The organism is Rhizobium sp. CFBP 13726, assembly GCF_014841925.1.
Taxonomy (GTDB): Bacteria; Pseudomonadota; Alphaproteobacteria; order Rhizobiales; family Rhizobiaceae; genus Neorhizobium; species Neorhizobium soli.
In genome coordinates this window covers 1-47,562 of the sequence record NZ_JACYUU010000009.1, presented here as the reverse complement: position 1 = coordinate 47,562, position 47,562 = coordinate 1, and the positions used below count along the sequence as shown (strand labels likewise).

32 protein-coding genes and 5 pseudogenes are annotated in these 47,562 nt (G+C 56.9%); 21 read left to right on the top strand and 16 right to left on the bottom strand.

Going from position 1 to position 47,562, the window contains the following annotated elements; genetic code table 11:
• Positions 1–349: 349 nt before the first annotated feature.
• Positions 350–607, bottom strand: a complete 258-nt coding sequence (locus tag IFT66_RS22990; RefSeq protein ID WP_199864931.1) for a hypothetical protein — start codon at positions 605–607, stop codon at positions 350–352.
• Between the two features lie 96 nt (positions 608–703).
• On the opposite strand from IFT66_RS22990, the pseudogene IFT66_RS22985 reads away from it, so the two are divergent.
• Positions 704–1,466: pseudogene (locus IFT66_RS22985) on the top strand (IS5 family transposase).
• Between the two features lie 1,685 nt (positions 1,467–3,151).
• Here IFT66_RS22985 and IFT66_RS22980 read toward each other — a convergent pair.
• Positions 3,152–4,048, bottom strand: a complete 897-nt coding sequence (locus IFT66_RS22980) for a LysR family transcriptional regulator (protein WP_192079101.1) — start codon at positions 4,046–4,048, stop codon at positions 3,152–3,154.
• A 149-nt stretch (positions 4,049–4,197) separates the two neighbouring features.
• Between IFT66_RS22980 and IFT66_RS22975 the strand changes: the two genes are divergently transcribed.
• Positions 4,198–5,283, top strand: a complete 1,086-nt coding sequence (locus tag IFT66_RS22975; protein WP_192079100.1) for a hypothetical protein — start codon at positions 4,198–4,200, stop codon at positions 5,281–5,283.
• A gap of 170 nt (positions 5,284–5,453) precedes the next feature.
• Here the strand turns inward: IFT66_RS22975 and IFT66_RS22970 are convergent, their stop codons facing one another.
• Positions 5,454–5,981: a peroxiredoxin-like family protein gene (locus tag IFT66_RS22970; protein WP_342344817.1), complete on the bottom strand. Its 528-nt coding sequence runs from the start codon at positions 5,979–5,981 to the stop codon at positions 5,454–5,456.
• A 245-nt stretch (positions 5,982–6,226) separates the two neighbouring features.
• Here IFT66_RS22970 and IFT66_RS22965 point away from each other — a divergent pair, with 245 nt between their 5' ends.
• Complete coding sequence (locus IFT66_RS22965; RefSeq protein ID WP_192079099.1) at positions 6,227–7,120, top strand: LysR family transcriptional regulator; 894 nt, start codon at positions 6,227–6,229, stop codon at positions 7,118–7,120.
• Between the two features lie 817 nt (positions 7,121–7,937).
• Here the strand turns inward: IFT66_RS22965 and IFT66_RS22960 are convergent.
• A complete protein-coding gene (locus IFT66_RS22960; RefSeq protein WP_192079098.1) occupies positions 7,938–10,865 on the bottom strand; it encodes a phospholipase D-like domain-containing protein in 2,928 nt (975 codons plus the stop codon).
• Positions 10,866–11,094: 229 nt separating this feature from the next.
• On the opposite strand from IFT66_RS22960, the gene IFT66_RS22955 reads away from it, so the two are divergent.
• The 7 genes and pseudogenes from IFT66_RS22955 to IFT66_RS22925 form a co-directional block, all read left to right on the top strand.
• On the top strand, positions 11,095–12,087 hold the full coding sequence (locus IFT66_RS22955) for a hypothetical protein (protein ID WP_192079097.1): 993 nt from the start codon (positions 11,095–11,097) through the stop codon (positions 12,085–12,087).
• Entirely contained in the window at positions 12,084–13,205 is a 1,122-nt protein-coding gene (locus tag IFT66_RS22950; RefSeq protein ID WP_192079096.1) for a hypothetical protein, read from the top strand. Before IFT66_RS22955 ends, IFT66_RS22950 begins: the two co-directional genes overlap by 4 nt.
• Before the next feature lie 755 nt (positions 13,206–13,960).
• Positions 13,961–17,875: a hypothetical protein gene (locus IFT66_RS22945; protein ID WP_192079095.1), complete on the top strand. Its 3,915-nt coding sequence runs from the start codon at positions 13,961–13,963 to the stop codon at positions 17,873–17,875.
• A 159-nt stretch (positions 17,876–18,034) separates the two neighbouring features.
• Positions 18,035–18,943, top strand: coding sequence for a tyrosine-type recombinase/integrase (locus IFT66_RS22940; protein WP_192079094.1), 909 nt, complete (start codon positions 18,035–18,037; stop codon positions 18,941–18,943).
• A gap of 3 nt (positions 18,944–18,946) precedes the next feature.
• Positions 18,947–19,512 (top strand): annotated as a pseudogene (locus IFT66_RS22935) (IS91 family transposase); the annotation flags it as partial.
• A 339-nt stretch (positions 19,513–19,851) separates the two neighbouring features.
• Positions 19,852–20,223 (top strand): annotated as a pseudogene (locus IFT66_RS22930) (IS66 family transposase); the annotation flags it as partial.
• Positions 20,223–20,521 (top strand): annotated as a pseudogene (locus tag IFT66_RS22925) (hypothetical protein); the annotation flags it as partial. The pseudogenes IFT66_RS22930 and IFT66_RS22925, both read left to right, overlap by 1 nt.
• Before the next feature lie 179 nt (positions 20,522–20,700).
• Here the strand turns inward: IFT66_RS22925 and IFT66_RS22920 are convergent.
• From IFT66_RS22920 to IFT66_RS22900, 5 genes are read right to left on the bottom strand one after another with little or no spacing between them, the layout of a single operon-like run.
• Entirely contained in the window at positions 20,701–20,934 is a 234-nt protein-coding gene (locus tag IFT66_RS22920; protein WP_192079092.1) for a hypothetical protein, read from the bottom strand.
• A 47-nt stretch (positions 20,935–20,981) separates the two neighbouring features.
• The gene (locus IFT66_RS22915) at positions 20,982–22,088 is read right to left on the bottom strand and encodes a DNA cytosine methyltransferase (RefSeq protein WP_192079091.1); all 1,107 of its coding nucleotides are present in this window, start codon (positions 22,086–22,088) and stop codon (positions 20,982–20,984) included.
• Positions 22,088–22,792 carry a hypothetical protein gene (locus tag IFT66_RS22910; protein WP_192079090.1) on the bottom strand — a complete coding sequence of 235 codons (705 nt, stop codon included), beginning with the start codon at positions 22,790–22,792 and terminating at the stop codon, positions 22,088–22,090. The genes IFT66_RS22915 and IFT66_RS22910 overlap by 1 nt, the downstream gene beginning before the upstream one ends.
• Positions 22,789–23,904 carry a hypothetical protein gene (locus tag IFT66_RS22905; RefSeq protein ID WP_192079089.1) on the bottom strand — a complete coding sequence of 372 codons (1,116 nt, stop codon included), beginning with the start codon at positions 23,902–23,904 and terminating at the stop codon, positions 22,789–22,791. The genes IFT66_RS22910 and IFT66_RS22905 overlap by 4 nt, the downstream gene beginning before the upstream one ends.
• 6 nt (positions 23,905–23,910) lie before the next feature.
• Complete coding sequence (locus IFT66_RS22900) at positions 23,911–26,196, bottom strand: sensor histidine kinase (RefSeq protein WP_192079088.1); 2,286 nt, start codon at positions 26,194–26,196, stop codon at positions 23,911–23,913.
• A gap of 146 nt (positions 26,197–26,342) precedes the next feature.
• On the opposite strand from IFT66_RS22900, the gene IFT66_RS22895 reads away from it, so the two are divergent.
• The gene (locus tag IFT66_RS22895) at positions 26,343–27,842 is read left to right on the top strand and encodes an Eco57I restriction-modification methylase domain-containing protein (RefSeq protein WP_192079087.1); all 1,500 of its coding nucleotides are present in this window, start codon (positions 26,343–26,345) and stop codon (positions 27,840–27,842) included.
• A complete protein-coding gene (locus tag IFT66_RS22890) occupies positions 27,839–28,261 on the top strand; it encodes a very short patch repair endonuclease (protein WP_192079086.1) in 423 nt (140 codons plus the stop codon). Before IFT66_RS22895 ends, IFT66_RS22890 begins: the two co-directional genes overlap by 4 nt.
• Before the next feature lie 47 nt (positions 28,262–28,308).
• Here the strand turns inward: IFT66_RS22890 and IFT66_RS22885 are convergent, their stop codons facing one another.
• Positions 28,309–29,244 carry an HNH endonuclease gene (locus tag IFT66_RS22885; RefSeq protein WP_192079085.1) on the bottom strand — a complete coding sequence of 312 codons (936 nt, stop codon included), beginning with the start codon at positions 29,242–29,244 and terminating at the stop codon, positions 28,309–28,311.
• 340 nt (positions 29,245–29,584) lie between these two features.
• Here IFT66_RS22885 and IFT66_RS22880 point away from each other — a divergent pair, with 340 nt between their 5' ends.
• From IFT66_RS22880 to IFT66_RS22855, 6 genes are all read left to right on the top strand, one after another.
• Positions 29,585–30,766, top strand: a complete 1,182-nt coding sequence (locus tag IFT66_RS22880; protein ID WP_192079084.1) for a hypothetical protein — start codon at positions 29,585–29,587, stop codon at positions 30,764–30,766.
• 320 nt (positions 30,767–31,086) lie between these two features.
• Positions 31,087–32,211, top strand: a complete 1,125-nt coding sequence (locus IFT66_RS22875; protein ID WP_192079083.1) for a hypothetical protein — start codon at positions 31,087–31,089, stop codon at positions 32,209–32,211.
• Between the two features lie 150 nt (positions 32,212–32,361).
• On the top strand, positions 32,362–32,865 hold the full coding sequence (locus tag IFT66_RS22870) for a hypothetical protein (RefSeq protein ID WP_192079082.1): 504 nt from the start codon (positions 32,362–32,364) through the stop codon (positions 32,863–32,865).
• On the top strand, positions 32,858–34,825 hold the full coding sequence (locus IFT66_RS22865) for an AAA family ATPase (protein WP_192079081.1): 1,968 nt from the start codon (positions 32,858–32,860) through the stop codon (positions 34,823–34,825). The genes IFT66_RS22870 and IFT66_RS22865 overlap by 8 nt, the downstream gene beginning before the upstream one ends.
• Positions 34,822–35,595 carry an ATP-dependent Zn protease gene (locus tag IFT66_RS22860; RefSeq protein ID WP_192079080.1) on the top strand — a complete coding sequence of 258 codons (774 nt, stop codon included), beginning with the start codon at positions 34,822–34,824 and terminating at the stop codon, positions 35,593–35,595. The genes IFT66_RS22865 and IFT66_RS22860 overlap by 4 nt, the downstream gene beginning before the upstream one ends.
• A gap of 35 nt (positions 35,596–35,630) precedes the next feature.
• Complete coding sequence (locus IFT66_RS22855; protein WP_192079079.1) at positions 35,631–36,569, top strand: DUF429 domain-containing protein; 939 nt, start codon at positions 35,631–35,633, stop codon at positions 36,567–36,569.
• A 142-nt stretch (positions 36,570–36,711) separates the two neighbouring features.
• Here IFT66_RS22855 and IFT66_RS22850 read toward each other — a convergent pair whose 3' ends face one another.
• Entirely contained in the window at positions 36,712–37,215 is a 504-nt protein-coding gene (locus IFT66_RS22850) for a hypothetical protein (RefSeq protein ID WP_192079078.1), read from the bottom strand.
• A gap of 226 nt (positions 37,216–37,441) precedes the next feature.
• Between IFT66_RS22850 and IFT66_RS22845 the strand changes: the two genes are divergently transcribed.
• Positions 37,442–39,772 (top strand): hypothetical protein, encoded by a 2,331-nt coding sequence (locus IFT66_RS22845; RefSeq protein ID WP_192079077.1) that lies wholly within the window; start codon positions 37,442–37,444, stop codon positions 39,770–39,772.
• A gap of 43 nt (positions 39,773–39,815) precedes the next feature.
• On the opposite strand, the gene IFT66_RS22840 is transcribed toward IFT66_RS22845, so the two are convergent.
• From IFT66_RS22840 to IFT66_RS22835, 3 genes are all read right to left on the bottom strand, one after another.
• Positions 39,816–41,576 carry an integrase gene (locus IFT66_RS22840; RefSeq protein ID WP_249406575.1) on the bottom strand — a complete coding sequence of 587 codons (1,761 nt, stop codon included), beginning with the start codon at positions 41,574–41,576 and terminating at the stop codon, positions 39,816–39,818.
• Positions 41,507–41,899, bottom strand: a complete 393-nt coding sequence (locus IFT66_RS23660) for a DUF6538 domain-containing protein (protein ID WP_249406574.1) — start codon at positions 41,897–41,899, stop codon at positions 41,507–41,509. Before IFT66_RS23660 ends, IFT66_RS22840 begins: the two co-directional genes overlap by 70 nt.
• Before the next feature lie 1,414 nt (positions 41,900–43,313).
• The gene (locus IFT66_RS22835; RefSeq protein ID WP_192079076.1) at positions 43,314–44,663 is read right to left on the bottom strand and encodes a calcium-binding protein; all 1,350 of its coding nucleotides are present in this window, start codon (positions 44,661–44,663) and stop codon (positions 43,314–43,316) included.
• 685 nt (positions 44,664–45,348) lie between these two features.
• Here IFT66_RS22835 and IFT66_RS22830 point away from each other — a divergent pair.
• Together IFT66_RS22830 and IFT66_RS22825 are read left to right on the top strand one after the other, a co-directional pair.
• Entirely contained in the window at positions 45,349–45,657 is a 309-nt protein-coding gene (locus IFT66_RS22830; protein WP_062579184.1) for a hypothetical protein, read from the top strand.
• Between the two features lie 712 nt (positions 45,658–46,369).
• On the top strand, positions 46,370–46,669 hold the full coding sequence (locus IFT66_RS22825) for a hypothetical protein (RefSeq protein WP_192079075.1): 300 nt from the start codon (positions 46,370–46,372) through the stop codon (positions 46,667–46,669).
• 24 nt (positions 46,670–46,693) lie between these two features.
• Here IFT66_RS22825 and IFT66_RS23995 read toward each other — a convergent pair.
• A pseudogene (locus tag IFT66_RS23995) lies at positions 46,694–46,854 on the bottom strand (IS5/IS1182 family transposase); the annotation flags it as partial.
• Positions 46,855–46,951: 97 nt separating this feature from the next.
• Entirely contained in the window at positions 46,952–47,296 is a 345-nt protein-coding gene (locus IFT66_RS22820) for a hypothetical protein (RefSeq protein WP_062579190.1), read from the bottom strand.
• Positions 47,297–47,562: the final 266 nt, after the last annotated feature.

Sequence of the window (47,562 nt, the reverse complement as noted above, 5' to 3'; positions counted from 1 at the left end):
CGGACCCCGACTCGACGAACGACTACCTGCTCCCCCAGAACCCCAATCTCCACTTGGATGTTGCCGTGATAGTCTAGGAGACAGTCGAAGGTCACTGAGTCCCCGCTAAAGTCCCACCAACTCGGCGGTCCAAGGGCACGTCCTACGATGAAAAACGGAACGCCGGGGCGAACTACTTGAGAGGGCGATCTCTTGAGCAGAGCGAGAATCGAAAATGGCTGCAGCGATCGCTTCGTGATCATCTTGCTTGGATAGCAAACTCCGCTGTCGGCGACAATGTCCGCTCCTGGTGGGAGGCTGCCGAGGTTGGCGTTCGGCCGAAGCGGACATGAATGCCTAGGCCGTGAACTCATTCACCCGCTTTGCTATCGGTTTCTAGGAGCCGTTTTCCCGTTGAATCGAAATGTTGTGCGGTTGTGCCGTCGGTCACGTCGTAGATGTAGAGGGTTACCGGGCACTGGGCTTCGTTCGCCCAGTGGATGGCCTCTTGAACAGACACATTGTCTCGCCGGTCATGATCGATCACGGCAAGCGGGGATATCTCCTCCGCCTGATCGGCATCGATACAGCTATTATCGTGCTCTGTGGCTTCAATGATGGCGTTCACCCGCTTCCACCTATACGGGCGCGTCCGGTAATCGATAACATTCCAGATCATGAAATCTGCGCTTTGTGTCGCGCCAGTAGGATGATTCAACGAGGCATGAGCCGATCTGGCCTTACCGATTTTGAATGGCGAGCGATAGAGCCGATCGTGCCCAAGAAGCCGAGCGGCGTGCCCCGCGTTGATGACAGGTGTGTGTTGAACGGGGTTTTCTGGGTGTTGCGATCCGGTGCCCCTTGGCGCCATGTGCCAGAACGATATGGCCCTATACAACCTGCTATAATCGCTTTCGACGCTGGATGAAGGCTGGAATCTGGGACAAGTTGATGGATGCGGTACGAGCCCGCGAATTGATAGTATCAGGATGATCGACTGAACTTCGATCCGGGTTCATCATTTGGCGGCAACGCTGAAAGAGGATCATCAAGATCGCTGCCTTGGAGGAAGTCGGGGTGGCCTTACGACGAAAATCCGTGCCGTTACGGGGCAAAGGACTGCGAATCAAGATTGCCATTGCACCTGGTCAGGCCCACTACCTAACGGTAGCTCGGGAGCTACTCAATGCAATCCAACCTGGCGGGATGCTGCTTGCTGACAAAGCCTACGATGCAGATTAGCTACGCGAAGAGTTGAGAAGCAGGCACTCTTGGGGAAACATTCCGCCAAAATCTAACCGAAAGAGACCAGTCGTCTTCAGCCCGTGGCTTTAAACAAAACGAAACCTTATCGAGCGCTTCTTCAATAAGCTGAAATGTTGCTGACGGATCGCAACCCGCTATGACAAGTTAGGCGAAACTTTCTTGCCATGGCCAAGCTGGCTTGTGTTCCCCTCACTCTTCGCCATAACGAGTCCACGGCCTAGCTCTTCACATTTTTCACTGCGCCGTCGAAAAGACCTTTGATGTAGTTCTGGCACCCGAGCCGAGCCCCAGTTCGATCAAGTTGCCTTCGGATGTCGTCCGGCGTACGCCCTGAAGCAACTCCGTCGCCGCACTATGGAACACGTGGGCCAGAGATTGCGCCATTCGTTAGTTTTTAGTCGTCCCGATCTCGATGAGCGCATAATGCACCACCGCAATAACCAGTTTATAATCGGTAACTTCTGAGTGCATTGTGCCACTCCAGATCTGTTGTTTTGACCGCCATAGGCCGAGATATCAACGGCCACTATTTGTCTTGGCACTGTATGTCCGTCTCAGCTTGTAAGCCGAGACGGTGTCCGAGCCCATATAGCCGATGAAACAACTCCGAAGCCTTTCTTGCATGATCATCTGAGATGGACTGCAAGACCGCTTCTCGCTTTCAGCCATGTAAAGCCAGTCAATAAGAAGATCGCCGATCCGTGTCCCTGCCAAATTGATGACAGGCGGAGCCCAACCATCTCCTGTCTGTAGGCCTCAAAAACAGCCGAGCCCATGACACCTCACGTATAATTATGGAGACCGAGTTCATCGATGGTGGAGAAGCCTTCAACCCGATCCGATAGCTGCGCCGTAACGAGCTCCATTGTCGTAAGCCGTCAGCGGTTCATTCATAGGAAATTTGCTAGAAATTCGAGTGTTCGAAGCATCTTTCAAACGAAATCCGCTTTGTCACCGCCGCATCCGGACTGCCAAACTTCCTAATCCAGCGTGTGACAGGCAGCCGATGCGGCATCTCAACCCATAACTCTGGAAAAGCCTCTCAGAGACTGGGCTGAAGATGGCGCCTACTGAGTGTCAGCGGCAGTCTCTTAAACCCATCACACGTACTCGCTGGAATGACAGCCCTTTATGACGTCAGTTGCTAGCCTGTAAGGAGATGAAAGAAGAATTGGCTGGGGAACCTGGATTCTCACATTAATTCAATGACTTAGAAGAAAAGTCTTGAGATGCCCTCTGTTTTCCCATCGCGAGCGACCGTGGATGCCACCTTTGTGCCCTGGCTTTGGGCATCAGTCAACAGCGGTCGAGCGGCAATAATTTCCGCCTTCGGAGGCCAAGTTTGCGGTGAGGTGGCCATAAAGCGTGCGGCAGCTTCGCGCCTTCATCTAGGTCATCAACATCGTGATTGCCCGCGCCCGAAAGCAGACATTGCCGTGCAGAGCATCACCTGACCAACTCATCAGGAGCCATGGCCTCAGCCGACGATCGTCTACACGAGATCCGCGAGCGCCCGAGCCTTGGCGCTTCACAGTATACTGTCGGGAAAACTGACGATGGATCGGATTGTGGGAAGTTCAAATCTGCTAAGGCATGTGCCATCAGCGGTTCTGACGTTCGCTTGAACATTCACTCAGATGTCGCGACCAAGCTATGAAGGCTATAAAAAGCTGCGCGGATGATCCCGGCGGTCGTGAAAAGAAGTCGTTTCGATACGGCGACCGAGACAAATGTTTCCATGTTTAAGGAATGCCCAGTCATCCCCAAACCGAGTGGACCACATACTGATGGGTGCGTTGTCCGCCAGCGCCTGCGGGATACCGTGCTGCTCGCGATTGGCGGCGTTGCTACAACTGAGCGGTTGCCGATGGCGATCTTACGTGAGCTCGCGACACGCTCGGCAAGCTTACAGATGGTCCGATCTGGCCGCGTCCGCGCGCCCCTCAACTCTGGCGGAGACGGTTCGCATGGTGTCGCGTATACGGTCGCACAGAAGTCTGACGCGCAGAGTTTGCCGAGTGTCGACGTGGGTTAAGAGCCATACATCGCCGGTGTGTATCACCGGACTGCCTGGGGCACGAGAAAGCGACAAGTCTGCGTCGCCAACAAAGCAGGGTAGTGATGTGATGCCCATGCCCGCGCGCGTGGCCTGGAGCCTCGAGCGCATCTCGGAAAAGCGAACAGGCGTGGCGGCCATTTCGATGTCTTCTGGGACCCAGTCACTGGGAGCGACTTCGCCCGGTCCGAGCAACCAGGCCAAACAGGACGAAACATCGCCGTGTCGGTCACGGCATCCGTAAAACGCCGTGTGGAACCCGCAGAGCCTGCTTCCATACAGGCTTTCCGGAGGCGACCCGTTTCCAAGAACGACGCGCAACGCCACATCCGCCTCCCGGTTGCTCAGGTTGGCAACCGTTCCCGTTCCGATGATTTCGAGCGCGATATCCGGATAGGCGGATCTGAACTCCGTCAGGGTCTCCATCAAAAGATCGGTCGCAAACGAGACGGGGAGGGTAAGACGCAACGGGCCAGATACGCTCTGGTCGCGAGCGAAGATCCTTCCCTCGATCTTCGTGGATGCCTCCGACATCTGCGCGGCGAGATCCACAATGTCAGCACCCGCAGACGTCAGCCTGTACCCGGAAGGAAGCTTTTCGAAGAGTTTCGTTTTCAGCCGCTGCTCCAGACGCGCAACGCCTCGAAGCACCGTTGCGTGGTTGAGGTCGAGCGCTTCAGCCGCCGCGCGCACCGTTCCGCCTTCGGCCACAGCAAAGAACATCCGCAACTCATCCCAATGATCCATGGTGCGTTTCGTCATATCCCATGTGTTTGATTTCGGAGTTTATTCGCAGATAACGGCCGTTGTACACCCAGAAGGCACAGACGACATGTGAATTCGCACCAATCGACCAGCCTTCCCCGTCATCAAACGATCGCTCCACACAAAGGTTTATGATGCAGATCCTCTCCAAAATGCAGGCAACCGTGCTTGCGCTTCTCCTCGGTACCGCCGGTGCCTCAGCGCAATCGCTCTCCGACATCAAGTCCTCTCCGGAGCCGCTTGTGCTTCAGAGCCAGGGTAGTTTCTTCGTCGGCGGACGGACCGTCAAAACCGAGAGTGCCGGCTGGGGCGACCTCAAGGACATCTTCGGAGAGAGTTTCGAAGCGGGTGATGTCGTCGTCGATCAGATGTATGTCCAGTTCCAGAGCCCACCGAACCCGACCCACCTGCCGATCGTTTTCATGCATGGCGGGCTGCTCTCTTCAAAGCAGTGGGAGACGACGCCGGATGGTCGCATGGGCTGGTTCGAGTATTTCACGCGGCAAGGATTTCCCACCTATCTTGCCGAACAGACGGGCCGGGCACGTTCGGGCTTCAACGGTACGATTTTCAACCAGGTGAAAAACAAAAGTCTGCCACCTGAGGCGCAACCAAAGGTTTTTCTTGGTACGTCGAGCATGGCCTGGAAGGTGTTCAGGTTCGGTCCTGAACTTGGCAGGGCCTGGCCAGACGTCCAGTTCCCGATCGAGGCAATCGATGAATTCGCCAAGCAGGTGATCCCTGACATGATCGAGACCCAGGTGCCGAGCCTGCTGGGCGAGCTGATCCAGCCTGAAACGAAGAACCCGACCGTCGCCAACGTTGCCGATCTGGCTGCAGACCTCGGAGGGGCAATCCTCGTCGGCCACTCGCAGTCGGCGGGATTTCCGAGCCAGGCAGTCCTGAAGGGCAAAGGTGGTATCAAGGGCCTGATCCAGCTTGAGACCGGCTGCTTCTCCAACCTAACGGACGAGCAGGTCAAGGCGCTGGCCGAGGTGCCCATCCTCGTGGTGATTGGCGATTACATGGGCAGCAACCCAGCCGCGGCCTGCGCCAAGGAAATGGAGCAGATCAAGGCGGCCGGTGGTGACATCACCTTCCTCTCGCTCCCCGATGTCGGGATCAAGGGCAGCACGCATATGTTCATGCAGGGCAAAGAGAACATCAAGGTCGCGGACGTCTTGATCGACTGGATCGACAATCACGTCGATCGATAGGGACTGAACCTACGTCCTGGTACTGCGGTCAACTGCGCAAGGCACGGAGGCCTGTAAATGTGAGTCGGTCGCCTGAGAGAAGCTGAGGGATACTACGGTGGCGACTTTTCGACGCGGCGGCTCCGGGGCTTCCCCGCGAGACTAAGTATCTCGCGGGGAAGAGCCTCTCTTCAATTTGACCTGAGCTTGTCCAGGACTGGCAGAAGTTGAGAGGGATCCGGGCGGCGGGTGTAGTCAGGATTGATCTCTGAATAGGCGATCCGACCATCGCGACCGATCACATATCGGGCAGGCATTGGTAGGCGCCAGTCCTGACCGGCGTTGAAATGAGAAAGGTTGCTCCCGAAGCTTTTGTAAACCTCTATAAGGTCGTCCGGTAGCGAAAAGCGAAGACCGAAAGTTTCCGCGACTTCACTGTCGGGGTCACTGAGGATCGGAAAGTTGAGTTTGTTGTCGCGCTGGGATTTACGGCTGTTGGCGGGAGTCTGCGGCGAAATGGCCAGGAGTTGGGCGCCACGTGCTTCTATCTCTCCGCGCTCGGCCTCAAGAGCCGCAAGGTCCAAGTTGCAAAACGGGCACCAAACACCGCGGTAAAAGGTGACAACAACGGGGCCACGGACCAGGAGGTCGGGCAAATTGTATATGTTACCCTCAGGGTCCGAAAGGCTGAAGTGGGGCGCATTCTCGCCGGCTTTCAAAGCACGGTCTGCTTGTCCGTTGTCGATGAGCGTCTTGGTAGCTCAATGCATCGTTTCAATTTGCTCGGCTGTCGGGACAAGGGGAAGACGACCGTTTTCGAAGTCGTCGCGCAGCTTGTCCAGCTTGTCTTGCAATTTCATTGTTCTTCCTTTCAAAGCGGAATTTCCGCAACGGCAGGAAGGCTACGTCGTCAGGTTCGCGGCGGGTACTGCAAGACATTGGACAACTGTTATTCGAGCGGCAAATGAGTGATCGCTGGCAGCAACTCGCCGTCTTCGTCAGGGTTGCGGAAAGCGCCAGCTTTTCGCAGACCGCGAGGGACCTTCGGCTATCCCAGCCCTCGATCTCGCGGATCGTTACGGAGCTAGAGGAACGCATCGGGGTCAAACTTTTAATCCGAACGACGCGCCATCTTACCTTGACGGAGGCAGGCGCGGCCTTTCTCGAAAAGGCACGCGACGTCATTGAGACGATAGAAGAAGCCGAACACACAGCGCGGCGCACAGATTCGCTCGACGGCGTCATTCGGCTGGCGTTGCCGATATCTTACGGGACACGGGCCATTATGCCGTTGTTGCCGGGTTTCATGGACGCCTATCCCAACCTTCAGGTCGAGATCATGATGGCGGATGAACGGCAAAACCTGGTTGTGAGCGGTGTCGATCTCGCGATCCGAACCGGCACACTTGCCGACTCGACATTCGGTGCCAGACGAATTGGCTCGCTTGAACGAATGGTCGTAGCATCGCCAAACTATCTTGCCAGAAACGGCACCCCGGCTACCCCGGAGGAGCTCACCGCACATGACTGCATTCTCGGCTACGGCGCATTCGGTCCAGGAGGCTGGCGTTTCTGGCAGGGCGACACGCTGATCTCGGTTGATGTCCGCAGCAGACTTACGATCAACTCTGCCCCCGGAATCCTGTCAGCATGTGTTCAGGGCTTGGGTTTGGCCGTTGTTTCGGGCGTTATGTCGGCAGACGAACGAGCAGACAACAGACTTGTCCGGGTGCTGGAAGGATATGCGCTGGAGCCTGCAGCGGTGTACGCGGTCTACACTGTCGGCCCAAAACCATCTCGAAAGGTCAGGGCGCTGATCGACCATTTGATCGCAGGCCTACTTCGGCCGGCCGTCTGATCGCACATGCTGCTATGGCTGATGACGATGACGTCCCTTTCCCGGTCATGCTGGTCACTAAGCAGTCGATGGCGGCGCCTCGATTGGCAAGGCATTGATTTAAGGACCGGAGTCGGCCCAAATTCCGCTTTGGGCCCCGAAGGGGACAACAGCGCCATGTGCTTCAATGTCAGCGTTATCTTTTTCTCCGACGCAATATCCGACAGTCGGACTCTGGATCCGTTAGGGTCGTTGCTTGCGGGTCCCCAGCCAATATTCCTAGCCGTCTTCGAACACGACGATGGCCTGAGGAACTGCGTCCCAGATCGGCCAACTTATTGAGAAGACGCCACTTTTCTGTGCGGGAGATGACCGCCAACTTGGATCGAAAAATCGGTCAAAAATGACCTGCCTGGGAGACCTGGATTCTCACATGATTTCAAAGGCTTAGTGGAAAAGCCCTGAAATTCCCTCTATTTCCCATCGCGAGCGACCGTGGATGCCACCTTTGTGCCCTGGCTTTGGGCATCAGTCAACAGGACGGGCCAGCGGCAATAATTTCCGCGTCGCGGCCGAAGTTTACCGCCTTTAAAACCACCGCGCCGCAGGGCCGCTATACGCTCCTCAGGTCCGCCGTTCAGCGATATGAGACAATACACCAGAAGCGGACGCTCTCTAGTCAACCTTTTGTCCTTGATCACGCGAACAGCAGACGTGTGTGTCCCGCCGGCAATCGATAAAATCGCCGCCTCGATGTAATCGGCACTTACCGCTCTTTTTCCAACCGCTAATCTCGCCCAACGCGCGCCTGTTGCGCCGTCGGAGCCAGACAATCGCCCTAGCTCTCCTGTTCAGCCAGCCATTCGGCCAAAGGAACCTTGATCATGCGCGGCCTCACACTTTCATCGCCGGGCTCTACCAAGGCGACAGGCGCTGCATTCTCATAAAATTCCGGAGGCTTGGATCGCACCCAATCTGCCTGGAATAGATCTTCGAAATATCGCACTGCGCGCGTGTCGTAGATGATCAGGCTTGCATCACAATTGGTCGTCACACCCTGGCTAGACCAGTTATGGCTTCCGATAACGACGACGTCGTCGTCGATGATAATGCCTTTGGTGTGGCAGTGGCGATTAACGCGCACGCGTTCGAGGTCAAAACCCCGACGCTGAATATTGGTCGTGACTTGCCGGTCCGTGTCGAAACCATTTCGCCATATGATTCTGAGGTCCTCGATCGCAGGATCGTTGTGCTTGCGTAGCATGACCTCGATCAGTTCGCGGAAGCCTGGGCGATCGCTCCCGTCTCCGGAGGGCTTAAACGTCTGGTTCTGGAACAGGATGCGCCGCTTCGCCCGCTCCAGCAAATCCAACACGACGTCCGAATAATTGTCCGGTGTGAGCAGCGGATGAACTTTAATCTTGCCGTAGATGGTGACCGATTTACGCAAAACATAAGGTGCTTCGATCTGGGCGACATCGGGTTCCAGATAGTCGAGTGGAACCCAAACATATCGCTCGATGATGGGGGCCTCCGGCCGCGCAGTGTGCTTGGCATCTGCTAGATCCTGTTCGATATGCTCTCGGAAAGTTCTGGCGAGGCCGGGGTGATCAACGATCGCGTGCCACTCACGATTAAAGGCATTCCACATTCCGGTGGGGGTTCCTAAGTCTTCACCTTCACCGATAGGTGCCTGATTGGACGATTGCCAGTTTCCCGACGACAGCCAGAATCCGTCATTGTCGCGAACTGCCACTTTGATGTGATAACTGCTTTCGAAAAGTCCGAATGCATTGCTCTTGTAACCCACGGGCCGATAGACCGAAGCCAGAGAGAACGCGAACCGGTCCTTGAGATCTCCCGCAAGCAGGTCGACAACCTCCGCGTCCTTCAAATCATCCTTCTTCGGTCCCTTCTTTTTGAGCGACTCGCCTTCCTGCAAGACGAGCGTCATAGTCGCATCTGGTGCCTTCACGCTGGCCCGGACAGCCTCTACGACATGCGGCGCGCCGAAATCATACATTGCAACGGTCAGTGTGCTATTCACCTTCTTGAGGAACGACTTGAGCTCCGGCCATCCCGTATCCGGGCTCGCACACAGCGTTATCGACATGGTGTCCGTGATGGGCTTCAGCTTGCGCTTCTTGTAAGCAGACTGCCAGGGCGCTTCCGATGCCGCCTCCACGTCGATGCCCAAGCTTTCCGATAGCGTCGCCACTGCGACGTCGATCGGATAGCCGTCAATCGAGCCGGGCAACGGCAACAGACCCATCGCGGTGAGTTGGTCCGGTTCGTAGCGCTGCCTGACGGAAACAACGACGACCGGTTCCTTGGTCATTACGCCTCCGGTCACCCGATACCCCGGCTTGACGGCGATCACGTCACGCCGACTGCCGAGCGCCGCGCGGATTGCCGGGACAGCGTCCTCGATCTGCTCCCAAGTCAAGCTGGTGCGGGGCGGTGTGGCCCTCATGTCGGCCGGTCCGGCCTTTGCCGCCATCGTGGCACTGTTCAACGTTCCGCTCGGATCGCCAAGTGAGACCGTAATTGTCAAAGGGATCGTAATCTGGACCTCGTTGTTTGCCATCGCGGCTCCTCCCACAGTTGCTACGTCCGGTTTTTGAACAGGCGGCCTTGCTTTAGCTTCGATGATCGGTGGTCGGCGCGCAAAGTCGAGGGCTTGTGTGATGCCCGCCGGCGTGATTGCGAAGTTACGAGACAGGAAAATTCCCGCTCTGTGATGTCCAACGACCTCGCCGCTTTCCAGATCGATGACGGGCGACCCCGAATTGCCTGTCAGCGTAGAGCAGTCGTGTTCGATGTCTGCTGTCAGTTCGTTCATGACGAAACCGGGCGCGATCTGCTTGCGCTCGTAGCCTTTGAAGAAGATCTCGTCCATCAGCTTCTGTTCAGGCAGGAACGGATCGCGGTGCGGATAGCCGATGACGGCGACCGTCTTTCCGATGCTCGACGTCTTCGACAGCGGCAATGGGGGTGGTGGGGTTAGCCCCGACCTGCCTTTGATCCGCAAAAGCGCAATATCGGGCAGGTTCATCGGTGCAAGATAGATCACTTCCTCGACACTGAATTCGCGTTCCACGTCGGAGCCGAACTCTTCGGCGAAGTCGACGTCAACCGCTATTGGAATGCGCCGATCGTCCCCCAGCAGAAAACGCAAGCCGCCGGCCGTTCGCTGCACGAAATATTCTGCCACGTGCCGGTTCGTCACAGCGACCTCGGGCGCGATCATCCAAGCTGTTCCGACGGATGGCGCCGCGACATAGTTTGTCAGTTCGACGCGTCCAACCGACGGGATTGTGCGCCGAAGCTGTGACGATGCGGCCACTAGCTTTTCCCGCCACGCGGTGGAAGCCGATTGCGCAAATTCAAGAACGGTATCGCCATCCTTTATCGCCAGAACCGGGCGCCCCTGCCGCAACGCGATCGACTCTTCCCGGATACGTGCAGCATCCTGTTCTGCCGAGCGCTCGTATAGTTGTTCGACGACTGGGGTCAATGCAGGCGTGTTCGGAAGTGCTGTTGGTCGAAAGCGACGGTCAAAATCCAGCCGCGGATTGGCCGCCTCAGGCAGCGTAACGATGTCCTCAAAGGCTCCGGTTTGTGCAACCCGTTCATCGATACGGCACTGATACCTGGTGGCTTGCTGCTCGGCCGCGAGCCGTTTCACCAGCTCCTGGTCGCGCGCATAAGGCGCGCCCAAATTTTTGGCATTCACCTCAACAAGCGTCTTGCCGAGTTCTTTCATGGCGCAGCCCTAACTGGAGAGATACATCATTTGGTTGCATATTCCTACGCGCAAAGTATTTCTGAAGGAAGACATCATTCTAATAAATAATCCTCGACAGCAACGCCTCGACCGGCCGCTGGCTGAGGGCAGACTTAACCACCCGCGCTATCGCTAGTGTCGGTCTATGTCATGACAAAATAATTGTTTCCGGGCGGAATAATTTCGCATCTTTGGGTGGATACGTAGAATGGTGGATGCAGAGAAGGACAAGCAACAGCTAAAGGACGCCGTTCGTTCCATCATTCTCACGCAGGGCAACGAGTTCATCAAGGAGCTACTGCGCAAGCACAAGATTCAGATCGGCACGAAGAAGGCCGACTTCTCCAAGAACATCTTGGCCGCCATCGACGCTGGCACTTTGACCAGGCAGATGATCGAGGATTGGCTTTCGGAGGTGGAGGGTTGGGGCAATCAGCACATATACTTGTTTAAGCCGCCAACCCTGCCGAAGGCTGATATCAACGGCAAATTGGAGGCCTCGGACTTCGGCAAGCTCATTGACACGGCCATCAGCTACGGGTTTCCAGAAAGCCTGGAGCTTAGCGCCATTTCGCTGACCGCTGATCACCTGTTCATTGCGTGGCACAAGGGTGCTGGCGGGTGGGAACGGACGCCGTCGAAAGACTTCGAACGGATCGAAGAAGACGAGCGATTCAGGTATCATGCCTACCGAAAGCGGTTTGATCGTTCCGTCGTGCGCTTCGCCTGGCGCTTCACGGACCCATTCTGCGCCGTCATGATCCAACAACCCGTCGAGGGTGATGCACATACAGCTATCCATATACAAGTGCGGGAGGACTTGAAGCACATCGGCCTTTTCGATGCGAATCCTGAGCGCATCCCATTGAGTCAAGCATTTAAGAACATGACCCTGCACAACGATACGGTAGTCCAATCGACCCGAATGATGACGGACGGTGGCCACGTCGATGTCGTCTCTACATTGACCGAGGGCGGCATCGGGGATGTTGAAGCGCTCCTTGAGGCGCGCCGTGGCGTCAACGACCGCAGTTTCGCAGGCGCCGATGGGCAATTCCATTTCCTCCAGACCAAGCATGGTGAACTCAGCCGAAACGTAAAGGTGCAGGGTTACGGCGTCGAGAGCCGCGTGCGCGTGTGGGTGCAGTGTAAACGCGAGGATGTCTATCTGGTACTCGGCGTGATTTGGGCCAACCTATGAGCGAGGCAGAACTACGGAAACAGTTCGGCAGCCGGGCAGTTGACGCGCTGCTGGCTCGGATATGGGGTGGAGCGTCGCCGGAGATCGATCCAAAGCTCTCAGCGGCGCACTTCGGTCTTCAAGAGGAGACAGCGATCGAGTTCTTGGAGGCCGCCTCCGTGGCTGGTTTGGTCGAGCGCCGCGAGGCTCAACACTGTCCCGCTTGCAAAGAAAGGCTTGAGGCACTGGACCCGGAGGCTGAACTTTGCCCACTTTGCCAAAAGGCATTCTTGGATCACGGCGGGGTCTTGACGAAGGTCTCTTATCGGCTGGAGGCAAATCCCCCGCGCGCGATCCCTTGGGTCATCGTGATCCACGGCTTCAACACCCATGGCGAATGGCAGCAAGATTTCAGTTGGCGCATAGGGAACAAGCTCAAGTATAGTGCCCCAGTCCTGATCTACAAATACGGCCTTATTCGCTTTAGTGTACTCGTACGGTGGCGTCATCTCCAACTGGCAAAACAGCTAGGGACGGTTATCCGCGCGGCTATAGCCCATGCCGAAGCAAACCGGATACCTGAGCCGCCAGACGTGATTCTTCATAGCTTTGGGAGCCAGTTATTCGTGCAACTGCTCGCTATGCCCGAATTCGACGATCTGAAGTTCGGACGCATAATAGCCACCGGTGCCGTGATCCAACCGAACTATAATTGGGCGGAGCGGATCTCTCAAGGCCGTCTGGAGGCGGTGCTCTGTCATTGCGGCGGAAAGGATTGGGCGGTTCCTTTCGCGCAATACTTCATTCCGGGAACGGGGCCTGCTGCACGCAAGGGATTCAGAGACGTCGCCGCGATCAACGTGATGAACGAGGACTACGGGCACGGCGGCTGCTTTGAGCTCAAAGAGTTGGAGACAAACCTCGCACCTGGAGGTTTGTGGGATCGTTTTTTGCGTCGTCACCCCAGCGCGCTCGATGGCGACCCTAAGTTATTCCAACCAGAGGTGTGGCGGCCCATGTGGGCACCCATCCAGGGGGGTGTCCGGGTACTTGGCGTATGCCTGATAGTCGGGCTCGCCGCCCTTGTATTGACGTGGGTATCTTGGGCATGGCTTGCGGTTGTCGGGAGGTTCTTATGACTTCGCTACGCGACAACTTCCGCCTGCTCCTCCGGGAATTTCCGGTATCCTCACAGATGTGCTGGGATGAAGCAATTTCTACGCGTTCGTGGAGGAGTCGATTGGACCTGAGACGCCAATGTCTGGAATGGGGTCGGCACCCGCCATAACGTGGTGATGGCTGCTTTGCTTAACGCTGCCTGTCTGCCGCCGGCCCTAATACATCGTTGGGCAAGGCTAGTCTTGAGGAAGTCGAATAAGGTCCGCAGTCGTCTTCATAGAGCTCCAGGCATCCCTGAGATCTGGATTGCGTCACATAGTTTTTAACGCCAGATTGCGCCAAGCATCTGAAAAGACGTGACGTTTTCCAGTTGGGGATGGTCGATATCAAAATGGAGGGAAGGGGTCCAAAAATGATCGCCTGGGGGCCTTGCATTCTAACATGTTTTCAATGGCTTAGAAGAAAATCCTCGAAATTCCCTCTGTTTTCCCATCGCGAGCGACCGTGGATGCCACCCTTGTGCCCTGGCTTTGGGCATCAGTCAACGGGCCGGTAAGGCGGCAATAATTTCCGCTTTCGAAGGTCAAGTATGCAGTGGGCCGGCCGCAAAGCGTCCGGCAGCTCTGTACCCCTTTGTCGGTCGTAGGGATCCTCGCCATACATGCCCACAAGCGGAAATTCTCTTCGCTTGTCTTTCGCCGCAGTCTGGATACAAGTAAAGATGAACACTTTTTCCGTCGATTTATTTATAATGTGAGCAACGAGACCGTCAGTTGTGACCTCACCCTCTGCAGTAGACTTATCTTTTTTAGACGAGCCGGGCGGAGACGCGACACGACGAGCTATTGCGTCGCTTCGGGGCTATACTTACCAGCTCTATGCAAGCGCGATCGCATGGCTCGAACTGGAGGATGGCGATTCCCTTTGGCTTGAAGTCGCCGAGGACTACGCAACGGTGGCACAGAACGCTATTCGTGCCGTCCAGGTCAAAGATACGGCTGCAAGCGGAACGGTCACGCTCCGTTCGCAGGCGGTGAGAAAGGCTATTGACGGGTTTGTCGATCTGGTGGAGCGCAACAAAGATAAACGCGTTACGCTCCGGTTCCTGACGACGTCGCCAGTCGGTATGGAGCAGAAGCTTACGGATCGGCCCGATGGCGTTGAGGGCTTGACATACTGGCGAAAGGCTGCCTCCGACGCCCCCGTCACCCCGCTGCGAGATATCCTTCTCGCCGAAGGAACGCTCTCTTCTCGCGCAAGGGCGTTTGTGAGTGCCCGTGATGATGAGGCGTTGAGAGCAGATCTGCTCCGCAATATCCATTGGGATTGCGGGACCGGCAATATCGACGAATTGCATCAGGTGCTTGAAACCCGGCTCATCCATTTCGGCTTCAATGAATCAAGGCTCCCGGCGGCTGAGGGCACCCGCCTCGTGCAAAGCGTTATTGTGAAAGTGTTGCAGACAACGATAACGGGAGCGCCCCGCTGTCTGAAGAAGGCTGACTTGCCGGTACTGATCGACGCAGCGACGCGCATCTCGTTACCGCGTAGAGACGTCGATCGCTTGCTTGCCTTGGGCAGGAAGGCCGGCGACTGGCTGCAACCTCTGGAATTGGTCGCATCTCTCCCTGGCATCGTCGATGAGATGACGGTGGCGGCGCGGCGCGACGCTTTGGGGCGTGAGCCGTCGTGGCGCCTTCTCAGAAAGGGTGTTTATTGTCCCCGCCCGGACAAGCTGCGTGAAGCCATCGATAGGCTAGACACATGGCTCGGAAAATGTTGGTTCGACAACACGAGACTGCCGGCATTCTGGATCGATGGTCGGTCTGGTGACGGAAAGTCCATATTGCTCCTGCAACTGGTTGCAGAATTCGTCAGTCGAAATTCCAATATTCACGTCGCGCTCTGCTCACCTGCTCAATTGCTCGACCGCATCGAGAGCGGGGAGCCCTTGGCGGAGCCTGTCCTGTTCGTGGTCGACGATCTGCATAAGGCTCTTGCGCTCGATGACTTCAATGGGCGTTTAGCCCGATTGCTGGATTCAGATATCGGGCGCGTCGGCATCCTTGCATGCGGACCAAGTCCCGAACTGGATAGGTTTAGTGGCGTTTGCCGTGACACGATTACAATTGAGAAATGGACGATGCTTGCTGTCGACGATGATGAGCGCCGGGCGTTCATTTCCTGGCTGCAGTTCACGGACCAGGGCGCCAATCTCCAATCCGATTTGCTGGTCGAGTTCCTGTTTGAATTGAAGGTTGGCGAGCCACTTGTGGCTTTCGCACGGAATTTTCGCCACAGGCTGGACAGCAAGGGTACATTTGAGCCCGTCAAACGCGTGCTGGCTGTCAACACGCTCGACCTAGCGGCCGATCCTTCGCTTGTGCCTAGCGGCGATTCCATGAAATGGCTGCAGCGCCTTGCGGACAAAGATCAGGGGCATTTCGATCTGGACGCAAAGATGCTTTCTGGGGCCTCGGGGATTAAGTTCGCGCATTCACGGATTGCATGGCGCCTGTTCGTGGAATGGACCCATGAGGCGATGCTCCGCACTCCGCTCAATGACAGCCTCGCCGAAGCCCTAGCGCCAGGTCTCCTGGCGGTGGCCGATCGCTTGATTGATATGAGTGCCATCCTCCAAGCCGCGTATTCTCGCTATCCGTCATTGCTTCAGGAGTCTAATCGAGAGGGCTCTGCAATCGGACTCTTGGAAAACCTTGCCCGCCGCGTCAAATCTCACGATGATGTCGAGGTCTCCGTGATGAGTGGGTTAGCTGTGTTACGCACACAGCAATCTGTTGGTCCCTTACCGGCTGACCTGCTGACGCGTGCACGGCTGCTTTTGCGGCAGTCTGACGGGCCAAGCGCGCGAAAATGCTCGCTCGCTGCAAAACTGCTCTATATGTCTTGTAGAGATCGTGTCCCGGAAAGGCACGATATTGTTCATGATGTGCTTCACGTATTGTTCGATCGGGAGCAGCAAGACTATGCCGGCACCGAGGTCGTATACCTCGCGACCCGAAAAGACGGAATGAAGGAAGAATGGACTAAATGGCCCCGGGATTTCTTAAATTGCTTCCCGGACGCGTCGTCACTTCCCTTGGTTATCCAATGGCTGGCTAGAGATGATCAATTTGATCAGAACCTTATCGCGCCGTCGCTGGTCTGGCTTGGCGACCCGCCAAAAGATCGCCCCGGCGCAGATCGAGTGCTCACAGCTCTGCTCGCGGTATTGGACAAGATCACTGAAGCGGAACGATCTCGCGTCGTCAAACAGGCGCTCGACTGGTTCGGCGATCCGCCAAAAGATCACCCCGGTGCACACCAAGTGCTCGCAGCGCTGCTCGCGATATTGGACAAGATCAATGAAGCGGAACGGTCGCGCGTCGTCAACCAGGCGCTCAACTCGTACTGCCATCCGCAGACAGACCGCCCCGGTGCACATCACGTTCTCACAGCGCTGCTCGCGGTATTGGACAAGATCAATGAAGCGGAACGGTCGCGCGTCGTCAACCAGGCGCTCGGCTTGTACTGCGACCCGCAAAAAGACCGCTCCGGTGGACATCAAGTGCTCGCAGTGCTACTTGCAATGTTGGGCGCTATAGGCGAGGCGGAACGGCCAGGCATTGTCAACCGGGTGCTCGACTGGCTCGGTGAACCACCAAAGGATCGCCCCGGCGCGCACGAGGTGATCAAATCGCTTCTCTCGGTCTTAGAGAAGATGGGTGAGGCGGAGCGGTCGCGCGTTGTGAAACAGGCGCTCGATTGGTTCGACGCTTTTGGTCACCGCGATGGCGCTGAGCAGGTCGCTCGATTGCTATGCTACACGGCAAAAAACGCTAATGACATCACGAACCGTCTATTGATTTGGGTGTCACAGCGCCGCTCGGACAAGCAGCGCAGAACATTCGTTGAGGGTTTTCTTTCGATCGTCGGAGCGCACCCGCACATTCGCAAAATCGCGGAAGAACTTTGGGAAGGCGAAGACAAAGCAAATTTCCGAGCGCCCATATTGATGGGTCTGATATCAGCCTACCCAAATGACTCGGCTGTAGTCTCCCGAGTCGTGGCACATCTCCGACTTGAGAGAGCACCATTCGGCGCCCGAATTTGCCAGCGCTGGTTGGAAAAGACAAGTGATCCTGTGTCGGTCATTGAGGTGCTGCTCAGTCCTCCGGATGTCCTTGGGGGAGGAAGCCAAAAGATACTCCTTTCTGCGGTGGAAGTCGCATTTGCCAGGGCGGTCGAAACAGTTTTTGCAGCAATGCCTCGATTGCTCCCAAAACATCGAAGCAAAGCAATTCATCTTCTTCGCAAAGGAATCCGGCGCCGCACAGTTGACGGGGCGGCCCAGGCGCTTCTCGACAGGATAGACGCATGGCCTGAAGCGTATGTTGGCATCTTGTTCCGGGCACTTCTCGAGTCACCTCTCGAAACACCGAGCTTCGCCGCTCGGCTTTTTTCATGGCTCAATCAGGAGCGTTCTCGGGATCCACGAGGCGTCAGGGAAGTCATCTTAGGCTTGGCAGATAGCCCACAACGCGAAGCGCAGCTAACGGAATATCTTACGACCGCTTTAAAATCAGAGATAGAGAAAGAGCGAAATGGTCGCGTCACACTCTCTGCAAGCAAACGCAACCAATCGTCCATTCCCAACACGGGAGTGAGCCATCAGAAAGTTCAAAAGTAGCTGACATTGAGATGACCGCTTCTGGCCGGAGAACGAACCCGCTGCGCGGGAGAGCGTCCGCGGCTGAGGTAGAAGGCGCAGGCTGGAGTCGGCGCCTGGATTGAACGTCGCCCGGCAAGGGCAGAGCATGACGAGCTTCTTCAACAAAGGAGCCTGATCATGCAGTATCTCGATGTCGACACACCTATCAGCCCGCTGCGCCAGCGGTTGATCGACGACATGAACATGCGGCCTTTCTCACGCGAAACGCAGCGCAACTATCTTCGCGATATTGGACGCCTGGCGTCCTTCCTCGGGCGGTCACCAGACACGGCGACCGCCGACGATCTGCGTCGGTTCCAGATCGAGCAGCAGAACGATGGCGTGCCCGTTCCGACAATGAACAGCATCGTGTCGGCGTTACGCTTCCTCTTCACCCAGACCCTCGACCGTCCGGACCTGGCGCGCAGGCTTGTCCGGCTGGCGCATCCTCGGAACCTGCCTGTGGTGCTGAGCCGCGACGAGGTTGCCCGGTTGCTCAATGCCACCACCTGTCTCAAGCATCAGGCCGCATTGTCGGTCGCCTATGGCGCCGGCCTTCGTGTCGCTGAGGTCTCCATGCTGAAGGTCACCGATGTCGACAGTGAGCGGATGGTCCTGCGGGTCGAGCGCGGCAAGGGCGGGCGCTATCGCAATGCCATGCTTTCTGAGGATCTGCTCACCTTGTTGCGCGAGTGGTGGAAGGTGGGGCGTCAGCAGGGTGTGATGCATCGCAACGGTTGGTTATTCCCAGGCCAGCACGCGATGAAGCCTATCAGTACGCGGCAGCTCTATCGTGTTGTCGTGGAAGCGGCACGGGCCGCCGACATTGCCAAGCGGGTCGGACCGCATACGTTGCGCCATAGCTTCGCCACTCACCTGCTGGAGGACGGCACAGACATCAGGATCATCCAGGTCCTTCTCGGACACGCAAAACTCAATAACACCGCCCTCTACGCCAAGGTGGCGACCAAGACTGTCCGGACGGTTACCAGCCCGTTCGACAAGCTCGGCCTGTTCAAGCCGGAGGAAGCCTCCCCCGACGGTTGAGCCTTGCGTGCCTCGATCGAGGTCGCCGACATCTTCCGTGTCGCCGGGGCGGCGTATCGGCGCGCGCATGCAGGACATCTGAGCCTGCCGCAACTGAAGGCAATGTCGGCGATCGAGAACTGCCGCACCGCTACCCTTGGTGGTCACGTCGAGGCCTGCGAGGATTGCGGCCAGTGGCGGATCGCCTACAATTCCTGCCGCAATCGGCACTGTCCGAAGTGCCAGGGTGCCGCTGCGCGAACATGGCTCGCCGAACGTGAGGCCGATCTTCTTCCGGTCGGCTACTTCCATGTCGTGTTTACGCTGCCTGCAGAGGTTGCCGATATAGCGTTCCAGAACAAAGCGCTCGTCTATGACCTGCTGTTCAAGGCGGCATCGGAGACGATGCTGACCATCGCGGCCGATCGCAAACATCTCGGCGCGCGCATTGGCATCACCGCCGTGCTCCACACGTGGGGATCGGCGATGACGCATCACCCGCATGTTCACATGATCGTTCCGGGTGGCGGGATCACGCCAGACGGAGCCGATGGATATCATCGCGCCCGGCTTTCCTGCTTCCCGTACGACCTGTCTGTAGCCATCGAACAACTTTTTGGTTGCAGTCTCACCACCCCACGCCCGAGCCGAAAAGCGAAATCTGCATAGCATCAGCCTGTAGTCCGCGGGTTCCTTCCTCGGGGACTTTCGTACGCCTGCCGGCGCCCGAAACTCTTCACGGAAGCGGACGTGTGCAGGCCGCGGTTGGTCGGCCGCTTTTGTCAATTTTTGTTCAGGAAACGACAGTCCGCACCGGCCCTAAAGCCGTAATTAGTCACAGACTGTTTGAAGCACTCGGACAGGGTCCCCAGCCCGTCATTTTGAGAGTTCCAAGCATCTTTGGGATCTGGTAAATGTCACATCACACGCAACTGACCCGCATCCCCGGCAAGAGCGATTTGGCGGGCGCTTTCCGGTATGGCCTGAGCAGGTGGTCCTCATTATGCCTGTTCCTGCAAGACGGTCGTGTCGCAATCGATAACAACGCCGCAGAACGGGCGTTGCGTCCTATCGGCGTCGGAAGACGAAACTGGCTCTTCACGGGTGCCGACACGGGAGCAGAAACCCTGGTGCGGGCCATGACGATGATCGAAACCGCCAAGATGAATGGCCTTGATCCGCAGGCCTGTCTGGCTGACGTGCTCGACCGTATTCAGGATCACAAGATCAACCGCCTCGCAGAGCTGCTTCCCTGGAACTGGGCGCCGCCGCCGACAATCATCTGCGCCGAGGCCGCCTGATGGCAACGGTCAGCTTCGTCTTCACCATCGACTATGTCGCCGAAATCCTCGATGAGGACGTCGACCTCCTCCGGGAGATCATCAGCAATGATGACAACCTGACCTATGGGAGGAATATCATCAGCGTCGTGACCGGAGATGACGAGAGCACACCCGCTCTGACAGACCATGGCATTGACGAACTCAGGCAGATGCTGACACGGCTGCTCGACGATCAGCCGAAAAATGGCAGGAGTTCCTCGATTGCTTTGTCCTCGACGAAGAGATCGCCGCACGCGTCAAGACATATTCCCCGCGTAGTAATCGGGCGGTTACGAAAGAACCGCTCAGAAGCAGCCGCTGTATTTGCGAAATCGGTGTTTGACATGCTAGCCTCTTTTGGTGTTGCAATCGCCGTTAGAACGCCAATCCGCCGCGACGGGAACCCATCCAGTGGCTGATATGGCCGGAAATAATTTCTGCGAAAAGCCATCGCGATCAACTGGCATCTTGTTCGGCGATTAGATTTGAAGGGGAGGCACCTTGAACGAGGTTATGGGAACGACTTTTCTTGAAGACGGGAAGTGGCTTCTTCGGCATGAAGGAGGAGACGGCAGCAAGGTGCCATTGCTCGCCCCCAAGGAGGTCCTCGTTCAATTGCAGCACGGTGGAGCAAAGATCTTCGAGGGCTCTTATGGTCGAGATCATCGTGGTGTCGTGGTCGCGGCTCATGTCGTTTCGATAAAGACCTTTTAGCAACTTCGATTCTATCTGGGCGATTACCGTAATCGGGTGTCAAGGCGCTCCAAAAAGCCTTCCGGATAGCGCAATCGGCTTTCACGGGCCCTTTTCACGAAGCCATTAAGTGCGCGATCCGACAAGTCGGCCCACGTGTAACTGCCATAGGATATTCGCCCGAGCTCAAAACAATTCGGCGCTTCTTGGACGTTGACGGCGAGACGTAGGCCTCGCCCATTTCCCCAAGCTGCCAAAGGCCACATAGGTCGGTCGGGCATGGGCGAAGAAAGTTTGCGGTCCCAAGCTGCCGGAGAATTCATGCGATCAGAAATCCATCGAACTACCGGGACACTCACTGCGTTGCCAACCAGCCCCCACCGAAGGCGCGGCGGTGCAGCTTCCGTCCAGCCCTCCGGAAACCCTTGAAATCTTTCAGCCGTTTCGATTGTCGGAACTTTGACGCCTCCATCCGGAAACAAGACGGCGGGCGGTGATGGTATCCCGATCGATGAGCCGGTCTTCAACGGCGGTATCGCGTCGGCGGTCAAGCCGTGGCCGCTTCTGCCTTCCGTCCAATAGAAGCCGACCGGCAACGACAGGTCTAGCGAGTTCGCAGGCAGGGTGTTGCCGGCATCCGAGAGGAGCGCTTCGCCCGGATCAAAATCCCGTGACGCCATAAAGTAAAAGCGGCGGCGGCGCTGAGGAAGTCCGAAGGCTCTGCTGTCTAGCGTACGATATGCCCATGAGTAGCCTAGTTGTTCCGCTGCGTGCATTAGATACAGAAGAACTCGTCCACCATGAACGAAGCGGATTGACTGGACATTTTCCAAAAGTATATGAGACGGACGGGTCGCAGCCGCGAGGCGGAAAACGTGTTCCACCAGAGCCGAACGAGTACCCGCCAAGCCACGTTGCCCACCAACGATCGAAACATCCTGACACGGGAAACCCGCGACGATCATGTCGGCAGTATCGATTGCGTCTGCTTGGATGCTTCGGACGTCGTCGATCAGCGCAACTTCTGGAAAGCGATGCCGAAGAACATCGCGTGCATTTGAAGCAATATCATTCAGGACAATAGTGTCGTGGGATCGGGCGAAACCCAGTTCGAAGCCGCCCGCTCCACTAAAGAGACTAGCGATGCGCATCAGGCTATCTGCAAATCGGGCATGTGATAGTCTTGGGTCGCGGAAACCGGGGTCTGCCTCGATGGCTTATCCCAAAGCTTGGCGATTGCTTCAGCCATGTCTCTTAACCTGTCGCGTTGAGCACGCTGCAACGTCGCCAAACCTTGGGCGTCTGATTGAGACCTCGGCCATTCTATTGGAAAAAACTCGGACAGGACGAAGTCGAGACAATCTGTCGGCAAAATTGTTGCAAAGGGAAATCGAGGTACTGCAATCTGCAGGCCCACTCTCTTTTCCATGTAGTCTTCAGAGAGCTGTAGATGGATATGGGGACCAAGTTGCTCCGAATTCTTCATGTCGACGTGGAAATGCAAAAGGACTTCATTGCTCTTGGCGTCATACACTCGAATATGCGTGACCATCTTACCTACGGTCCATATAGACTTTTTCCGTGAGTGCTCACCTCGCTCGAATGCAGATTCGAACTGCCAGCCGACTCGAACTTCATGGGCGTTGTTATTCCGTCTATCGTAAGAGTTCGCGATTTTTGTGATAATTGGATCTTTGAGACTCCAGTCGAACTTCTCACGGAGGTTATCGCGGCCATCCTCCAGCACCAATTTCAACCTAGACAGCGCCGGTTGTGATGCGGGCTCGACGAATGGTTCGAACGCGCGTAGCCAATGAGCTAGCTCTGTGCCGTAATTTCGCAAATTTATCTTCATTCGCCGAAACTCAACACATCTCGATCTTCATAGATTACCTTTGCCATTAGCTGGCGATCTTCTTGAGCGGAACTTATCAGGATCCACGCCGCGTCGACGTTTGCAGGAAAGTCCTCGTCGGTCACGCGGACGCAGTCTTTCGCCTCGGCTATCTCATCCGTTTCCACCAAGTACGAATTGGAAATGAGGACTGGCTCGGAATGCTCAAGCCAGTCGATCGATGTCTTGCTAGCAAGCTTGCCTAGCGCCGCGCGATAGCCATCGGGGTCTTGAGATAGATGCCAGGCAAGATCGTCGATCGCGGCTCGCCACCATCGCCGGCCGAGGAAATCCTTCAGAGGTCCCAGGTATTTGCAAGTCTCAATTGTCCCACGCTGAGCTGCACCCGCTTCGTTGCCTTCGTATTCTGCCACGATCGAGCGAAAAGTCGCTGGCTGAATCTTTAGCCGGAGCGCTGCCTGCGCATCAGTCAACAGAAAAGAAGGATAGGGAAGTACGTGGGCGAGAAGCCAGCCGATGATTGAGTGAGCTGTAGCGGGGCCGGAGGAGGTCGATACCTCTCTCGGTGGACGGGCGCGGTCGATCTGCCTCATGGCGCTATTCGTCCAGTCGGCGTCTTTGGGTACGCCAAGAACTCCGAGGCACAACAGCTCGGAATCGTATGTTCCGAGTGGCCGACCTTCGATGGGCGTGAGGTCTAGGTTCTTCGCGATGAAATCTGTGGCGTCCGAGAGTTCGATCACTCGATTCAGCGTATCCTTCGTTTTGTCGCCGATCCATTCGACACCATGCTTTTGCGCAATGACGTGGTGACGTTCTATCGGTCCAAGCGGTTCTCCGACCGCCTTTTCGACATCGCTACTCACCACCACAGTCGTTGGACGGCCTCCGATCGTGGCCTTCCACTTCTGAAAGAGGCTGAGGCCGTTCTCGTCGTGCGGGTCAGCCACCAGAAAGAAGTCGAAGAGCCATACGTTCGCGGTACGGGCGGCGGTGAAGGCCTGTTCGTTCGGGTCATCATTTTGGAAAGTGAATGCCGCTATCGCGGCTGTGCCGCTGTCGGCCAGTGCCATGAACTCCGAAGGTGAATCGTCGATATACACTATTGTCATGCTATGTTACCTCATCGGAATTCTAAAGCGTATCGCGGTCGCAAAACCACTTGGCGGCGCGATGAAATCAATTTCGCCGCCATACTCCTGAACGAAAGCGCGGGTGATCGTCAGCCCCATTCCCATGCCTTGGCCCAACACGGCATCAGGCCGCTCGGTGGTCGATTGAAACGCATCGAAGAGACGCCGTGCTCGGGATAGATCGACGGCTGTGCCTGTATTGGAGACCTGAACCTCGCAGAAGCCGCCGTGCTCACGTGCCGAGACTTTAATATGCCCGTTAACATCGCTGAACTTGACCGCATTCGACAGCAGGTTGGTAAATATCCCGGACAACTCGGACGGGAACATCGGCGGAGTTCGAACATCGGTTGGAATATCATTGACGAGCGTGATGTTCTTTTGCTCGATCCTGGACTCGAAGAACAGTTTAACTGTTTCGAACCTGTCGCCTACTGCCAGCCGCGCGCGCCGACGGCGTCCCTCGAAGCTCGTTGAATCGACGAGATAAGTTGCATTCCGCCGAATCCGATCGGCGAGATCCAAAGCTCTTTGTCGGGATTTGCGGATCGCCGTTCGGGTACGCGCAAGATCGTCGATCGTTAGGGCATCCTCAAGCTCACGTGCTAGCGCTGATATTTGGAGCCCGACTGCATTGATCTCGTGAACGAACGCGGCGAGTTCTGTGCCCAGCGATGCCAAGACTCGCCATTGCACGGCCTCGCTGCCGAACTGATCAGCCATCTCCCGAATTTCGGAGAGATTAGGCTGCAGTTCTTTAGCTTCACGCGATGCCGTTACGAAGTCGTTGCGTTCCACCGCGTTCTGGATATTGGCAAAACCCCGCTCAACTTGGATTGCGTGCTCACGTACCCGCAAGGCTGTCGGTGTCTCATTAACATCCGAGCGGATACCAGCGTTGCGTTGAGTTACACGCTGCTCATTTCGGATTTCCTTCACCTCTTTGCGTGACATCGATCTTAATCGAACAATCAGATCAGTGGTCACACGTGTCCATTGAGTAATGAAGTCGAACGCCTCTCCTGGAAGGAAGCCCTCACGACTTACTACCATCTCCAACCCCGGACTGCTTGATCGGTGGAGGAAGATGGCGCCCATGTAGGCATTATTGCCTTGTATTACGAGTTCTTCATTCTCAAGGCCGGCGGGTATATTATCTGCCTCGAAGGCAGACAGACTTATTAGACGACGTTTAGCTCGCGACAAATAGGTACGTTCCAAACTCAGCCAGTCGTCCCTTAGATCGCCATATGGGGATACACGAAAACCCTCCATGAAGACGCGTATGCCCTGCACCTCGGTCTCCCAGGACGAATTTGAGCGTTGGAGTATCCGCCCGGTGAAAGATGGCCCGACCCCTGGCTCAAGATGTTTCATCAACCGAAAAGTCTCTGCTCCGGGAAAATTACGGAGTTCGGCTTTCGTAGGCGATACGGCGATTTGAAGGAAACCCGTGTCTCGATCGTAAGATAGTTCTGCAATCCAACTAGCAGCGGCTGCACTGTCGGGTAACAGTAGGTCACCGATGCCTAGCTCCCCACCAAACACGATTTCAAATCCGGGATCCCCATTTTGTTGATCTCGGATCGGTAAGGTTTCGAAAAGCAAAGTCTCCGCGATGGCGGTTCGGGGCAATTTTTTCCAGGTTGCGGCCAACGGAGCGAGCGTAACGGCTTCACGCAGAAAACTTGAGCGTACGCGATCCGACCAAGCCGACCTTAGCGGCGCGATATTCAGCGTTGTGCCACTACTATGCCTAGATGGTCGCGCGCGCTGATCTACGGTGACCGCGCCGGTTCCATCGATCTGATCCAAGGTCTCTAGCGCTTCAATCGCGCGCCAATCTATACGAGCGACCACCTCTGATATTGCCGGCGGAAGAGTGATTGCGCCTCTAGGCGCCGGGCCGGCTTTGCGCGATTGGATATTTACGACCGTCCCCAGCTTATGAGAGGCGAGACGTCCTACTCCCTTCTCGCCGGTATATCGACGACCAAATACAGGGGACCTTCGGTCGCCGGAGTTTTTGGTACGGCCAGCAATGGTTAGAAAGCCACGCTGAAACTCGTCCGAATCCATGCCAACGCCATCGTCGGATACGACGATGCTGCCGCGTGCCGGATCGCCAAGATTCACGCCGCTGACTGTTACCAAGGTAGCGTCGGCGTCGTAAGCATTCTTAATCAGTTCGACGAGAGCGGTGCTCTCTTTCGCAACCAGCAGTTCGCCGAGCTCCTGGAAAAGCTTGGTATCGACGCTGAAACCTGTCATTTGCAGAAAATCTGCCGGGGCGGAAGGCGTGTCCGGTGTAAGCTCATCATTTGTTCAACCCTCGCCTATATCAACGGTTTTCTAACTGCCCTTCGGCGAACGGTATTGTTATAAGCAGTGAAGGGAAATTGCCAGAGGACGAGTGAATGGAACTGCACGCAGCGATAGAGCAATTGCACGATCGTTGCGCAATATATACGTCTGGCCCGACTGCCGCTCGGTTGCTTGACTTGATCGGCTGGAATTCGGACGCAGATCTATCGCGAGCAGTTTTCCTTGAACCGTGTGCCGGGGAAGGCTCGATTCTCTTGGAAGGGGTTCGCCGCCTTCTTCATTCTTTTCGTACTCATGGTCGCGCGCTTTCTTTAAGCGACTTATCGCCGCGGATAAAAAGCTTCGAACTTCATCCGGGAGCCGCTGCAACCGTTCGACGGCTCCTTAGGAACCTGCTTATCAAGGAAAGCATTGCTCCCCAACTCGCCGACCAACTTGTCTTGGACTGGGTCAGCGAAAGAGATTTTCTTCTGGAAACGCCCGAACGCGCCACGCATGTGGCTGCAAATCCGCCCTACGTTCGCTGGAAGAACCTCCCTGCAATCTTGGCCGATGTATACCGCGAAATCCTGCCGACTATGAGTACACGCGGCGATCTGTCCGTTGCGTTTCTGAATAGGATGCAAGAATGGGCCAGCGATGGTGGCTCCATCGCGGCGTTGACGAGCGATCGGTGGATGTTCGCGCAATATGGGGATGCCTTTCTTCGAGACACGAAATTGCGCGGCTGGACCATTACGGTAGCTGACGAACGCCCGGCCGATCCATTCATGAAGGAGGTGGGCGCTTACAGCGCGATCGTATTGCTGACGCCTAGTGGCAAATCAGTTCATCATCTATCGTCAAACAAGAGGGAAAAGGCTCAGGCGATGCAGCGCGATCTGCTTGCGCGACATGGAAGCCTTCATGAGGCCGGCTGCACTGTTCGTGTCGGTCCGGCGCTTGGTTCCGGGCGAACATTCATACTCGATCCCGATGACGCGGACGAGGTGGAGGATGAGCTTATTCGCCCCTTCGTCGAGCGAAAGGATTTGCTCGGTTCGGTCGTCGATACCGAGCGGTTACGGGTAGTTGTCCCTTATGACCGTGGGGGCGTTCTGATCGATCCTGCGCACTGGCCTCGTTTCGCGAAATGGGTCGAGAGGCGCCGGGAAGCGCTGAGCAATAGAAGCCAGTTTAGAGAAAAAGACCAATATTGGCGGACGATCGATGCGGTTCCCACTTTGTGGTCGAGCGGTCCTAAGCTCCTGATGCCGGAACTATGCAACAAGCCCTTCGTCACCATAGATCGAACACAGGCAATCCCGGCGCATTCACTCTACGCGATCTGGCCAGGGGAGTGGCCTGTAGACGTTCTCCAACGTGTCCTGAATGGTGGTCTCCTCGAAATTACCGCGAAAGCAGAGGCTCCGGCCCTCAAGCAAGGCTGGATGCGTTTTTACAAGCGATTCCTGCTGAGAACGCCCCTGCCGCAATGGAGCAAACTATCCCTCGCTCATCGTAAGGGTCTAAGTAGTGACGCCCTCGAAGAGTTCGAAGAGACTTTCGAAGGTCTGTTCGGATTTGCACCAGGCGCTACATCCCTTGTATGAAGACACGCGATTTGTTTGCAGATGTATCTGACCAGCGCCGTCGCTTGATGGCCAGGGTTAAGGCGAATAATAGTAAACCAGAAATGCTGGTGCGGCGCGCAACCCACAAGTTGGGGTTCCGATATCGGCTACACGTCCGAGCGCTACCTGGTACTCCTGACCTCGTCTTTCCCCGACTTAAAAAAGTGATTTTCGTCAATGGATGCTTCTGGCATCGACATCAGGGATGCGTGCGAACGACCACCCCAAAGGCACATGCAGAATATTGGCAAAAAAAATTCGATGATAATGTGCGGCGAGACGAAAGCTGCCAAGCGACGCTGGAAGCGCTTAACTGGAAAGTTCTAGTCATTTGGGAATGTGAAACCAAATACCCAGATTGCTTGTCATCACGACTGAGCAGATTTCTTTCTGAGTGAGCTTTCGGTTTTGCTATGTGTCAACAATCGGAAATTATTTCCGGCGCTCACCCCTTGAACACCTGCTCGCGATGATACTGTAGAAACTGCGAATGCGGTCGCTCGTCCGCGCGTGTTGGCACAAGCAGGCGCCGCTCCGGGTTGATTAGCCGCGTGATGGTATCGGGAACGCCGCCACTTGCGATCAGCAGGGTGTAGTCGTCATCGACGGAGATCAGGCCGCGATCGAACATCCAATGCACGGTTCCGGAAAGGGCGAGGCCGTTGCGAACGCTATCCGGCCCGCGATCTGCGACCGGACGAATATGGGCGGCCTGCACTTCCGAGCGCCCGCCGCCATTGATCAGCTTGAGGCCGGTGACGGCGCAGGTGTCCTGGTAGGCGGCCTTGATCGCCACGGAAAAGGCTCGGTCCCGAAAGGGGCGCTGCACCACTTGCGAGACGATCCGTCTGTCGATGCTGTCGATCTCGAACGGCATCTGCGGATTGTCGCCAAAGCCGAGACGCGCCTCCTCGGCCGGATCGGGCGCCGGTCTTTCGCGATCCCGTTTGCCGAGCACATGTGCGAAGCCAGCGACGAGGATCAGGTCATATTCTGCATCCGCAATATTTCGGACAGCGCGACCGAACGCTCCCTTGTTGGTCGAGCCGTCGTCCTTTCGCAGCCCGCTCTCATAGTAGTGGTCTGCCTCCTTGAAGGGGACTGCGTGATCGAAGGGCAGGAAGTCGTCGATCAGCGCATAGAAGTGGTCGGGCTTTGACGGGTCCTCGATGATGTCGGAGATCCTGGCCGTCGCGAAATAGGCCTGCTTGCCGCCCGTCTTCATCAGATCGCCGCTTGGCCGTCGTGGCTCGTAATAGACGATCCAGTCACCGCGCGCGGCCTCGATCTGACGCAGATAAGTGCGCGGGAAGTGGTACCGCTGCTCGGGCAGATCGTCATAGGTCGGATCGATCTTGGTCGTCAGAACTGCCTTTGTCATAAGCGCGCTCTTCCATGCAGACGAGTTGCGGCCGGTCCGTTCTGACTACCAGGCGGGGCAGGATGTTGAAAGGGGGCGCTTGGGTGCACACGGGCCGGAAAGCACCTCGGGCGGCACTCGCATTAAGTGTAGGATTTTCTTGCCGCAACGATAAGCAAGATTCCTCTGCCAAGGGGGCAAGCTGCCCAATATCCAAGTAAATATAGTATTGTTTTACGTATAAATGTTGGCAACAAATTATTGCAAAACCTTTAGTTGGTTTATTTCTCGGGGCCCTGTGCGATAATAGTTGGGTAAGTTCATGAAAACTTACTGCCGTATACAATCAAGGAGATAGACTGTGAATAACATCAATAAAGCATCCGCTTTTGCCTCTGCTGCCCACCCCTTCTACAAAGCCAACTCAATCCCGGAGGAAGCACAGGCGCAGCTTGAAGACACCGCCAGGTTCCTCATCAGCTTGACGCGCAGGTCTACGGAGGAGGCCTTCGACTACGGCGAGAAGGTCAACAAAGCAGCCGGGCTGCTGCCGGAAGGCACCCTGGAAAAGTGGGCTTTCGAGCGCTGCGGCTGTACGGCACGACACGTCCGGACGCAGCGCGCGATTTACCGCAACTTGGCTTCTTACAAGGACGTCCTTGTCGAGCTCGCTGTCGGACCGACTGTGCTGGGCAAGCTGAGTTCCGCAACCCCGGAGCAGATCGAGCAGGCGATCGGCTTCGCTGGTCTGAATGGGCGCCTGCGGGTGCAGGACGTCGTGGCCATTTTGGTCGGGTCGAAGCAGGACGTCGACGAAAAGCCTGAAGTTGATCCTTACGATGCCGGTGGGCTCGACGGGCTCAAGGCGATCATCGCCATCAAGGTCCGAGATGGGATGAAGTCGTTCATTGGACACCTTGAGGAGATCCGCACGCATGTCAAAGACGCGCTGCCGAAAAACAACATTGTCAAAAAGTCTCTCGCCGAGAAAACTCACCTGACGGCACGTCTTGCGCACCGCGAACTGGAGAGCCTTGCGGAGTTCGTCACTCCGAACCCTCGGGCAGCCTACGTCATCGACGCGACCCGGTTGCCCGCCGGCTCCCGTTGGGCGGCGGTTAGCGCTCTGCTTTACAAGATGGGCAGTGATACCTCCTGGCCCGACAAGGCTGAGCTTCGGACCTGGTTGGAAACCGAGGTCGTCTCCTTGCTCGACTGGGCGACTTCGAAAAAGGCCGCGCCGATCTGGCCGGATGCGAAGGCGGCTGCCCTCGCGGTTCCCGCAACCGAGACAGTGATGGTCGAAGCGCCCGAGGCTTCGACGCCAGCCGCAGCCGGAGCGCCATCGATCGAAGATGCGGTGACGTCGATGGCGGCGGCCTTTGGCATCGTCGCTACGGTCGACTTGTCGATGCCTGAGAAAACGGAGGAGGAATCGATCCACACGTTGACGGAAGCCCTGGCCAAGACCACCAAGCGTGTCGAGCGTCCGGCGTTCTTGGAAGCAAGAAAGCCGTCTTCGCCACCGTCCGCCACGGTTTGACGCGGACGGCAGATTTCCGGTCTTGCCATGGAGTTCGAGAGGGCCGCTTGCCGGCCCTTTCTCATTTTCCGGAACAGCCAGAATTCTGCGGCAACGAAATCCGGTCCTCGATTTTTCGACCGCATCCAGGTCGGGAACTGTGAGCCCGGCGTTAACCTTGTACCGGCTTCGTTCTCTTTTTGTGATCTGGGTCCTTGAGCCCGGCCTCGGGTCCTGCCAAGTTACGGACGTTCCGGATGGCCGGAACAAGACGGCCCCTGCCGATGCGCTAACATCGACAAGGGCCTGACCGTCAACCTTGTACAAGAAGGAATCGGGCTATGAGCACGAATACCGTTTCTATTCCCTATGGGGAAGTTCTCCGTTCTGTCATCAACACCAGCGAGGCCGTCTCGGCTGCCGCATCCCGCCTGCGCCCGTTCGGCTTCGGCCGCAACGCGGCTCAGGCTGTAGCTTCAGTCCACGAACCTGCGGTCCTGCGCCGTCATCCGCATCTCGTTCGCATCGCCGATGTCGAGGCCGATCTTGATCTGCTGATCGATCGCGCCATTGCTGCCATCGTCGATGGCGAGCCGACCGAAGACGAGATCCTTGGCCACTACGTCAACATCGCCTCGCTGGTGCGCGCCGTGTCGTTCCGGGAAGGCAAGCTGTTGGAACAGGCGGTTGACCGCCTGGCCAAGGCGAACCCGAACATCCTCGTCCTGACCCAGTCCCTGAAACTGCCACTGGTCAAGGCGGCGATGGAAGCCCTGTCCGGAAACGACTGGTCTAGCCTTGATGGCGTGAAGCTCGATTGCGAAGCACCGGCGAAAGGCAGCTATACCCCGGACCTGATCTTGGTGAACCGCGCCCGGCACACGGCCTACATCTTGGACCTCAAGCGGTCGTTGGCGTCCTATGGCGATACGAGCCGGCTCGAAGAGCTGAAGATCAAGATGATGGCCTCGGCCATGGTTCTGCCGGACTGGCTCTACAAGAACCACAAACGTTTGATGGTCGACGCCGTGGAAGTCGCGATTGTCGATGGTGCGAGCCGTCCGAGCGATCATGCCAATGGGGTCTGGGCTCTGTCCGAGATTGACGACCTTCTGGAGATCGATGGTGTCGCCGCCTGCATGGCAGAACTGCGCCTGCGCTTCGGTCGTCGTGTGCAGCAGCTTCTCGAAGTTGAGGCGCGCAAAGCGATCGGTGTGAACGAGCAGGTCATGACCGTTGCGGCCGACTTGGTTGGCTCTTCGTCACTTCCAATGCGCTCGCGGATCAATCTCAATAGACTGAGCCGGACCTTTGAGGAAGACCAGACTGCCCGCTCGGCTGATGACGATCTCCCTTGTGATGATTTGGGCGACGATGTCTTCGGGCCGTGCGACGAGATCGAGGCTGACGCGCCGAAGCCGATCTTCTTTCGCGTCGGCTATGCCCGTCGTCCGGCGGCGCACTGATCCAAGTGCCCTGATGGCTTGAACGCCGTGCCCTGACGCTCGCCGTCAGGCATCGGACGTTCGCCACCATGGCCAGAGGCCGTGGCTTCCTTATCCTTCCCTCATCTCTCATTGGCGCCGAACCCGCAGCGGTCTGGCCAAGGAACCGTCATGTCTTCCGATAACCATCCGGATGTGCCGCCGCGCATCCGTTGCGAGACGATCTCGCCCACTTCATCGCCAAGCCTCGCCTGCCATCGTTCGCATGGCACCGTCCTCCACTATCCCGGATCCGGTCTTGGCCGTCCGCTTGCCGACGACCCGGCCCTACTGATCGGATTGGCGCTCGGTCATGTCCGGGAGGGAGACGGGCTTACCGGCACCGTACCGAACACCATCGTCGATCGATTGCGGGTGCATGCCGATCACGGCAATCCGGCTTGCCGCCTGTTGCTCGATTGGTTGGCCGGACGAAACCACGATCTCATCGCATCGTCTCACCTGGATCCGGCTAAACGGCCTTCGATCAAACCCCGCCCCAGCCGCCGTATGATCCGGGAGCGCCGCCAGGCAGGGCCGGGCAGTTTGCAGCGGCGCAAGCCTACAAGCACCCAGCCGCCCGATCCCAAAACGGCAATTATTGCCGCGACGACGGAGGGCTGCGTCGATGAGTAAGCTGTCGCGTCTGCTCGTCCGCCGCCTGGAGCGCATTGCCCGCCGTGAGGCGCAGCGCAACGCGCATCGCAATGGTCTGCTGCAGGTGAAGATCGTCGAGATCGGCGGCCATATCATGCGGCGCTACGCACCTGCCTTCGATACCTCCCGGCTGTCCGGAGATCGGGATCAGGATCTGGCATGGCTGCGCCGGAATTTTGGCGGCTATCTCCTGCCGCCGCCTCAGCCGTCCGATATCGTCGTGACCGAAGGCAGACCTCATGCGTTCGTCTCGCCGTTTCCCTCGGGAGGGACCCATGCCGGAAACGGTGAACGTATCTGTGCCGCTGATAATGCTCGCCGCGCTTACGCCGTCGGCCTGGTCGGCCGGGCGGGGAGGTCGCCCTTGGTTAGCAACATCGTCGCCGCCCTCGCCCTTGCTCGCGCGATCGAGAATGGTCCCGTGCGCTTTGCCAAGATTGTGCGTGCCGCCGCCATGTCGGCGCCCGTCGTGTCCCTGCATGCGCCGATGGCCGGCTTCGAGCAGTCCATGCGGCGGCTGATCGAGGTGCCCGGCTTCATTCCCGGAGGCGCTCCTAACGGGATCGATGGTGACTATATCTATGACGACGCGTCTTTTGCAGCGTCCGAAGGTGCGGGACGGACCTACATCCAGTTCATCGGAGACAATGTCCGGCGCATCGGCGGAGCAGCATTGCAGCGGCGGCTGGTGAATGCCCTGACGCGGGATTATCCCGTCGTGGCGATCTCGGAGAAGTCGGAGTGCATTCCGTCGGAGATCACCATCGCCGCCGACATCAATCTGGCTACCGGCTGGCTGGACTACGCCTTCATCAGTACGATGATCGAAGCCATGCATGGCGCTACGGGCATTGCCGCTCTCGAGCAGTGGCGACAAGCCTACGATGCGCATTACCTGACGATCGATGATGTCGTGCTCGCCTTCCGGCCGGGACGCAGTGCGCCTGAGGTGATCGCGGTACTGACGTCGCTCACCGAGCGCAATCGCATTGCGGCCCGGGACGGCGATGATGACGACGGCGATCCGGCTTCGACCGACGCCGGCAAGGCATCGACGTCGAAGCAGGGTGCGGCATCGTCCGAGAAATCCTCGTCCGGAAAAGACGGCGGCGGCGGGTGGAAGCGCGACAAGCCATCGGGCGCCGAGGTCATCCAGCCGGAGCCGCTGGATAACGCCGATGCGTCCGGTCGCCCGTCACTGACGGTCGAAACCCTCTCCGGATACGGCAAGGCCAAGACCTGGGCACTGGATCTGAAAGCGGATCTGGCCGACTACCGGGCAGGCTCGCTTGCCTGGTCGGACATGAGCACCAAGCTGCTGCTCTACGGTCCGCCGGGAACCGGCAAGACAACCTTTGCCCGGGCGCTATGCAACTCCTTGCAGGTTCCGCTGGTCGTGACGTCCGTTTCCACCTGGCTGCAGGGTGGGCATCTCAACGATGTCATCGACAAGATGGCGAAGACCTTTGCCGAGGCGCGCGCGCTGGCGCCGTCGATCCTGTTCATCGACGAGATCGACGGCATCGGCAAACGGCAGCCGGCGGAACAGGAGTATGCTGACTACTGGAACACCATGGTCAACAAGGCACTCGAACTGCTCGATGGTGTGGTGAAGAGCGAAGGCCTAATCGTTGTCGGTGCGACCAATCGGCCGGAACAGATCGATGACGCGATCAAGCGCTCCGGGCGATTGGAGACCCATATCGAACTCCCTATGCCCGATGTCGCCTCGCTCGCGGAGATCTTCGCTTACCATCTCGGCGATGACGTTGGGGCCCTGGTCAGCGAGGCTGGATCGAAGAGCACTGACGACGAGGAGAGATGTTTAAAGGATGCTGGCGCCTTGACGGAAGAACCGTCGGTGTTCGACGGGCAGACCGACAACAACGACGATGACGAGCCTGGTTACGACGAAGTCCGGAAGGGAGCAGCAAAATGACCGCCACATCGAAGCAGGACATTCAACCCGCCACGCCTAACGCCGCTGTTCAGGCGATCCTGAACCGGCTGGCGACCCGCGCCATGGGCCTGACAGGCGCCGACATCGAGCGGATCGTTCGCCAGGCACGGCTGAAAGCGCGCCGAGAGAAGCGGTCGATCCGTAACGAGGACATCGCGGACGGCATCCGGATGGACCGGCCGCAGTTACCGTATGACCTGCGCTGGCGCTTCGCCATCCACGAGTCCGGCCATGCGGTCGTTCATCACGCTCTCCGGCTTGGGCCAATCCATGGCCTCAATATCGATAGCCCAAGTGGCGGTGGCTACAGCCAGCTCGGCTTCACCGCATCCGGCAGCGACACGCTTGGCTATCGGGAGGACATGCTGGCCATGCTGATGGCGGGGAGGGCAGCCGAGCAGATTGTCGTCGGCAGCGTCTCGGCGGGGTCCGGCGGCACCGATGACAGCGATCTGGCGCGGGCGACCAAGCTTGCACTCGCAATGGAGCGCAGCCTCGGCTTCGGCGCCATCCAGCCGTTGCTCTACCGCGACGACAAGGATCCCACCGCCGTACTTGATGGCAATCCGGATCTTGCGGCTCGCATTCATGCGCGCTTGGAGAGGGCGTTCGCACGGGCTGTCGAGGTCCTCACCGAAAACCGGGACGGACTTGATGCCTTGGTCAAGGCGCTGTTCGATGCCCAGGCGCTTGATGGAGTGGCCGTGAAGCAACTTCTTAAACACAGTGATCGTGCAGGAGGAAGCTGATAGCCTTCAGTGTGCATTGTGAGGGGGAGTAAGGTATGAATGTCGCTGTCGTCGCGCATTGCGACTGGAGCATGGACAGGAAGAAGCGCTGGATGGCGATTGCCATCCGGGACGGCCTGCGCTGGCAGATGTATGCGCCAGAATTGGTGGGCGACACCCTGACCCTGATCGACCGGATGAAGGCCCGTTCGGTCGAGGACGGTGCCCTCCTGCTCGGCTTCGATTTCCCGATTGGATTGCCGGAAGCCTACGCGCGCGCCACCGGGCTTGGTTCGTTTCGTGAAGCCCTTACCTCGTTCGGATTGGGTGTCTGGTCGGACTGGTTTAGCGTTGCGGATCACCTTAGCCGCATCTCCCTCCACCGCCCGTTCTATCCGGTGCGTCCCGGCGGGACTGAGCGCGCTCATCTTTTCAATGCGCTTGGCGTGACCGATCCGCAGGCGCTTCTGCGTCTTTGCGAACGCGCGACCCCGGATAGGCAGGCTGCCTGCATGCTGTTTTGGACGCTCGGCGGCAATCAGGTCGGAAAAGGCGCCATCACCGGATGGAGAGAGATGATCGTCCCCCGGCTGGACGACATCGGCCTCTGGCCCTTCGACGGCCGTCTTGTCGATCTCCTCGATACCAGGTCATGCGTTATCGCTGAGACTTATCCCGGTGATGTCTACAGACAGCTCGGCATGCCCCGCGGCGGCTGGAGCAAGCGGCGGCAAGGAGACCGCCAGCGGATAGCGAAGATGATGATACCTTGGCTTGAGGCACGGCCGGATATCGACGCTCATGCTTTCTTGCCGATGATCGAAGATGGCTTTGGCGCCGACAAAGCCGGTGAGGACCGTTTTGATGCAGCCGTCGGCCTGCTCGGCATGCTCGACGTCGTCGACGGTCGGCGCGACGAAGGCGTTCCGGATATCGATGGGGTGCGCAGATGGGAGGGTTGGATCCTCGGTCATCATCGCATTGATGCAACCTAATCCGAGACGACGTGAGGCAGGTTGTCTGCAACGTACCTCACGTCTTCAGGACCTGAGACAAATTGCGCTCTTTTGATTCCGAGTTCGGGTTTTTTGATTCAGAACTCAAACCAAACGATTCAGCAACGCCGTTTGCGGCAGGTCAACCTGTGTTGACGCGCGGTAAGTTGCCCGCAACGCGAAACAAATTGCGCTTTTTTGATTCAAATCTCTGAGCTGCCGATTCCCGGTTCGATATTTTCGATTCCGCCAAACGGCGCTTGCGCCGGTGGGCCGGTGCCCTGACCATTGAGGAGGCCGAGGAATGGGAGGGCGAATGATGAATGTAAAGGCGGCAAGGCAGCGGCAGAAGGCGCTTCGTGATGCGAACAGGAGTGCGCGGCGGCCTGAGCGGGATGATCTCGCGAGGGTGGCGCTTTATTGGCTCATCCGCAGAGCGGTCGATAAAGGCCAGGAAGCGGAACTCGGGAAATTCCAGGACGTGGTCGTCTCGATGCTGAGCGATCAAGGCTTCGATGAGGGCGAATGCGATAGGGTCTTCGACGATCTCGTCTCGAAATACCGGTCCGGAGGCCTTCCGTTTCGCCGGAAGCTTCACCTCCTTTATCCCGATGGTGTCGATCAGGACGCTTGAGCGGTCATTCATTTCGGACCACCTTCGGTTCCGGTCTTCCTTGTTGCTGGTACCGCTCAGCGCCTAACGGCGTTTGTCCCTCTCACGTGTTCTCCCCCCATTACTTCGTAAAACGGCGTTTGATTCTGAATCGAATTTCCAGAGCATGCCGGGGGCTCCAACGCTTCATTAACGCGCTTCGCTTAGCTCGACCGCCCCCTTGAACTGAGGGGTCCAGTAACAACGAGCATGAAGTGAAATGACGAAACTTACCGCAATGAAAGCCTTCCAGCGCAAGATCGACGCCTATTGCGCGATGCGACTGATGCCAATCTTCTCGACGAAAGATACCGACGCTCTCACCGCCTATATGCGGCGTCTCATCGAGCGACGATGCGGTCCGCAGCGAACCGGAGGTCACACGGATTGGGATGTGGTTGCCCGGCTGACTGGCATGGATGCGGCGATGCTTGCCGCACATCACCGTGCAATCGATCCGGCCTTTGATGCCATCATTCGATGGAGCAAGGATGGCGACGCCGGGAGAGATGCTACACCCCGTTCACGGAAATCTGCCGCGGACAAGAAGAAGGCGGTGTTGGCCGATCGACCGAAAGCTCGCGCGGGAACTGCTGGAGCGGACACCACGCGGCCTCGGGATAATCTCCCGAAACGAAAGCCGGCGGGCATCATCGATTTCCCGGAACCCTTGTTCCAGCAATGGTCCGATCCTTCCGGTTTCGCCGAGGCGCTCCAGCTTCACATGCGACGGCATGGCGAAACCTATTGGGTCCTCCATCGTTCCGTGGTCCGCTCCGATGAGGCTATGGACAAAAACACACTGCTGAGCTGGATCGAAGGACGGCGCGTGCCTCGCAGCACCGACAGCTTTGAGGTGCTCGGGCGGATCGAGCGCCGCTACCGCCTTCCGGACGGATACTTTAAGGCGAAACTTCCGCATCAGTCACGGTCAGCGTCCGGTTTCAATCTGTCGGAACTCGACCCGGCTGAACGTCGAAGGATCGCCTGGCATCTGCCGGACGACTTCAATGCTCTGCCATTTGCCAAGCGCCAGGAGATCCTGGATTGGGTGCGTCGTGTGATCATCAGTGGCTCAACGGATTACAGAAAATTTCAGGCGGCCGCAGCCAAACAACGCTACGCCATCCGCTTCCCTGGCGTGTCCTATGGCGGACGCGCACCACGCGACGGCAAGATCGAGGTGCCGGCAAACTATGAAGAGACCTGGATCGAGGATCCCGATCTTCTGTCGGGCGTCGTGGATGCACCGCCCGCATTGGCTATGGAGATGGCGGACCTCGTCCGCTTCAAGACCTCGGCCCTGACTTCGATCGGCTTCCAACGCAACGGCGTCTGGGGCGAGGAGACGGCTTCTCAGAAGATCGAGCATCTGCGTCTCATGTTCGGCGCCTTGGCGGCATCGAAGACAGGCGAGATCAAGGGGTACGGGGTACCAGTCCTTCACCTGACATTCGGTCTGCTGATCTTCCCGGGCATATGGGACTGGTATCTGCAATGGCGCGAAAGCCGTCGCGGTTTCTATACGGCCTGGGAAGTCGATATGCTGCGGATTGCCTTGGCGATCACCAAGGAAGGCACTGGATGGCTTCGACAGCATCCTGAACTTCTCGCTCGCGTTCGGCCCATTCCCGGTCTCGTCTCCCAAAACGAGATCGACTATGCCCGAGAGGATTGGCATGGTGCGTGTGAGGATTTCCACAGCCATGCCGCCCATCGCGTAAAGGAAATCCAGCGCATCGCTCGCGTCCATCGCGATCCCTTCGAGCCGATCATGCCGGTGCTCGAGGCCGATAGCCCTGTTGGCGAGTATCGCAAGATCACCGAGGAGATCATTCGCCTGATGCCGGACGAAGAGCGTTATCCGCGCCCGGCCGCGGAGGCAGTTCGATCGTTCCTCATGTTGCGGCTGGGATTGCATCTGGGGCTTCGCCAGAAAAATCTTCGGCAATTGATGCTCTGTCCACGCGGACAGATGCCGCGTCCGGAACGTGTCCTCGAAAAGCTGAAGCGCGGGGAAATCCGCTGGAGCGAGCGAGACCGTGGCTGGGAAGTGCTGATTCCAGCAGTGGCCTTCAAGAATGCCCATTCGTCATTTTTCGGAGACAAGCCGTTCCGGCTGGTTCTACCGGATCTGCTCGACCTCTACCGTTACATCGATGACTATGTCGACCGTCATCGCGCTACGCTTCTCAAGGGCGTTGCCGATCCCGGAACCTTCTTCGTGAAAACGGTGAAGACGACAAGCACCGATGCGGCATACGACGTGACGACCTTCTACGAGGCCTGGAGACTGACCATCCAGCGTTACGGAATCTATAATCCCTATACCGGACGAGGGGCGATCAAGGGCCTGCTGCCTCATGGTCCACACAACGTGCGGGATGTGCTCGCGACCCACATCCTGGAGCAGACCGGCTCATACGAGCAGGCAAGTTACGCGATCCAGGATACGGCTGACATGGTGGCCAAGCACTACGGCCGTTTCCTGCCGCAATACAAGGCAGCATTGGCGGCACGAATTCTCAATCAGGTCTGGGAAGCCGCCTGATCATGTGGCAGATCGAGGCGGAAATCATTTCCGCCTCGATCATTCACTTCTTGCCTTCGCGTGCCCACGGCGGCGGTTGCCTCTTTTCGACCCACGGGAGAAGTTGCAATGGCTTGGGTTCGATGACCGATGAGATGATCGGATAGTGTTGCAGGGCGCTTCGCATCAACGGGAGCCCAGCAGGATTGGTGTATCGGGTGCTGGTCTCATTGCCCTCAGCCAACCTCCCCGAAATGTCCTCGATGACGTCTTGCGAGACTCCGGCCTGCTTGAGAGTACCTGCGAAGCCATGCCGGAAAGCATGAATGGCGCGCTCCCACATTTTTTCGCCGAGGACGGCCTGCATGATCGGAACGAAGGTGTCGTAGAACCTGTCGCCTGGATCGTTTTCCGTTTTGTCCGAGAAGAGATCCGGGAAGAGGGTCGCATATCCCAACTTCTTAATTGCTTGGACGTATTCGATGAAGCCCAATCGGACCATCTCTTCGGGCATGGGAAGCATGCGTTGTGACTGGATGTTCTTCAGTCGGCGAATTCCGTTGGACCTAAGGATGATGACATAGCCGTCCCCGTCTCTCGCAATGTCATTGACATGAAGCCCAGCAAATTCTCTGCGGCGAGGGCCGAGGTAAGTGAACAGGATCGGCAAATAATAGAGCGAATCATGAAAGACCTGCTGTCCGGCTGCTCGCCTTTGTCCGCGCAGGTGTCCCAGTGAGCCGACGTAGAGCGGGCTGTTAAAGATCGGAGCGATATCCTGCGGCGATGGCTTGTACTGCTTGCCGCGAATCTCGCCGACCTTCGGCTTTTTCGGACGCAGCCCTTCAAAGGTCCAGCTCTCAATCTGGAACCCGTGGCCTTTGAGATGTTTTAGAAAGTGCTGCAAATTTCCAAAGTGCTTTCGGATCGTCGTTGGGGCCAGACCAACTTTTGCAATCGTGCCCGTCAGCTCAGCAGCCTTGCGCAGTTTCTCGCCTTCAGCACGTAGGTCCGGCGCCGACATGACACGCATTTTACTGCTGCGTCCCCAATTTGTCGGAATGTGGTTGAGGTGCTGACGCAACTGGCCAATGTGGTACTGCTCCACTTGCCCGGAATGCTCCACGCCATGCTCGATGAGCACCGATTTGAACATCCGCACCAGCGCCAATGCATCCCGCGCCGTTGCAGGCTCCCAATCGCCTCCCATGTTGGCGATGAGCTTTTCACATTCTTTCTCGAAGTCCCCAACGGCGACCACCCGTTGCCCTGCCTCCGAAGCTTTCGGCTCGGCAATCTTTGTCGCCGCCGGGCGAGGGGTCAGATCGAGCTGGGTGATCTCCGTTTGTTCTGGAGTGGCGATCAGAGCCATCGGCAAGGGGCGCTCATGGAAAGAAGCCGGAGGAGCAGGATCTGAAACCGCGATGTCGGCCGCCTGGTCCTTAGGAACAGGCGCAACGGCTCTGCCGCCTCCTGTGAACTCGCTCTGACCTTTGTCCACCAGTTCATGACGCTCTTCGATATCGAGAAGAGCCGCGGCACGCCCCTCGAAGATCTTTGACATGGCGCGCTGACGATTAGCGACGGTGTCGTCGATTTCGAAATTGTAGATCAGTCGTCGGATGCCGTCTTCGAAGCCAGGGCTGCGAGCGATTGCCAGTTCGCCCCGGTAGTTCGCCCCGATAGCGTCGATATGCGAGGCCGGGACGCCGTTGTTCAGGAGGTAGGCAAGGCCAGCGCAGCCGCTCTCCAGCGTCAGTTCCACCCGGCTCCCGAACTTCGCGACGAGCTGGCAGGCCCAACCTGCTTCGAGATCGAGTTCCATCTCGACGACATCGCTGCCCCCCCGTTACGGCGGGCCATCATGTTGATGTCGTCGAGCCGTTCGAGTTCCTTGTCGCGCTCATGCTCGAACAGTTTCTGGAGCTGCTGCTTGGACATCGCTTCCTTCGAATGCAGTTTCAATTCGGCCAGCCTGGTGTTGAGCTTCCGGCCGATGACTTGCGCCTTTTTATGGTCGGAACAGTGAAGGCTAAGTGAAAGCCGGCTGCTGGGCTGGCAGCGAGTCAAAGCGGCCGGAACCCTGGGGCGCCAGTAGAAGATGTTTCCGCGGCGGATGAGATTCTCGACCTCGTGGCGCACAGCCATGACGAACAGACCCTGTATCAAGCCTGAGGGTTCGCCCGCGCCGAATTCGGCTGGGCATCACCTTTGGGCACCAGTTCTGGGCATCAGGTCGCCAATGATGCCAAAACGATATCCGGCACGACTGGAAAATCAAGGAATTAAGGGCTTTTAGGGAGAATTGGCTGTGCATTTATTTTTTCGCGTGTGTCCCTTGCCGTCCGGTTACGGAAAATCGGCACCGTGTCCTAGTAAATATTGAGCAATTTCAGCAGGGTAGAGTTCAAGCTCGCAGATGGCGCACGGCAAACATGTCAATTTAAGCAGCATTCGCATGGCCGAATCCGCCTTCGTCGCGCGGATCTCTAATCGTCTTGTGATTAGAAGCGAACGTAAATCGCAGTTACGCGGTGAGAGATTGTCGTCTCGCGGATCTCGATTGCAGTTAGCCGGGCTCTGATTGCAGTTACCCGGCACTCCTTGCCCTGCTCAAACGGCAAACTTTCAATCGGGCAGGGGACCTTTGGCAGCTTGGACCGCATCGGCTTCTCTCCAGGGATGCGCGCTCGAGCAAGGACGTTTCCAAGCTTTGCAAAGGACCGCCGTGGTACTGCTCGTCACCGATCTACCTTACAACGTACTGATCGCCTGCTACGTCACCGGCCTTGGTGAGGTCAACCATCGGAGCTTGCGGTTGCATCAGGCGAGATGAACAAGGGAGCCTTCACTCCCTTTCTGCTCGAATTTCTGAAATTTCACGCGATGGGATATGGACTCGTTGAGCTCTACGATCCTATCCGGCGCACCCCATCAAAGAAGATGATGCCGGATGGGCTGTACTTAGCCAACGCTCTTTGCAGCAGAGAAACTAAAGCGAACGAGAGCGCAGGATTGCTGAGGAAGATGCTCGGCTCGCTAAGGGGGTGGCCCGGCTGAAGCAGTTTCTAGAAATTATTGGAGTCCGGCCTATAGCTTTGCTTCGTTCCCGCAATGCTCAACGAGATACTCCCCTGTTCTTCACGGGCTCAGCACGCATCCAGTCGGGCCAGAGCCCGGCTCGTTCCACCGCGACTATCAGGAAAGCAAAAATCAAAACGATGACAATTATGTAGACCCGTTGCCTCGATGGCCGGCGCCGGACCATAAGCGCCATCCGGATCAAAGTTTTGGTGAGTGAGTCCATGCAACACTGGTAATGGAGAAGGCAGCCGGGCTCAACGGCGCATAACGGGGGAAATGTTCTCAGGTATTGAATGGATGCCAGCAGCCTGACTGTGGGACGAAAGCGAGATGGCAACCACATAGGCGCGTTGCCGTATATGGCGGCTTCGTGAGGCAGGTCCTAGCTGTATCGCAGGATCGAACCCGCCTCGAAGTATTCGTATTGTGTCTTTCCCGCAGTTGGGTGCGGGAAAGACCCTGAGCCATGGTCGAGCCTTCAGAGTAGGAAGTTATCGCCGGTCAAAGAGATAGCCCCGTCAAGATGGATACCAAAATCGGCTTTGCCATCGCCATTCACATCGCCATAGACGAACGTTTCAGTGCCATTCACCTGGTATCGCAACTCACCTTCGACCTTGTGAAACGAAGAGCCGCCGATAAAGTTAAAATCCTGATCGCCTGCGAACGATGCTCGCGCGTCAATGACCGATAAATCGATCTTGTCACCCTGACTGACTGAGAAGTCTTCAATCGTATCGCGACCTGCAGACTCAACGGTAGAGTCGGTTACTCTTTTGAAGGCGAAACGGTCAGCGTCCGCTCCACCCCAAAGGTAATCGCGACCGGCACCGCCAGCCAGCACGTCAATACCGTTACCTCCGACGAGTACGTCGGCTCCGAGTTCTCCAATGAGAGTGTCGTTCCCGTCATTCCCGTAGAGGCGGTCGTCTCCGACACGACCGTTCAGACCGTCATTGCCGTCCAATCCCTTGGCGATATTGGCACGCCCATCACCAAGAAACTTATCGTCATGGCTGCTGCCATTGACGTTCTCGAAATTGAAGATCTGGTCTCCTTGCGCATGGCCCCCCGAAGCCGTACCGAGCTGGAGATCAATCGTCACACCAGCATTCGACCCGGCGTAATCAAGGGTATCGATCCCGGTGCCACCGTCTAGCTTGTCCTGACCGGCGCCACCGTTCAGCGTGTCGTTACCGGCGTCTCCGAAGATGGTATCGTTGCCAGCTAGCCCAAATATAACGTCGTTGCCGGCCTGACCATGGATCAGGTCACTCCCGGCGGTTCCCGTCATATCGTCTCCACTCGCGCTGCCGTTGACGATCGTTACACTAGGATCGATGCCGGCTTCCTCAGGAAGATCCGGGTCGACGGCCAGGTGTAGATTGTCAAGAGACGTCGTTGGTTCCCCTCCGAGAACGGCAGCGAGCAGTGGGTTGGTCAAACCAGATAAACCAAGCCCCAGAAGGTCGATACCGCTTTCAGACCCGAAGTCCACTGAAAGGGGGGCATCGAGGTCAAGTCCGGCATAGAACTCGCCGTGGCGTTCAACGATCACCTGGTCATAGTAACCCTGTGCGCTCGTCGTCGCGGTAAGCAATCCACCATTGATGGAGACCTCCCAATTCCCGATGTACCGGTAGGTCAGATCGCCGCTTACGAAGGTGTACTCGCTGTAGTTTGCGACTACATCCCCCACCCCGAGGACAAGGTTTCCCGAGACCGATTGCTGACCTGTGAATTGCTCGTTGAGCGCTGCTGCCGCGTTCACGACCCAGAAATCGTTAGGACGAACGGTTACATTCTCGCCAGTGGTGATCTTTGCCATAATAGTCTCTCCTCCGTTAATTTTAGAAAGGTCTCACGTAAGAGATTTCTAATTAATTAACGGCCCCTACGGGGTGAGAGTGGAGTTAATGAACCCATACTCCTTGTCGACGGTCTTCGGTGCTGTGTATGAAACTAGGACACTGGCAGTTCGAACCAGCTAGCGGCTTGCGAGGTGCTTCATCGAAGCCGTGAGGTGCGAAGAGGGATGCAAAAACCGCCTCTCTCCCAAGATGTGAGGCAGCGACATGCGGTGCAACGCCTTTTGAGTAAAGGCCGCTGAGAACGATGTCACGTTCCACTGAAAAGATGCCTGTTGAAGGGCGCAAATCTTGCAGAAGCCGCTGAGATCAGCGACAAGATCGGAACTGCTTTGAGCGGACAAACGACGCTCTACGTCGATTGGTTTTGCATCACCTGATGTAAGCAGTGCGGCGGCTTTGGCTTCTCAAACTATCAAGGCGAGCCGATGGTGGTGCTGAGAACACTAATCCTACAAGCCAAGCCAGGCTCTTCGTGAAGCGGCCGAGATTACTGCGATGTTACGGCAATTAAACCAGCTGCAAATCCTGCAGTTTCGCGGGAACTCATACGCCATTTGTGCGTTGCACAAGCCAGAAGCCAAAGTTACGCTGCCTTGCACAAGTTTTTAGACTTTATGGGCGGAGAGTTCAGGAGTACCGAGTATGTACCGAGACGATCTGGATTTCGAAGAACGTTGGCTTCTGCTCACCAAGTACGTTCCGTCTGCCTTGATGTTCGTATGTCTCTGGGCCATCGGTGCACCTATCGTTGTATCATTTGTCACAGCCCTGCTTTTTGCGCTGCTCGGGTGGCTTGCGTTATACAAACATCTGCGCGGAACAATTGCTGCGCTGACGGTGGCAATCACAATGGCGTGGTTGGCTACACCCGCCGACACGAAGCAGTCGATCAAGGATCTAGTTGGTGAAGCGAAATATTCTGTGGGATTTAATCCGATCTCCCCGTCATGACGCATATAGCTCGTCTTTAAATGACACCACGAAGACGTGTCGCTGATGATGCCTCGTAGTCTTTCAAGCGTCCCGTCGAGTATATGGCTGCGATCTTATCGATGATGATCATGGGAAGGTTCCTTTCCTAGTGAGGGTCCGGCTTCAGTTTGGTTTTCACCACGATTTGTATCTGATCGCCGATTTCGACCCTCGTCAATTCGGGGGGTAACGTACACGCTGAGCATTTTGAACTTGGCGTTCAACGGCGCTTCGGCCATCAGCGCGACTGGCAGTGCACTGGTCAACGGCCTGTTCCGTGACTGCCAGTACTTCCAGCACTACCATTCAGCTCGCCTCGCTTGTTTAAGTGGACATAGAGCGCCGTTGGTCCCGCCCTGCCAGCTATGACCTGACTTTCGAAGATGCGCGTATGGAAGCTGCTGAGAAGATGGAGCAGCGTGCTGAAAAGTTAGGAGTCACACGTCCGCTAAGCGGCTTCCCCCTGACAAAGCTGGCAACTTGGCATCAAATGCAGGTGTGCCGCAGGAGCTACAGTAACCGGTCGATATGCCGGTCAAAACTGCAATTGGTTCGAATCAATTTTTTCAATCATAAAATTACAATGCTTCACGGTAGTAAAATTTACCAAATGATAACGATACGCTTTACTTATCCACAAATATTTGTGAGTTTATTAACAGAAAATAAATTTCATATTTAGGATATGCGAATGTACATCGTCTCGCGCATGTTGAAGCCCATAGTCGTTGCAGTGATAATGTTTATATCGCTCCATTACCTAGGACTGTCCGTTGTACAAGCTTTGCTCGTATGTTTAGTGCCGCTGGCACTAGGCTGGCTAAACATCATGACTGAAGTTGGATACTTGTTGACCGCTGTATGCATGATGGCTGCCATCGGTTGGGCTGTCGTGCCAACGGACGTAAAGTCGGTAATTAAACAGAATATACAGGCTGTTATTGATGAGTCCACCAGTCGCGATACTGTCGCGATGACAACAGACACCTGACATTTAATCACTCCCCCTTGCCGCGCTGTTTTCATCGCTGCTGCTATAGAAGGGCTTCAACTGCTCTCGACGCTATCGAGTTCGAGATGACGGTCTATGCCGCGCAACAGGTGCTCGGTGGGGACGTGATCATCAATGCAGAAGTCATAAAAAAGCTGCGCCGGAGCTACCTGACATCCCATCATCGCTCAATCCTCCGCAAATCAACACGGAGATTGAATCACGGCGAGAATCCTGCAGCAACAAAGAGTTTCCACATGGTGGACAAGCGAGATCATTTATTCACGCACTTAAAAGCTTGCGTGCATTTGCCGTTGCTTGATCGAGGCGGATGCGGCTCTTCCCTTGACCCAGTTCATGTCGATAAATAGCGAGCGAAAAGATGGAGAATTCGGAAACAGCAGTCATCCTTGTCGTTCGCGGAACTTCGAATTCAACAACCAAACTGTCGTCCACCAGCACCGTATAAAGGTCCTCACCTTGTTCCGGTATATGCCTCAAAATCTGAAAAACAACACCGCGCACGCCGTGTTCAGACATGAGAGCGACCAACTCGGCATCGCTTATCTCTCGGTCTGGCTGCAAAACGTAGGTGCTATACCTGTCGTTGAGGCGCTGCGGTAACATATTATTCCCTCAGAGTAGCGAAGAAATAGCAGAATTAACTCCGCGACGACAACGACGAGTTTTTCAACACTATCGGCGCAAAGCTGCCCAAGTCAGCTCTTGGCCCTTAGCGGACACAACGACCTTCTTCACGGTGACTGCGGTAGCGTCGATAATACTCGCGATCCGTCCAATCCCGATCAAATGCAGCCAAAAGATCTAGGTGCCTGATATCCAGTGGAAAGAGTGAACGGCGAGTTTCGATCAACGGATTGAACTCTGGCCAA

What these genes read in the sequence shown, in the direction of transcription:
- IFT66_RS22950 (WP_192079096.1), top strand. Translation starts at nt 12,084, where the DNA reads ATGAGCGAGGCAGAACTACGGAAACAGTTCGGCAGCCGGGCAGTTGAC.
- IFT66_RS22840 (WP_249406575.1), bottom strand. Translation starts at nt 41,576, where the DNA reads ATGGAACTCGATCTCGAAGCAGGTTGGGCCTGCCAGCTCGTCGCGAAG.
- IFT66_RS22915 (WP_192079091.1), bottom strand. Translation starts at nt 22,088, where the DNA reads ATGCGCATCGCTAGTCTCTTTAGTGGAGCGGGCGGCTTCGAACTGGGT.
- IFT66_RS22965 (WP_192079099.1), top strand. Translation starts at nt 6,227, where the DNA reads ATGAGTGATCGCTGGCAGCAACTCGCCGTCTTCGTCAGGGTTGCGGAA.
- IFT66_RS22955 (WP_192079097.1), top strand. Translation starts at nt 11,095, where the DNA reads ATGGTGGATGCAGAGAAGGACAAGCAACAGCTAAAGGACGCCGTTCGT.
- IFT66_RS22825 (WP_192079075.1), top strand. Translation starts at nt 46,370, where the DNA reads ATGTACATCGTCTCGCGCATGTTGAAGCCCATAGTCGTTGCAGTGATA.
- IFT66_RS22855 (WP_192079079.1), top strand. Translation starts at nt 35,631, where the DNA reads ATGAATGTCGCTGTCGTCGCGCATTGCGACTGGAGCATGGACAGGAAG.
- IFT66_RS22895 (WP_192079087.1), top strand. Translation starts at nt 26,343, where the DNA reads ATGGAACTGCACGCAGCGATAGAGCAATTGCACGATCGTTGCGCAATA.
- IFT66_RS22870 (WP_192079082.1), top strand. Translation starts at nt 32,362, where the DNA reads ATGTCTTCCGATAACCATCCGGATGTGCCGCCGCGCATCCGTTGCGAG.
- IFT66_RS22875 (WP_192079083.1), top strand. Translation starts at nt 31,087, where the DNA reads ATGAGCACGAATACCGTTTCTATTCCCTATGGGGAAGTTCTCCGTTCT.
- IFT66_RS22820 (WP_062579190.1), bottom strand. Translation starts at nt 47,296, where the DNA reads ATGTTACCGCAGCGCCTCAACGACAGGTATAGCACCTACGTTTTGCAG.
- IFT66_RS22980 (WP_192079101.1), bottom strand. Translation starts at nt 4,048, where the DNA reads ATGGATCATTGGGATGAGTTGCGGATGTTCTTTGCTGTGGCCGAAGGC.
- IFT66_RS22845 (WP_192079077.1), top strand. Translation starts at nt 37,442, where the DNA reads ATGACGAAACTTACCGCAATGAAAGCCTTCCAGCGCAAGATCGACGCC.
- IFT66_RS22850 (WP_192079078.1), bottom strand. Translation starts at nt 37,215, where the DNA reads ATGAATGACCGCTCAAGCGTCCTGATCGACACCATCGGGATAAAGGAG.
- IFT66_RS22865 (WP_192079081.1), top strand. Translation starts at nt 32,858, where the DNA reads ATGAGTAAGCTGTCGCGTCTGCTCGTCCGCCGCCTGGAGCGCATTGCC.
- IFT66_RS22885 (WP_192079085.1), bottom strand. Translation starts at nt 29,244, where the DNA reads ATGACAAAGGCAGTTCTGACGACCAAGATCGATCCGACCTATGACGAT.
- IFT66_RS23660 (WP_249406574.1), bottom strand. Translation starts at nt 41,899, where the DNA reads ATGGCTGTGCGCCACGAGGTCGAGAATCTCATCCGCCGCGGAAACATC.
- IFT66_RS22890 (WP_192079086.1), top strand. Translation starts at nt 27,839, where the DNA reads ATGAAGACACGCGATTTGTTTGCAGATGTATCTGACCAGCGCCGTCGC.
- IFT66_RS22900 (WP_192079088.1), bottom strand. Translation starts at nt 26,196, where the DNA reads ATGACAGGTTTCAGCGTCGATACCAAGCTTTTCCAGGAGCTCGGCGAA.
- IFT66_RS22920 (WP_192079092.1), bottom strand. Translation starts at nt 20,934, where the DNA reads ATGAGCCGCGACCACGACACCACGATGATCTCGACCATAAGAGCCCTC.
- IFT66_RS22860 (WP_192079080.1), top strand. Translation starts at nt 34,822, where the DNA reads ATGACCGCCACATCGAAGCAGGACATTCAACCCGCCACGCCTAACGCC.
- IFT66_RS22835 (WP_192079076.1), bottom strand. Translation starts at nt 44,663, where the DNA reads ATGGCAAAGATCACCACTGGCGAGAATGTAACCGTTCGTCCTAACGAT.
- IFT66_RS22910 (WP_192079090.1), bottom strand. Translation starts at nt 22,792, where the DNA reads ATGAAGATAAATTTGCGAAATTACGGCACAGAGCTAGCTCATTGGCTA.
- IFT66_RS22905 (WP_192079089.1), bottom strand. Translation starts at nt 23,904, where the DNA reads ATGACAATAGTGTATATCGACGATTCACCTTCGGAGTTCATGGCACTG.
- IFT66_RS22975 (WP_192079100.1), top strand. Translation starts at nt 4,198, where the DNA reads ATGATGCAGATCCTCTCCAAAATGCAGGCAACCGTGCTTGCGCTTCTC.
- IFT66_RS22960 (WP_192079098.1), bottom strand. Translation starts at nt 10,865, where the DNA reads ATGAAAGAACTCGGCAAGACGCTTGTTGAGGTGAATGCCAAAAATTTG.
- IFT66_RS22940 (WP_192079094.1), top strand. Translation starts at nt 18,035, where the DNA reads ATGCAGTATCTCGATGTCGACACACCTATCAGCCCGCTGCGCCAGCGG.
- IFT66_RS22830 (WP_062579184.1), top strand. Translation starts at nt 45,349, where the DNA reads ATGTACCGAGACGATCTGGATTTCGAAGAACGTTGGCTTCTGCTCACC.